This is a genomic window from Micromonospora sp. NPDC005172 (genome assembly GCF_040608555.1).
GTDB lineage: Bacteria > Actinomycetota > Actinomycetes > Mycobacteriales > Micromonosporaceae > Micromonospora.
In genome coordinates this window covers 1-56277 of the sequence record NZ_JBEXIL010000009.1, presented here as the reverse complement: position 1 = coordinate 56277, position 56277 = coordinate 1, and the positions used below count along the sequence as shown (strand labels likewise).

The following is a 56277-nucleotide window of genomic DNA, read 5'->3' as shown; positions in this document are numbered from 1 at the left end:
GGTGGCCGCCTCGACCGGGGTGAGGTCCTTCGGGGTCTTGGAGAAGAAGATCTCGCTGGCGGCGTAGATGCCGTACGCCCGGTGACCGAAGTACGCCGAGTTCAGGTAGCGCTCCATGATGTCTTCCTTGCTCATCTCCTTCTCCAGGTCCAGCGCCATGCGCATCTCCTTGACCTTGCGCAGGCTGGTCTGCTGGGTGGCCTCCTGGACCTCCTTGGGGGTGGTGGCGCTGTCCCGCAGGGCCATCCGGACGTACTGCATGGTCAACGTCGAGGCACCCTGGGAGCCGCCAGAGCGGGCGTTGGACACGAAGGCGCGGGCCACGCCCTTCGGGTCGACGCCGTGGTGCTGGTAGAAGCGGTTGTCCTCGGCGGCGACGATCGCCTGCTGGATGTTCGGCGACATGTCCGACAGCTTCGTGTACTGCCGGTACTCCTCGTAGAACATGGTCAGCACGGTCTTGCCGTCCGGGGCGTACAGGTAGGAGGTCTCGGCGGGCAGGGCTTTGGTCAGCAGCCTGGTCTTCTGCTCCGTGGCGTGGGCGGTCGCCTTCGCGCCGAGCCCGGTGAAGGCGACCAGCGGGTACGCGGCGGCGGCGATCACGATGCCGGCGATGAGCCCGGCGCGGAGAAGAGGGACGAGTCGACCAGCGGCAGCAAGGGGTCGGTTGCTCACGTCGCCAAGTTATGACATTTCCGATTCGTACATGAGAAGAACTCATAAACCCGCGAGGTGGTGACATGGCTTACGCCGACATCGACTGTCCCGCCGGCCACCTTCCCGGCAGGATCGCGGACATGCGTGATCAGCCGTGCGGGGTGCCGTCGTACGCCGGGGCGGAGCCGGACCTGGCACACCACGGCGACGCCGAGGTCGGCACGGGGTTGGTCGACCTCGCCGTCAACGTCCGCCGGGCACCACTGCCGGCCTGGCTGGCCGATCCGATCGCCGCCACGCTCACCGATCTGGCCCGCTATCCGGACCCGACGCGGGCCCGCGCCGCCGTCGCCGCCCGGCACCGGCGTCACCCGGACGAGGTACTGCTCACCGCCGGCGCCGCCGAGGGATTCGTGCTCATCGCCCAGGCGCTGCGCGGCATCCACCGGCCCGTGGTGGTGCACCCGCAGTTCACCGAGCCGGAGGCGGCGTTGCGGGCCGCCGGGCACACGGTCGAGCGGGTGCTGCTCGACCCGGCCGACGGCTTCCGCCTCGACGGGTCCCTGGTGCCCGCCGACGCGGACCTCGTGATGATCGGCAACCCGACGAACCCCACGTCGGTGCTGCACCCCGCCCGGACCATCGCCGCGCTCGCCCGTCCCGGCCGGGTGCTGGTGGTCGACGAGGCGTTCGCCGACACCACCGGCGGCGCGTACACCGGCGAACCCGAGTCGCTCGCCGAACGGCGGGATCTGCCCGGCCTGCTCGTCCTGCGCAGCCTCACCAAGACCTGGGGCCTTGCCGGGCTGCGGATCGGCTACCTTCTCGGTGCTGAGGCCCTGCTGTCCCGCCTGGCCGCCGTCCAACCGCTCTGGGCGGTCTCCACGCCCGCGCTGGCCGCCGCCGCGGCCTGCGCCACCGGAGTCGCGGTCGAGGCCGAACGCGCGATCGCCGCCGAACTCGCCGCCGACCGCGACCACCTGGTCGCCCGCCTCGCCGAACTGCCCGGTGTACGCGTCGCGGGCCGTCCCGCCAGCGCGTTCGTCCTGCTGTGTCTGCCCGACGCGACGCGGGTGCGGCAGGCCCTGCGTGACCGGGGCTGGGCCGTCCGCCGGTGCGACACCTTCCCCGGGCTCGGCCCGGACTGGCTGCGGGTGGCGGTACGCGACCGAAACACCACCGATGCGTTCATCGCGGTGCTACGCGAGATCATGGAGGCATGATGCTGGAGACCACGACGTCCGCGATCCGGCCACCGGACGAGGCGGCGATGGCCGCTGCCCGCGAGCTGCACGGCCGACTGACCAAGCCGGCCGGCTCGCTGGGCCTGCTGGAGGACCTGTCGGTACGCCTCGCCGGGCTGGCCGGGGTCTGCCCGCCGCCGGTGCCCGAGCCCGCCGCCGTGGCGATCTTCGCGGGCGACCACGGTGTGCACGCCCAGCGGGTCACCCCGTGGCCGCAGGAGGTCACCGCGCAGATGATCGGCAACTTCCTGGCCGGCGGCGCGGTCGTCAACGCGTTCGCCCGGCAGGCCGGCGCGTCGGTCACCGTCGTCGACGTCGGGGTGGCCCACCCGCTGCCCGTCCCCGAGCCCGCCGCCCCGAGCGACCCGTCCGCGCCCCGGCTGGTCAACGCCTCCGTGCGCCGGGGCACCCGGGACCTCGCGGTGACCGCCGCGCTCACCCGGGACGAGGCGCTGGCGGCAGTGCGGACCGGCATCCGGATCGCCGACGAGCTGATCGACGCCGGGGCCGGCATCCTGCTCACCGGGGACATGGGCATCGGCAACACCACTCCGGCGGCGGCGCTGATCGCCGCGTTCACCGGCGTCGACCCGCTCGACAGCACCGGCCGGGGCACCGGGGTGGACGATGCGACGTACGCCCACAAGGTGGCCGTGGTGCGGGCCGCGCTCGCCCGGCACACGCCCGACCCGGCCGACCCGCTGGGTGTCCTCGCCGCCGTCGGTGGCCTGGAGCACGCCGCGCTGGCCGGCCTGATCCTCGGTGCCGCCGCCCGTCGTACGCCGGTCCTGCTGGACGGCGTGATCGCCGTGTCCGCCGCGCTCGCCGCCGCCGCGTTCGCGCCGGACGCGGTCGCTGCCATGATCGCCGGGCACCGCTCGGCCGAGCCCGGCGCGACGGTGGCGCTGCGACACCTCGGCCTCGACCCGCTGATCGACCTGGGGTTGCGCCTCGGCGAGGGCACCGGCGCCCTGCTGGCGCTGCCCGTGGTCACCGGCGCCGTCCGGGTGCTGCACGAGGTGGCCACCTTCGACTCCGCAGGCGTGGCCGAGAAGTGACCGCGCCTGGCGAACGGTCCGGTGGTGCAGGGTGAGCGCCAGCCCGTACCCCCTCGGTCTGCGGCTCGACGGACGGCGCGTGGTCGTGGTGGGCGGCGGAGCGGTCGCCACCCGGCGGGTGCCGGCGCTGCTGGACGCCGGCGCGGACGTCCTGCTGGTGGCACCGGAGCTGACCCCGGCGTTGCAGGCCCGGGTCGACGCGGGTCGGCTGCGGTGGGTGGCGCGTCGGTTCCTGCCCGAGGACCTGGACGGGGCGTGGCTGGTCCAGGTGGCGATCGACGACCCGATCGCGGCGGCGTCGGTGAGCGCCGTCGCCGCCGAACGGCGGATCTTCTGCGTCCGGGCCGACGACCGGACCGTTGCCACGGCCTGGACGCCGGCGGTGACCCGGCAGGGCCCGGTCACCGTGGCGGTGCTGGGCGGCGGTGACCCCCGCCGGGCGATGACCGTCCGCGACGCCATCCGCGACCTGCTCGCCGTGCGCGACGCCGGGCCGACCGAGGCGCACCCCGACACCGGGGCGACCGGCGGGCGGGTGGCTCTCGTCGGGGCGGGACCGGGCGACCCGGAGCTGATCACCGTGCGAGGTTGGCGACTGCTCACCGAGGCGGACGTGGTGGTCGCCGACCGGCTGGTACCCGGTCTGCTCCTGGACGAGCTGCGCCCCGACGTCGAGCTGGTGGACGCCTCGAAGATCCCCTACGGCCCGTCCCGGGCACAGGAGGAGATCAACCAGATCCTTGTCGACCGAGCGCTGGCCGGAGCTCGCGTCGTGCGGCTCAAGGGCGGCGACCCGTATGTCTTCGGGCGGGGTGGCGAGGAGTTGCTGGCGTGCGCGGCAGCCGGTGTGCCGGTGACCGTCGTGCCCGGGGTGACCAGCTCGATCGCCGCGCCCGCGGCGGCTGGCATCCCGGTGACGCACCGGGGGGTGGCGCACGAGTTCACCGTGGTTTCGGGGCACGTGGCGCCCGACTCGCCGGCCTCGCTGGTGCGCTGGGACGCCCTGGCGGGCCTGCGTGGCACCCTGGTGATCCTGATGGGGCTCAAGAACCTCGCCGCCATCACGGCCACCCTGATCGCGCACGGTCGACCGCCGCAGACGCCGGCCGCAGTCGTTCAGGAGGGCACCACGGGCGCCCAACGGACGCTGCGGTCCACGCTCGACGCGGTGGCCGCGGAGGTGCTCGCCGCCGACCTGCGCCCGCCCGCCGTAGTCGTGCTGGGTGACGTGGTGGGCGCGCTCGACGGGTGACGACAGCCTGGCTGCCGTGGCGCGGCGCTGCATCGCGGTGCGCTTCGGTGCGGTGCGGTGCGGTGCGGGTGCGCGGCGCTGCGGTGCGCGCTGGGCCGGATTGCGACAATTCCCCTCATCGGTCCGGGGCCCGATGACTGCGTGTCCGCCCTTTGCTCTGCTTCAACGGAGGCAACACCCGGTGTCCGGATATCGGACGGCGCGTGTTTCCTGGGTTGAAGCAGAGCAAAGGACCACCACCACACCCCTGTCACCCACCCGGCCGGTGTCACGCTGAGCGACCTGAGGCCGGGCAACCACAACGGAATCGGGGCCGCAGGCGTACGCGCCTCCGGCCCCGATCGTCGTGCGAGTCGACCTACTGCTTGAGCATGTTGTCCAGCAGCAGGGCACAGCGGATCAGACCGAGGTGGCTGTACGCCTGCGGGTGGTTGCCCAGGCCGCGCTCGGCCAGCGGGTCGTACTGCTCCGGGAGCAGCCCGGTCGGGCCGGCGGTCAGCACCATCTGCGCGAACAGCTCCTCGGCGTCGGTGCGGCGACCGGTGCGCAGGTACGCCTCGATCAGCCACGCCGTGCAGATGTGGAAACCGCCCTCGCGGCCCGGCAGGCCGTCGTCCCAGTGGTACCGGTAGACGACCGGGCCGCTGCGCAGGTCCGCCTCGATCTTCAGGACCGTCGACAGGAAGCGCGGGTCGTCACCCGGGAGCAGGCCGGAGAGGCCGATCCAGAGCGACGAGGCGTCCATGTCCTCGTCCCCGTACGCGACGCTGTACGCCTCGACGTCGTCGTGCCAGCCGTGCTCCAGCACGTTGGCGCCGATGCGGTCGCGCAGGTCCTTCCACTCGGGCCGGTCCTCGCCATCGTGCTGACGCACCACGTGCAGCGCCCGGTCGACGGTCATCCAGCACATCACCTTGGAGAAGACGTGGTGCCGGGGAGGCAGCCGCGCCTCCCAGATGCCGTGGTCGGGCTCGTGCCAACGGCGGCGGACCGCCTCGACCATGTTCTCCAGGACCCGCCACTCGTCGTCGCGGACCGAGCCGCGCGCGTCGGCGACCGCCGCGATCAGATCCGCGATGGGGCCGAACACGTCGAGCTGGAGCTGGTGGTTGGCCAGGTTGCCGACCCGGACCGGCCGGGAGCCGGCGTACCCGGGCAGCGTGTCGATGACCGCCTCGGCGCCCAGCTCGTACCCGTCGATGGTGTAGAGCGGGTGCAGCCGCTCCGGGTGGCCACCGGTGCGCTCGATGCAGCCGTCCACCCAGCGTAGGAACGCCTCGGCCTCCTCGATGGACCCGAGGTCGACGAGCGAGCGGGCGGTCAGCGCCGCGTCGCGCAGCCAGCAGTAGCGGTAGTCCCAGTTGCGGACGCCGCCCAGCTCCTCCGGGAGGGAGGTGGTGGCCGCGGCGAGGATCGAGCCGGTGGTCTCGTGGCAGAGCCCGCGCAGGGTGAGGGCGCTGCGCGCGACCAGCTCACGGGATGTGGACGGCAGCCGCAGCGAGGCCACCCAGTCCTTCCACGGCTGCTCGGCCGCGGCCTGCCGCTCGTGGATCGGCACCCGGTGGTGCTCCAGGCTGTGCGTACCGAAGCGCAGCTCCAGCACGACCTGCCCACCCGCGGCGGAGAGGTCGACAACCGCCTTGGCGGTCTCGTACCCGCCGTCGTTGTTGACCTGCCACTCCACCCCGGGGGAGTAGAGAGCGATCGGTTCGTTGGAGCCGAGCACCAGCAGGCCGTCGCCGACCGGCTGCAACTGCACGGCCACCTGGCCGAACTCGGGGCGCGGAGCGAACTCCACCCGGACCCGGCCGTTGCCGCTGAGTACCCGGACCAGGGTCGAGTCGCCGGTCACCACCGCCGGGCCGTCCGGCGTCGTCTCGCGCGCCGGCTTGTCCAGCCAGTCGGTGACGGTGAGCCCGGACCACCGGGTCTCGACGGTCATGGTGCCGGAGCGGTAGCGCTGGCCCAGCGGAATGCCCCCCCGCTCCGGGGTGATGCTGAAGTGCCCGGCCGGGCTGCCGCCGACCAGGTCGGCGAAGATCGCCGCCGAGTCCGGCTTGGGGTGGCAGAGCCAGCTGACCTTCGCGTCGGGAGTGAGAAGCGCGACGGTACGACCGTTGGCCAGCATGGAGTGCCGCTCGATGGGCACCGCCCGCTCGCCGAACAGCCAGTGCCGGCGGGTTTCCAGCAGCAGCCCGAGCGCGCGGGCGGCCTCGATGGGCTCGGCCACCCGGAAGCTGGCCTGGGTCTCGCCGGGGCCGATCTTGATGCCGAGGTCCGGCCCGTGCAGGTTGCCGAAGGCGTTCTCGTCGGTGACGTCGTCGCCGATGAAGAGCACCGCGCTGGCCGAGAGCTGGGTCCGTAGCTGGTCGACGGCCGTGCCCTTGTGGGTGGCCACCACGGACAGCTCGATGACCTCCTTGCCCTGGGTCACCGTCACGCCGTCGAAGCTGGCCGGGCCGTTACGGACGGCCTCGATGGCCGAGGCGGCGACCTGCGGGTCGACGCCCCGGGTGTGTACCGCGACGCTGGCCGGCTTGCGTTCGAGCCGGATGCCCGGGTGCTCGGCGGCGATCTCGCGCAGCGCGTTGCGCACCTGGGTGCGTACGGCGACCAGCTCGGGGGAGAGGCGCTCGACGAAGCCGATGTCGAACTCGGAGCCGTGGCTGCCGACGAGGTGTACCTCGCTGGGCAGCCGCGAGAGCGCGGCCAGGTCCCGCAGAGCGCGACCGGAGACCACGGCCACGCTCGTCTGCGGTAGGGCGGCGAGCGCGCGGATCGCGGCCACCGACTCGGGCAGCGGTACGGCGGTGCTGGGGTCCTCCACGATCGGCGCGAGTGTGCCGTCGTAGTCGCAGGCGATCAGGAGCTGTGGCACCCGGGCGATCCGGCCGATGGCGGATCGCAGCTCCGGGTCCATGACCCCGGTGGCGATCGCCGTTCCGTCGTTGACGGACGTGTTCACGCGGCCTCCGCCTCGGAAACTCCCAGTTCGGAGAGGAAAGACTTGGCCCAGTGCCCCACGTCGTGGGTACGTAGGTGACGTTGCATTGTCCGCATCCGGCGGCGCGCCTCGCTTTTTTCCACGTGCACGGCCCGGAGCAGGGCGTCCTTGACCGCGTCCGGGTCGTGCGGGTTACACAGGAATGCCTGGCGCAGCTCCGTTGCGGCGCCAGCGAACTCGCTCAGCACGAGCGCACCGCCCTGGTCGGCACGGGATGCGACGTACTCCTTGGCCACGAGATTCATGCCGTCTCGCAGCGGGGTCACCATCATCACGTCCGCAGCAACGTACATCGCGGCCAGTTCACTGCGACTGTACGACTGATGGAGGTAATGCACGGCAGGCACGCCGACTCGGCCGAATTCGCCATTAATCCGACCAACCTCGCGCTCGACCTTGACGCGAAGTGCCTGGTAGTGCTCGACGCGCTCGCGGCTCGGCGTGGCCACCTGCACCATAACGGCGTCCGGAACTGTCAACTTTCCGTCAGCGAGCAACTCGCGGAACGCCTTCAGGCGCAATTCGATGCCCTTGGTGTAGTCGAGCCGGTCCACGCCCAGGATGATCGTCTTCGGGTCGCCCAGTTCGGCGCGGATCTGCTTGGCCCGGGCCTGGATCGCCGGGTCGGCGGCCATCCGCTCCATCTCCTGCGTGTCGATGGAGATGGGGAAGGCGCCCGCCTTCACCTGCCGACCGTCGACCTGGATCATCTGACCCTCGTAGCGCAGCCCGAGCAGGTGCCGGGCCAGCCGGACGAAGTTCTGCGCCGCCAGCCGCTGCTGGAAGCCCACCAGGTCCGCCCCGAGCAGGCCGCGCAGCAACTCGGTGCGGAACGGCATCTGCATGAACAGCTCGATCGGCGGGAACGGGATGTGCAGGAAGAACCCGATCCGCAGGTCCGGGCGCAGCTCGCGGAGCATCGCCGGTACCAACTGGAGCTGGTAGTCCTGCACCCAGACCGTCGCGCCCTCGGCCGCCACGTCGGCCGCGGCCTCCGCGAACCGGGCGTTGACCAGGCGGTACGCCTCGCGCCAGCGACGCTTGTACGCAGGTGTCTCCACCGCGTCGTGGTAGAGGGGCCAGATCGTCGCGTTGGACTGGCCCTCGTAGTAGCGCTCCAACTCCTCGGCGCTCAGTGGGACCGGGTGCAGCCGGATGCCCTCCAGGTCGAACGGCTCGGGCGCCGCGCCGGTGCCACCGGCCCAGCCGACCCAGGTGCCCTGGTGCTCGGCGAGTACGGGATGCAGCGCGGTGACGAGCCCGCCGGGGCTGCGTCGCCACTGCCGTCCCTCGGGTGTGCTCACCTCGTCGACCGGCAGACGGTTCGCCACTACGACAAAGGAGCTACGGACGGTCACGATCGGGCACCTCCGGGTACTGACGGGTCCACCGCGATGAGCGTACTGAGCGTAGCTGCGGTGTCTGGGCCCCCGTGCCGGAGTCTCCTACCCGCCCCGCAGTCGGCGAATCCTCAGGGTGATCTTGTCGACAGCCCGACGGTCGGAGGGGTGGGCGGCTCGCCGCGTACTCCTCGGGCGGGGTGATGTGGGCGAAGCGCGCCGTACCTGTCAGGATTGACGATGGCGTGCGCGTGGCCGGCTCCCCGCCGGCGGCGGCGGGCGGAGGTCTCAGCCCGCGCCGCGCCGCCCACTCAGGCGACAGCAAACCGACGGAGGTAGCCCGCACCGTGGCCCAGTACATCTACGTTCTGGAAAAGGCGCGCAAGGCGCACGGCGACAAGGTCGTGCTCGACAACGTCACGTTGAGCTTCCTGCCGGGGGCCAAGATCGGTGTGCTCGGCCCGAACGGCGCCGGTAAGTCCAGCCTTCTCAAGATCATGGCAGGGCTGGACAAGCCGAGCAACGGCGAGGCCCGGCTCATGCCCGGCTACACCGTCGGCATGCTCGCCCAGGAGCCCCCGCTCAACGAGGCCAAGACCGTGCTCGGCAACGTCGAGGAGGCGGTCGCCGAGACCAAGGCCAAGCTGGAGCGGTTCAACAAGATCGCCGAGCAGATGGCCACCGACTACTCCGACGAGCTGATGGAGGAGATGGGCAAGCTCCAGGAGGAGCTCGACCATCTCGACGCCTGGGACGTCGACTCCAAGCTCGAACTGGCCATGGACGCGCTGCGCTGCCCGCCGCCGGACGCCGACGTGACCCAGCTCTCCGGTGGTGAGCGTCGCCGGGTCGCGCTCTGCAAGCTGCTCCTGGAGGCACCCGACCTGCTGCTGCTCGACGAGCCCACCAACCACTTGGACGCGGAGAGCGTCTCCTGGTTGGAGCAGCACCTGGCCAAGTACGCCGGCACCGTCATGGCGATCACCCACGACCGGTACTTCCTCGACAACGTGGCCAACTGGATCCTCGAGCTGGACCGTGGCCGGACGTACCCGTACGAGGGCAACTACTCCACCTACCTGGAGAAGAAGGCCGCCCGGCTGGCCGTCGAGGGCCGCCGCGACGCCAAGATGAAGAAGCGCCTCACCGAGGAACTGGAGTGGGTCCGCTCCAACGCCAAGGCCCGGCAGACCAAGTCGAAGGCACGCCTCGACCGGTACGACGAGATGGCCACCGAGGCGGAGAAGACCCGCAAGCTGGACTTCGAGGAGATCCAGATCCCGCCGGGCCCCCGCCTGGGCAGCACGGTGATCGAGGCCAACCACCTCACCAAGGGCTTCGGCGACCGGGTGCTCATCGACGACCTGTCGTTCTCGCTGCCGCGTAACGGCATCGTCGGCATCATCGGCCCCAACGGCGTCGGCAAGACCACGCTGTTCAAGACCATCGTCGGGCTGGAGGAGCCGACCAGTGGGTCGGTCCGGGTCGGCGAGACGGTCTCGCTGTCGTACGTCGACCAGAACCGCGAGGGCCTCAACGGCGACAAGACCGTCTGGGAGGTCGTCTCCGACGGGCTGGACTACCTGATGGTGGGCAAGGTCGAGATGCCGTCGCGGGCGTACATCGCCGCGTTCGGCTTCAAGGGCCCGGACCAGCAGAAGCCGACCAAGGTGCTCTCCGGCGGCGAGCGCAACCGGCTCAACCTGGCGCTGACCCTGAAGATCGGCGGCAACGTCATCCTGCTCGACGAGCCGACGAACGACCTGGACGTCGAGACCCTGTCCAGCCTGGAGAACGCGCTGCTGGAGTTCCCCGGCTGCGCCGTGGTGATCTCCCACGACCGGATGTTCCTGGACCGGGTCGCCACGCACATCCTGGCCTGGGAGGGCGACGACCAGGACCCGTCCAAGTGGTTCTGGTTCGAGGGCAACTTCGAGGCGTACGAGAAGAACAAGATCGACCGCCTCGGCGCGGAGGCCGCCCGACCGCACCGGGTGACCTACCGCAAGCTGACCCGTGACTGACCGCTTCATCTACCACTGCACGCTGCGCTGGTCCGACCTGGACGCGTACGGCCACGTCAACAACTCGCGCTTCCTCACGCTGTACGAGGAGGCGCGGGTGGCGTTGATGTTCGCCGGCGGCCGGGCCTGGGGAGTGGGCTCGTTCGCCGACGGGGTGGTGATCCGCCGACACGAGGTCGACTACCTGCGCCCGGTCGACTACGCGCTGGGCCGGGCCACCGCGGAGGCCGCTCCCACGGTCCGCATCGAGCTGTGGGTGGAGGAGATCAAGGCGTCCCGGTTCACCGTCGCCTACGAGCTGTACGACGGTGATGTGCTGGCCAGTCGCGCCCGCTCGGTGCTGGTGCCGTTCGACCTGACCCGTCAGGTGCCCCGGCGGATCACCGTCGAGGAGCGGGACTTCCTGCTCACGTACGCGCCGGAGGGTGGTGGGGCGTGACGCGGCCGGGCGCGGACCGGGTGGCGGCGTCGCCGTCCGGCCACGGTCTGACCGGCGTGGCCGACGCGGGCGCCTTCCTGGCCCGGTTGGTGCGGCTGGACGCGGGGGCGCCGGTACGGCTGCGGCCGGCCGGCGCCCCCGGCCGGGTCGTCCTGTGGGCCCGGCTGCCGTGGCAGGTGCTGGTCGCCTCGACGGTGGCCGGCGACGCCGCCGGAGACGTCACCGTGGGCGCGGCCGACCTGCTGGCCGAGCTGGGACGCGGCGGTGCGGCGCTGCCGGAGCGCCGGGACGCGCAGTGGCGTTGGCCGCTGCCGCCGTCGCGCAGCCAGCCCGTCGAGGTGCTGCCCAGCGTCGAGGTGCGCCGGATCGCCGACGCGGCGGCCGGCACCCTGCGCACGGCGAGCGCCCAGGGGGTGGCGGGCCGCGCGGTGGGTCAGCGGGCCCTGCGCGACGCGCTTCTCGACCACGTGGCCGTTGTCGTCACACCGGACGATCCGCCGGGCCCGGCGGTCGAGGTGCCGCAGCGGCTGGTGCAGGGTCTGGTCCGGATGGGCTTCCTCGGCGCCGTCGACGACCCAGCCGGCCCTTCTGGGCATGCGGGAGTGCGGGTACGTGTCGCCGGTCGCTGGGTGGGCCTGGTGGGACCATACGGAGCGGCCTGGTTGCAGAAGGCCACGGACCTCGCCGTGACTCCCCTCACTACTCGTCCGAACGGATGACCCCCACTCATTCTTCTGGGCCGGTGGGCCCGTTGGGGGGGTGCTTCAACCCGGCTGTCCGGGTACCGTCCATCCTCGGATCCAACGCACCGTAGGCGGCTGGATCCGCTGGGGAGTGAGGTGCGACGAGCGATGCCGTGGTGGTCATGGCGCCCCGGTCCCGCCGACGGCGGTGATCCGGAAACCCGAAGCGGGATCACAGTGGAGAGCGCGGTCCGGGTCGGGCCGCCGAGTCCTCGCCAGCCGGGAGACGACTGCCCGGGCAGCGACAGACCTACATTGACCGAGATGGCGGCCACCATCGAGCCGGTGAGCCTGCGCCGGGTCTGTGACGCACTCGACCTGCTCGACGTGCGTTACCTGGCCGACGGCGACGGCAACCTGCTGGCCATGTGGGAGCGGCACGCCGTGCTGGTGACCCTCGAGGGTCCGGAGGACGAGATCCTGGTGATGCGGGCCCGCCCGCACGCCACCGTCCCGCCGGACTGGGCCGACCGGGCCTACCGGGTGGTCAACGAGTGGAACCACACCCGCCGCTTCTGCAAGGCGTACATCGGCGACCCGACCGAACGCGGGCAGCTGCCGATCTACGCCGAGTTGCAGGTGCCCCTGGGTGCCGGCACCCACGACGCTCTGTTGGTCGAGATGCTCGACTGCGGCGCGGCGGTGGCCACCAGCTTCGTGGACTGGCTGCACGACGAGGGCGCGCTGCTCTGAGGCCACGGCCGAAGCGTCGGGCGCGCGCGGTCAGGCGCGCTCGGCCGGGTCCTCCATGGCGTTGACCATGAAGTACGCGGCCCGCTCCAGGTAGTCCCAGAGGGCGACGGCGAGCTGCGGTTCCAGGTCGAGCCGGTCCACCGCCTGGCGCATGTGCCGCAGCCAGGCGTCGCGCTCGGCCCCGCCGATCCGGAACGGGGCGTGCCTCATCCGCAGCCGCGGGTGCCCGCGCTGCGCGGAGTACGTGTTGGGCCCACCCCAGTACTGCATGAGGAACAGGGTCAACCGGTCGGCCGCCGGTCCCAGGTCTTCCTCCGGATACATCGGTCGCAACAGGGGATCGCTGGCGACGCCGACGTAGAACTCGTCCACCAGCCTGCGGAAGGTGGGTTCGCCGCCGACCGCTTCGAAGAGGGTCATCGACGCATCGGCACGGCCGGATTCACCTGCGGGGTTCACCGTTCCATCCTGCCAGGCGCGTCGGCCGTCGACCCGACCCGGAGGCCGTGCGCCGGCTCACGCCGCGGATCAGGTCACCGCGTGCCGGCGGCGGCCCTCGGCGGGTCGCGGCTCGGCGCCCTTGTCGCTGACGGCGATGCCACCCGCCGCACGGGTCGGCGCGAGGTTGGCCGCCGAGGCGGCCGCTACCGCCGCGTCCACCGTCTGATTGTCCGGCCAACGCAGGGCGGCGACGGTCATCAGCAGCACTCCGGCCGCGCTCCAGAGGCCGACCACCAGCGGAAGGGGAAACCGTTCGGCGAGCAGTCCGGTGATCAGCACCGCGAGCCCCTGGATGACCTGCACCCCGGTGGCCATCACGCCGAACCCACGAGCCCGGAACCCGTTCGGCAATGCCTGGACGAACAGCCCGTTGGCCATCGGGAGCATGCCGGCGACCGCGAACCCGCACAGGGCGGCCAGGAGCGCCACCACCGCTGGGGGCGGATCGAGCACCGCCGGCACCAGCACCAGCGGGGCGCACACCGCGAGCGGTCGCATCAGGGACAGCCGGCGGGCCGGGCCGCACAGCCGGCTCACCAGCAGTCCGCCGAGGATGAAGCCCACCGGACTGGCCATCATGATCACCGCCTGTGCCGTACCGGCGGCCATGTGGCTCTGGGCACCCTCGTTGGCCCAGGCGGCGGCCAGCCCTTCCGGGACGATCGAGAAGAGCATCGCGCTGAACACCAGCACCGCGATGGCCCGCAGCACCGGCGTACGGAAGACGACGCCGAAGCCCTGGGCGGTCTCCCGCAGCAGGTGGCTGCGGTGGGCGGTGGTCATCGCGACCGCGTGATCCCGGACGCCGAAGCGCAGCAGCAGCGCCGAGAAGCCGAAGGTCGCGGCGTTGAACAGCAGCGCGACGGTCGGGTCGATCGAGGCGACGGCGGCGCCGAACAGGTAGCCGAGGACCTGCGCGGCCTGCGCGATACTGCTGTTCAACGACAGGCCGACCACCAGCCGGTCTCCGGCGAGGATCTGCGGCATCAGCGCGGACTTCGCCGCCTGGCTCGGCGGGTTGGCAAGCGTGGTGGTGAAGAGGAGCACCAGCACCACCGGGATCGGCAGCCCCGGGAGGGCGATGAGCACCATCAGCGCCATCCGGATGACGTCACACGCCACCATCACCCGCCGGAACGGGTACCGCTCGGCAAGCGTGGCGAGCAGCGGACCACCGAGCAGCCACGGCAGGTAGCTCACCGCGAACGCGGCGGCGGAGAGCGCGACGGACCTGGTCTGCTGGTAGACGAGGAGCGTCACGGCGGCCTTGGCGACGTAGTCACCGACCCAGGACAAGGACCCGGCCGTGAAGACAGCCCGAAATTCACGTTGGGCAAGTACTTCGCGAAAAGTGGCCGGACCTTCCGTGGAAGGTCGCTCGTCGGGCACCGTCGCCTCCATCGGCCCCCGGGTGCGGCTGCTTGTGGCCGCCGGGCCGGGAACGCTCGTCAGATCTGCGGATCAGCGAGGATGTGACCGCGCTCCAGCGGGAACGCGTGCTTCGGGATTCTGCCCGATCGTCGGACAACTGGCTAGGGCGAACGGATCGTTCGTCGCATCCCCGACCGAACGAACGGACGATACTCCAGGGGCCGCGCGGGCCGTGACCCGTGTCCTGCCGGCCAGGGTGCCAGGTCAGGTGGCTCCACCCTGACCGGTCTCGCCGTCGGGCAGGGGCCGGCTCGGGACACCGGGATAGATGCGGGCAGCGGCGATCTGCGCGGTGATGCCCGAGTTCTCCAGCGCCTCCGCCAGCCTGCGACGCAGTTCCCGGCCCACCGCGAACTGGCCGTCGGCGGTCGTCTTGACCACCGTGCGGATCACGGCGCCGTCCACCGTCATCTGCTCGACTCCCAGCACCTCCGGCGCCTCCACGATCTCCGGCGACAGTTCCGGGTCCACCGCCACCGACGCGGCGGCCGTCCGCAGCACCGCGTTGGCCTCCTCCGTACCGCTGAAGCCGATCGGCAGGTCCACCACCACCAGGGCCCAACCCTGGCTCTTGTTGCCCACCCGGATGATCTCGCCGTTGCGGATGTACCAGAGCACGCCGCGTCCGTCCCGGACCGTGGTGACCCGGAGTCCGACCGACTCCACGACGCCCGTCGCCTCGCCCAGGTCGACGTTGTCGCCCACGCCGTACTGGTCCTCGATGAGCATGAAGAGCCCGGCGATCAGGTCCTTGACCAGACTCTGCGCGCCGAAGCCCAACGCGACACCGGCGATGCCGGCGCTGGCCAGCAGCGGTGCCAGGTCGAAGCTGAACTCGCGCAGGATCATCAACAGCGCGATGCCGAAGACGAACGCCGTGGTCAGGCTGCGCAGCACCGAACCGATCGCCTCGGCCCGCTGTCGTCGCCGCTCCGGCACGAACTCGGCCGGGTTGACCGCGGAGGTGGGCACCCGCTCGCGCAGCGGTCGCAGCATCGTCGGCACCGCGCCGTCGGTGGTCGTCCGGACCAGCCGGTCGATCGTCCGGTGCAGCGCCCAGCGGGCCACCATCGCCAGCGCCAGGATCAGCAGCACCCGCAGTGGCTTGAGCAGGATCCAGTAGCTGCCCTCGGCGAACCATTCGGACCTGGTCATGCGGTAGAGGAACTCGCAGGAGGTACTGCCCTGACAGTTCACCGATACGGCGTCGGACAGGGCAAGGGGCGTCACGCTGGCGGCACTCACCCTGCCTTCGTACCGCAAGACCTCGGACCGGCCGCCGCCGACCCACCAGCCGGGTGAGATGCGTCCGAGCGCCGGGTCGGACCGGGGCGAACCGGCCATCGTGACAGGTGCGGGAAAGAGCTTCATATCCGACCCCGGATTAGTACGTGCAATCCGGGGTCCGATCAGGGACTATTGGCGCAACGGACGTCGGTGATCGAACGGGCGTCGACGGTGCGGGCCCTCGTGCCCAACTCCGGTCGGCGGCAGGTTCGCAGCAGCCGCTGAACCGGGAGGGTGACGCGATGCCTGACATACGACCCACGGTGGGCTCCGGCGCGCTGGTTCTCAACGCCACCTACGAGCCCCTGTGCGTCGTGTCCGTGCGTCGCGCCGCGATCCTCGTCCTCTCCGCCAAGGCTGTCTGTGTCGCCGACGGCGACGGCATCCTGCACAGCGCCAGGGACGCCCTGCCGGTGCCGTCGGTCGTGCGGCTGACCCGCTTCGTCCGGGTGCCCTACCGCACCCACGTCGGGCTGTCCCGCCGCGCGATCTTCGCCCGGGACGGCTGGCGGTGCGCCTACTGCCGGGGGCCGGCCGAGACCATCGACCACGTCTTCCCGCGCAGCCGGGGTGGCCGGCACGCCTGGGAGAACGTGGTCGCCGCGTGCGCACGGTGCAACCACACCAAGGGTGACAAGACCCCTGCCGAGCTGGGCTGGCGGCTGCACGCCCTGCCGACCGCGCCGAAGGGCACCGCGTGGCGGGTCCTCGGGCACCGCGCTCCGGACCCGCGCTGGGCCGACTGGCTCGACCTGCGCGAGCCCGAAGCTGTCGCCTGACCCGGGCCCGCGCCGGACCGGTCCCCACGACCTGCGCGAGCCCGGCCCGCCGCAGGGCCGCCCGGGTTCAGCTCCGCTCGTCGGACGCCCGACGCGTCGCGCGCTCGTGGCGGTCGACCGCCCGTCCGTGCGCGACCCCGAGCAGCCGATCGACCTCGGGCAGCAGCTGTGGACCCGGCATCACGATGCTGGCGAAGCCGTACAGCGCGTAGCCCGGGTGCGGTGTGAGCGTGTCCAGCCGCGCGAAGTCGAAGGCGTCCCGGTGCTTCTCGAACGCCTTCGGCGCGAAGCCGAACACCTTCTCGAACTCGGCCCGGCCCAGGTCCAGGTTGAGGCGGAAGACGCCGGGGCGGTCGAGCTGCCCGGCCTCGTCGAAGCCCGGCACGTCGTGCTCGACGATGGTGGCGAACGGTTGGCGGCGGTCCGCGCCGACGTAGAAGAAGCGGTCACCCCACGCGCCCTCGGGTGATCCGTCCTCCGCGCTCGCCACCACCTGCTCGACGTCGGGCAGCGCGGCGATCCGGTCGGCGAGCACTGTCGCGTCGACGCCGCTGGGGATGTGCAGCACCGCGTCGGCGTTGTCGATGGTGGCCTGGTCCAGCGGGAAGTAGCGGTAGTCATGCGTCCGGCGCTCGGCCGGTGCGACGTCGGCCGCCGGGACGTACCCGGGGAGGTCGCCCTTGCGCTGGAGCCGGCCCTCGTACGTCGACGGGGCGGGCACGCCGATGCCGAGCGCCGGGCTCACGCCGAGGCTGCCGGCGACCACCGCGTACCGCTCGCCCAGCAGCGCCCCGACGATCGCGCCGGCGCCCGCCCACGACACCGTCGTCGTGCCCATCGTCATGGTGCTTGGATGCCGCTGGAGGTGCGTGTTGTGCGCGAAGACCAGCGTCGGTCCACGGTGTGCCTCGACCGCCCGGATCGCGAGCAGGTTCTCGGCCATCAGCGCATCCCGGACGCCGGCCAGGCGCCCGAACCGTTCCTGGTCTTCCAGCGGAGCCGCGGCCGCGGCGTGGTAGCGCAGCAGGGCGACCGCCGACGTGGCGTGGACGTGTGCCGCCTGCCAGCCCGCGGGCCGCCGGTGCGCCTGGAGGTACAGCTCGGTCAGCAGGTCGTCGGCGAGGACCCGCAGCCGCTGGGCGTCCGCCGAGCGTCCGACCGAGCGGCCCGGCTCCCAGACGGCGGCGGAGTCGCTCCACCGGGCCTCGTCCCCGACCAGTTCGTCGATCTCGGCCGACCGGTCGAGGTCGAGGAAGTCACACACCCGCGTCAGGTGCCGGCGCGGGCTCGGTGCCCCCTCGATCTCCAGCGGCGCGTCGAAACCGTGGAACCGCAGTCGTTGGTCGGCGGGGCGTCCGGCGTTCCACTCGCGCATGCGCAGCAACAGGTCGCGGTTGGCCGGCGCGCTGCCGAAGTCGTGACTGAACCCCTCGGCGAGCGCGCGGTCGAGCGGCACGGCCGCGCCCTGCACGAACTCGTCGGCGAGCAGTCCGGCGGCCCGGTCGCTCTCCAGGGCGACGGAGCGGTAGCCGTGCTCGGCGAGCGTCAGAAGGGTGTCGTTGCGGACCTGGAGGAAGGCGGACTCACCATGCGTCGGCTCGCCGAGCGCGAGCAGGTCCGGCGAGCCGGCGAGCAGGTCGAGAAGAGTGGTCATTGCATCGACCGTATCGTTGAATCGGCGATTGAGACTTCGGGGCAACGGAGCGCGGTGGCAACCACAAAACCTTCAAACCCAGGGGTACGCCGACCGATCGACCTCGCGCGGCGGCACGGGCTGTCGGCGCAGGCCGTCCGCAACTACGAACGCGACGGCGTGCTGCCACCGGCCGAGCGCGCCGCGACCGGGTACCGCCGGTTCACCGAGGTGCACGCTCGGGCGTTGAGCGCCTACCTCGCGCTCATCGCGGGCCACGGTCACGCGGCCAGCGGCGACATCATGCGCGCCGTCAACCGCGGCGAGGTCGACACGGCGCTGCGGGCGATCGACCACGGTCATGACCTGCTGCGACGCGACCGGGAGACGCTGGACGCCGTCGAGGCGGCGGTCACCACGCTCACCACCGAAAGACCCGCGCCGCAGAGTCGGCGGGCCGTGCCGATCAGCGTGCTCGCGCACCGGCTCGGCGTACGACCCGCGACCCTGCGCAAGTGGGAGTCGGCCGGGATCCTGCGGCCGGAGCGCGACCGGGTCACCCGTCACCGCGTCTACTCACCCGACGACGTCCGGGACGCCCAACTCGCCCACCTGCTGCGCCGGGGCGGATACCGGCTGAGCCACATCGCCGACGTGCTGCGTCGGGTACGGGACGCCGGCGGCGCCGAGCCGCTCGCCGCGTCGCTCGCCCAGTGGCGCGTGCGGCTCACCGAGCGCGGCCGGGCCATGCTCACCGGGGCGGCCCGGCTCGCCGAGTACCTCGACGCCGACGGGGGAGGTCAACCGCCCCGGGCCTTGACCAGCGAGGCGAAGACCACCAGGTTGTCCGAGTAGCCGGTCTCACCACCCACCCACCGGCCGCCGCAGGTGATCAGCCGCAGGCTGGGGCGGCTGAAGTCGCCGTACACCTCGTCCACCGGCAGCCGTTCCTTGTCGAACTTCTGCACCGAGTCCACCTCGAAGACCGCCACCTGGCCGTCGGCGCGGGTGATGTCGACCTGGTCACCGGAGCGCAGTTCCCGTAGTCGGTGGAAGACGGCCGGCCCGGTGGTGGTGTCCACGTGTCCCACGATCACCGCCGGTCCGTACTGCCCCGGGGTGGGGCCCTGGTCGTACCAGCCGGCCTCCTGGGCGCGGCCCACGTCGGGCACGGCGATGGTCCCGTCCGGGGCGATGCCCACGTCGTGCAGCGGAGCCCGCAGGTCGATCGTGTCGATGGCGAGGGCGGTCGGGCGGCTGGCCGGCAGTACCGGGAACTTCTTCGGCGGCGGCCGCAGGCCCGCGCTGATCCGCTCCGGCAGCAGGCTCACCCCGGTCACCTGTTCGACGCCGAGCATCGCCACGATCAGCACCATCAGCGTGGCGATGATCAGGACCGGCAGCCCCGGCCGGTCACCGAGCCGACGCCGGGCCAGGGGTGGCCCGCCGGGACGGCGCGGCGGCAGCGGGCGGGCGTCCGGGTCGGTGGTGGCCACGCTGGCGGACACCGCCTGCCCGGCGACCCGTCCGAGCCGGCCCGAGACACGGGCCACCAGCCGTCCGGAGGCGCGCAGAGCGGCCCCGGCCGGGACGCGGGCAGGACGATCCGGCCGCGCGGAGCGGGCACGACGGTCCAGCCACGCGGAGCGGGCAGGTCGGTCCAGCCACGCGGAGCGGGCAGGGCGGTCCAGCCGCGTACGCGCGGATCTGCGAGTCATGGCAGGTCCGGGTCAGGCGCCGGCTCCGGGCCGACGCCGACCGCCCGCCATGCCGAGCGCGATCACGGCTGCCACCAGGGCCACGCCGCCGAGGACGAGGACCGAGCCGGTACCCCGACCGCCCGCGGTGCCGCCGCCTCCGGTCGCCGGTCCCTTGCTGGGCGAGGCCATGTTGAGCACGGTCAGCATCGTCTGGGCCGTCTGGTTGTTCTGGCAGCGCAGGTCGACCTGGTAGTCACCGGGTTCCTTGTTGCCCGGAACGGTGACCTCCCCCTTGAGGAAGCCGTTGTCCGGCCTGAGCATGACGTGCCCGAACGCGTCGGAGCGCACGTTGGCCTGCCGATTGTTGTTGTTGTCGCAGCTCGCGCGGATCGTGACCCGGCTGCCGGCCGGGACGCTGTTCGGTGTCACCTCGACGAAGGTGTTCTCACCGGCCCGGGCTGGCGCGACCGACAGCAGGACGAACGCCCCGATGAGCCCCACCAGTGTCAGAACGGACGAGAGCGCGCGGTTGATCGTGCGAAGACCCTGCATGATTTCCCCCCAACCGGCGACGACCGCCGGAACCCTCCCCTGGGCACGCGCGCTGCTTTCCCCCCACCCCAACGGCAAACCCCCGCCCCCGCGCCCCACCCCCGCCCAGCCCGGGCTCCCGCGATCTTGCACTTTCTGCGGCGACAAACAAGGGCGTAAGGGGCTTTTCGGCAACAGAAAGTGCAAGATCGGCGCAGGAGGGGGCGGGGCGCGGGGGTGTGGGGGAGGGGTGGGGGCGGGGGCGCAGGGCGGGGGGCTAGGGGTGGGGGGTTATGGGGTGCCAGGCCAGGGGGGAGGACAGGACCATCGTGCTCGAGGGCTGGCCGTACGGGGCGAGACGGTCGATGACCGCCTCGAAGTCTCCGATCGAGCCGGCGGCCACCTTGAGCATGCTGCACGCGTCACCGGTGATCCGGTGGATCTCCAGGATCTCGGGCCAGCCGGACACCTCGGGGTCGTGCAGGATGCAGCGCGCCCCGTAACAGGACATCCGGATCAGGGCGACCACCGTGCGACCGGCCCGGGTCAGGTCGACGTGGGCGTGGTAGCCGGTGATCACTCCGGTCTCCTCGAGCCGGCGGACCCGCTCGGCGACCGCCGGTGGGGACAGGTGTACGCGGCGGGACAACTCGCTGAAGGAGAGCCGGGCGTCGGCCTGCAACTCGCGCAGCAGCGCCCAGTCCATGTCGTCCACGCTCGAACCTTACTTTCGTGAACCGAATTCGCCTAGCTGCCTTTTGTTCGTCAGGTCAGACCAGCAAGTCCCGTTGATCCGGCATTCCGCAGGCCGATCCCACCGCGAGATCATGACGTCGGTAGCTTCGGGCAGAGGGAGACGACTGGTGGAATCGACGGAGCGGCGGGCGTCGAACCGTGTCGCCACGGTACGACCGGTGACCCCGCGACAACGGGCGGCCCGCGCCGCCCGCAACGGTGGTGAGCCGACCCTGGAGTTCGCCGACCTGGTGCCGTACGACGCGTACGTGCGGGCCAGCGCCCTGCACCAGTTGCAGCAACCGCTGAGCGACGATCCGGGCGAGATGTCGTTCCTCATGGTCAGCCAGATCATGGAGCTGTACTTCGGGCTGACCTGCCACGAACTGCGCGAGACCCAGCGCCTCCTGCGCGCCGACCGGATCTGGGACGCGCTGGCCCCGTTGCGCCGCGCGAAGCTGCACCTGGAAGGGCTGAACGCCGCCTGGCAGGGCCTGCGCTGGATGACCCCGGCCGACTTCAACCGGTTCCGCAACCTGCTCGGTGAGGGAAGTGGTTTCCAGTCGGCCATGTACCGGCATCTCGAGTTCCTGCTCGGGCTGCGCGACCCGGCGCTGATCCGCCCGTTCCGCCGGCAGACCGAGGTGCACGCCGCCCTCAGCGCCGCGCTGGCCGTCCCGAGCCTCTGGGACGACGTGGTCGCGCTGCTGGCTCGCCGTGGCTTCGACATTCCCGCCGACCTGCTGAACCGGGATGTGGCGGTCGAGCACGAACCGCAGCCGGAGGTCGAGGCCGCCTGGGTGCGGGTCTACGCCGACGGCGGCCCGGACAACCACCTGCTGCTGCTCGCCGAGGCGCTCAGCGGCGTCGCGGAGGAGTTCGGCGACTGGCGGTGGAACCACGTCAAGGCGGTCCAGCGCACAATGGGCGCCAAGGTCGGCAGTGGCGGCTCCGCCGGGCTGGCGTGGTTGCAGCGCAGCATGGCCCGGGTGGTCTTCCCGGAGCTGTGGTCGGCCCGCACCGCGATGTGACCGGAGAGCGAGACACCCCTGTGGACACCCCTGAAAACGAAGCACGTCGGCGGGACGAGGCCGACCCGGGTCACCGGCACCTCTTCCACGTGCCGCCCGCCGACGGCGGCGACCACGCCGAGTCGGCGTACCTCGCCGGCAACTCGCTCGGCCTGCAACCCCGGGCTACCCGCGACGAGCTCCTCGCCGACCTGGACGCCTGGGGGCGCCTCGGCGTCGAGGGGCACCTGGAGGCCGAGCGCGCCTGGCTGCCGTACCACGAGCTGTTGACCGGGCCGGCCGCCCGACTGGTCGGCGCCCGGCCCGCGGAGGCCGTGGTGATGAACTCCCTCACCGTCAACCTGCACCTGCTGATGGTCAGCTTCTACCGCCCGGCCGGCGCCCGCACCCGCATCGTCATCGAGGACGCGGCCTTCCCCTCGGACAGCTACGCGGTACGCAGCCAGGCCCGGTTCCACGGCCTGGACCCGGACGACACGGTGGTCCGGTTGCGCCCCCGCCCCGGCGAGGACGCGCTGCGCACCGAGGACGTCACCGACTACCTGGCCGCCGAGGGCGACCGGGTGGCGCTGGTGCTGCTCGGCGGCGTCAACTACCTCACCGGCGAGCTGCTGGACATCCCGGCGATCACGGCCGCCGGTCGGGCGGCCGGCGCGGTGGTCGGCTGGGACCTCGCCCACGCGGTCGGCAACGTGCCGCTGTCCCTGCACGACTGGGATGTCGACTTCGCGGCCTGGTGCTCCTACAAGTACCTGAACTCGGGGCCGGGCGCCCTGGCCGGCGTCTTCGTGCACGAGCGGCACCTCGGCGATCCCGACCTGCCGCGCTTCGAGGGCTGGTGGAGCACCGAGGCGGCCACCCGGTTCGAGATGACGCCGGTGTCCCGGCCACCGGCCACCGTGGAGGCGTGGCAGATCTCCAACCCGCCGATCTTCGCGATGGGTCCGGTGCGTACCTCGCTGGAACTGTTCGACGCGGTCGGCATGGAGTCGTTGCGCGCCCGCAGCCTGCGCCTCACCGGCTGGCTGGAGTCGCTGCTCGACGAGGTCACCGCCGACCGGTCACTGCGGGTGGTCACCCCGCGCGAGGAGGCCCGCCGGGGCTGCCAGCTCTCGGTCCGCGTCGGCGCCGGCAACGCCGCCGAGCTGACCAAACGCCTACGGTACGAACACGGCGTCATCGCCGATGCCCGGGAGCCGGATGTCGTCCGCTTCGCCCCGGTGCCGCTGTACTCGACGTACCTCGACTGTTGGCGTGCCGCCGCCGCGCTGGAGGCCACGGTGGGACGGGTCAACCCGTGACGGCCCGGCGCGACGAGGTCGCGATCATCGGCGCCGGGCTGGCCGGTTGCCTCGCCGCCTGCTTCCTGGCCCGGCGGGGCTACCCGGTGGCCCTCTACGAGCGGAGGTCGGACCCGCGTACCGGCACGGCCGAGCGGGGACGTTCGATCAACCTGGCGCTCTCCGAGCGCGGGCTGGACGCGTTGCGGCGGATCGACCTCGCCGAGCAGGTGATGACCGACGCGCTGCCGATGCGCGGCCGGATGATCCACCCGGTGGAGGGCGAGCCGCAGTTCCAGTCGTACAGCGCGGCCGGCGACCGGGCCATCAACTCGATCAGCCGGGGCGCGTTGAACAATGCCCTGCTCGACGCCGCAGCCGCGCTGCCCGGGGTACGTGTCGTCTTCGACCACCGCCTGGTCGGCCTCGACGCGACCGACGGCTCGCTCAGCTTCGACACCCCGCACGGCACGGTCGCCGCCAAGGCGTCGGTCGTGCTGGGCGCCGACGGCGCGGGCTCCGCCGTGCGTGGGCAACTCCTGGCGTACGGGTTGCTGCGTGAGAGCGTGGACTTCCTCGACTACGGCTACAAGGAGCTGACGATCCCGCCGCTGGGCGGGGACTTCGCGCTCGAAGAGGACGCGCTGCACATCTGGCCGCGCGGCACCTCGATGATGATCGCGTTGCCGAACCCGGACCGCTCCTTCACCTGCACGCTCTTCTGGCCCAACGAGGGCGTCGGCAGCTTCGCCGCCCTGGACAACCCAGCCGCCATCAGGACGTACTTCGCCGAGCAGTACCCGGACGTGATCCCGCTGGCTCCGACCCTCGTCGACGACTACCAGCACAACCCGGTGGGGGTGCTCGGCACGGTCCGCAGTACGCCCTGGCAGGTCAACGGCACCGTCGGCCTGCTCGGCGACGCCGCCCACGCCATCGTGCCGTTCTACGGTCAGGGCGCGAACTGCGCCTTCGAGGACGTCGTCGAGTTGGACCGCTGCCTGGACGAGTGCGCCGACGAGTGGTCCGCGGCGCTGCCGCTGTTCCAACGTCGCCGGCAGGAGAACGCCGAGGCCATCGCCCAGATGGCGTTGACGAACTTCGTGGAGATGCGCGACAGGGTCGCCTCGCCGGTCTTCCAGACCCGCAGGCGGGTGGAGCACGCACTGGAACGGGCCCTGCCCGGCCGGTACGTTTCGCAATACGAGCTGGTGTCCTTCTCCACCACCCCGTACGCCGAGGTGCGCCGCCGGGTCCGCCGGCAGCACCGCGTGCTCGGCGCGGTCGTCGGTGGGGCGGCGCTGCTGCTGGCCGGCGTGCTCGCGGCGGCGCTCAGCCGAGGGAGGCGCGCGTGACGACACTCTGGGACCCCACACTGATGACCGGTCACGCGCCGGCCGGGCCGCCACGCCTGCGTAACTTCGTGGGCGGCGAGTTCGTCGACGGCGGCCCGACGTTCACCAAGGTCAGCCCGGTGACCGGCGAGCCGGTCTTCGAGGTGGTCGAGGCGTCGCGGTCCACCGTGGACGACGCGGTGGCCGCCGCCCGCGCGGCGCTGCGCGGGCCGTGGGGCCGGATGGGGGAGCGTGAGCGCGCCGAGGTGCTGCGTCGGGTGGCCGACGAGCTGGAACGCCGCTTCGACGACCTGGTGACCGCCGAGGTCGCCGACACGGGCAAGTCCATCGCCCAGGCCCGCACGCTGGACATCCCGCGCGGCGCGGCGAACTTCCGGGCGTTCGCCGAGATCGCGGCGACCGCGCCCACCGAGTCGTTCACCACGGTCACCCCGACCGGCGGCCGTGCCCTCAACTACGCGGTCCGCAAACCGGTCGGCGTGGTCGCGGTCATCGTGCCGTGGAACCTTCCGCTGCTGCTGCTCACCTGGAAGGTCGCCCCGGCCCTGGCCTGCGGCAACGCCGTGGTGGTCAAGCCCAGCGAGGAGACTCCCGCGTCGGCGACGCTGCTCGCCGAGGTGATGGCGGCGGCCGGCGTACCCGAGGGTGTCTTCAACCTCGTGCACGGCTTCGGTCCGGATTCGGCGGGCGAGTTCCTGACCCGCCACCCGGGCGTGGACGCGATCACCTTCACGGGCGAGTCGGCCACCGGCGGCGCGATCATGCGGGCCGCCGCCGACGGGGTGAAGGCGGTCAGCTTCGAGCTGGGCGGCAAGAACGCCGGACTGGTCTTCGCCGACGCCGACCTGGACACCGCGGTCGCCGGTTCGGTGCGGTCCAGCTTCACCAACGGCGGTCAGGTGTGCCTGTGCACCGAGCGCATCTACGTGCAGCGCCCGGTCTTCGAGGAGTTCACCGCCCGGCTGGCGAAGCGGGCCGGCGAGCTGGCGTACGGCTGGCCCACCGACGAGGCCACCGCCACCATGCCGCTGATCTCGCCGCAGCACCGGTCGAAGGTGCTCGGCGCGTACGAGCTGGCCCGCGCCGAGGGCGCCGAGGTGCTGACCGGCGGCGGTACGCCCACCTTCGGCGACGCCCGCGACGGCGGCTCGTACGTGCAGCCGACGGTGCTCGCCGGCCTCGGCGCGGACGCCCGCACCAACCGGGAGGAGATCTTCGGCCCGGTCGTGCACGTCGCGCCGTTCGACACCGAGGACGAGGCGTACGCCCTGGCCAACGGCACCGAGTACGGCCTCGCGGCGACGGTGTGGACCCGGGACGTGGGTGTCGCGCACCGGGCCGGGATGCGGCTGGACGCGGGCATCGTCTGGGTCAACACCTGGTTCCTGCGTGACCTGCGGACCCCGTTCGGTGGGGTGAAGGCGTCCGGCATCGGCCGCGAGGGCGGCGTGCACTCGCTGGACTTCTACTCCGAACTCACAAACGTCTGCGTGGACCTGTCGTGAGCCGAAGCGAGGGAGCGGGCATGGAAGCCGACATCGAGGCCGCCAACCGGGAGCTGGCCGAGGCCCGCAGCACCGGCAAGCCGTGCCCGCCACTGCGTGGTCGGCTGCTGCCGAAGGGGGACGTCGAGTCCGCGTACCGCGTGCAGCAGTTGCAGACGCGGGCCTGGCAGGGCCGGGGCGAACGCCGCGTCGGCGCGAAGATCGGCCTGACGTCCCGGGCGGTGCAGGAAACCTTCGGGGTCTTCCAACCGGACTTCGGGATGCTGACCGACGAGATGGCCGTCGGCGACGGGGTCGAGGTGCCGATCGACCGGCTGCTCCAGCCTCGGGTCGAGGCGGAGATCGCGTTCGTGCTGGGCGGCGACCTCACCGAGGAGCGGATGACCACCGTCGACCTGATCCGCGCGGTCGACCACGTGCTGCCCGCCATCGAGATCGTCGATTCGCGGGTCGCCGGCTGGGACATCTCCATCGTGGACACGGTCGCCGACAACGCGTCCAGTGGGCTTTTCGTGCTGGGCACCACGCCGCGTCGGCTCGCCGACGTCGACCTGCGGCTGTGCGGGATGGTGCTGGAGCACGCCGGCGAGCCGGTCTCGGTGGGCGCGGGCGCCGCCTGCCTGGGCAACCCACTGCACGCCCTGCACTGGTTGGCCAGTACCCTCGCCCGCGCCGGTGATCCGCTGCGCGCCGGGGACGTGGTGCTCTCCGGGGCACTCGGCCCGATGGTGCCGGTCACCCCCGGGGCTGCGTACGAGGCGCGGATCTCCGGGCTCGGCTCGGTGCGGACCTGTTTCGGCAAGGAGGGTTCGGCATGAGCGTCGGCGTGGCGGTGCTGGGATCGGGAAACATCGGCACCGACCTGATGATCAAGGTTCTCCGGCTGAGTGACAGCCTGCGGATGGTGGCGATGGCCGGTATCGACCCGGCCTCGGACGGCCTGGCGCGGGCTCGCCGCCTGGGCGTCGTCACCACCGCCGACGGCGTGGACGGCCTCGTCGCGCTGCCCGAGTTCGCCGACGTCGAGCTGGTCTTCGACGCCACCTCGGCCGGCGCGCACCGCCGACACCACGAGGTGCTGCGGGCGCACGGCCGCACCGTGGTCGACCTGACCCCGGCCGCGATCGGCCCGTACGTGGTGCCGCCGGTCAACCTCGACGAGCACCTGCACGAACCGAACGTCAACATGGTGACCTGCGGCGGACAGGCCACCGTGCCGATCGTCGCCGCGGTCGGTCGGGTCACCCCGGTGGCGTACGGCGAGATCGTGGCCTCGATCGCGTCGAAGTCGGCCGGTCCGGGCACCCGTGCCAACATCGACGAGTTCACCGAGACCACGGCCCGGGCCATCGAGGTGGTCGGTGGGGCCGAACGGGGCAAGGCGATCATCGTGCTGAACCCGGCGGACCCGCCGCTGCTCATGCGCGACACCGTCTACTGCCTCTGCCCGGACGCCGACGCCGACACCGCCGCCATCGCCGCCTCGATCGGCGACATGGTGGCGAGGGTCCAGGAGTACGTGCCCGGCTACCGGCTCAAGCAGGACGTGCAGTTCGACCGGGTGCAGGCGTACCTGCCATCGCTCGGGCGTCAGCTCACCGCCCTCCAGGTGTCGGTCTTCCTGGAGGTCTCCGGCGCCGGCCACTACCTCCCGGCGTACGCCGGCAACCTGGACATCATGACGTCGGCCGCGCTGCGCACCGCCGAGCGGCTGGTGGCCCTGCGCGCGACGGGAGCGGTGGCATGACCGACCTGTACATCCAGGACGTGACGCTGCGCGACGGCATGCACGCCATCGCCCACCGGTACACCGTCGACCAGGTGCGGACGATCGCCGCCGCGCTGGACGCCGCCGGAGTGGCCGCCATCGAGGTCGCGCACGGCGACGGGCTCGCCGGTTCCAGCGTCAACTACGGCCACGGCGCGGCCAGCGACGCCGAGTGGATCTCCGCCGCCGCCGAGGTGCTGACGAACGCGAAGCTGACCACCCTGCTGTTGCCCGGCATCGGCACCATCGCCGACCTGAAGGCGGCGAAGGCGCTCGGCGTGACGAGCGTCCGCATCGCCACCCACTGCACCGAGGCGGACATCTCCGCCCAGCACATCTCCTGGGCCCGGGAGAACGGCATGGACGTGGCCGGGTTCCTGATGATGTCGCACATGAACGATCCGGCCGGGCTCGCCGCTCAGGCCAAGCTCATGGAGTCGTACGGGGCGCACTGCGTCTACGTCACCGACTCCGGTGGCCGGCTGCTGATGTCCGACGTGGCGCAGCGGGTCGACGCGTACCGGCAGGTCCTCGAACCCCAGACGCAGATCGGCATCCACGCGCACCACAACCTGTCGCTCGGGGTGGCCAACAGTGTGCTCGCCGTCGAGCACGGCCGGGTCCTCGGTGACGGTCCGGTCGGGTCGCCGTCGGGCCGGACCGTCCGCGTCGACGCCTCCCTCGCCGGCATGGGCGCGGGCGCCGGAAACGCGCCGCTGGAGGTCTTCGTGGCGGTCGCCGAACTGCACGGTTGGAAGCACGGCTGCGACGTGTTCGCGCTGATGGACGCCGCCGACGACCTCGTCCGCCCGTTGCAGGACCGGCCGGTCCAGGTCGACCGGGAGACGCTCTCGCTGGGGTACGCCGGGGTCTACTCCAGCTTCCTGCGGCACGCCGAGCGGGCCTCGGCGAAGTACGGGGTGGACGTCCGGTCGATCCTCGTCGAGCTGGGCCGCCGCCGGATGGTCGGCGGTCAGGAGGACATGATCGTGGACGTGGCACTCGACCTCGCCGGGCAGAAGGAGCAGTCATGATCGGACCGGACGTCGCCGGGATCGCCGAGAAGCTGGGCGCGGCGGCCGACACGGCCACCCCGATCCCGCAGCTCGCCGCCGAGACCGGTCTCGACGTGGACGCCGCGTACGCCGTCCAGGCGGCGCTGGTGCAGCGCCGGGTCGACGCCGGTGCGCGGCTGGTCGGGCTGAAGATGGGGCTGACCAGCAAGGCGAAGATGGCCCAGGTCGGTGTGGACGAGGTGATCTGGGGGCGGCTCACCGACGCGATGCGGGTGCCCGACGGTGGCGTGGTCGACAGGTCCGCGTACATCCATCCCCGGGTCGAACCGGAAGTGGCGTTCCTGCTGGAACGGCTGCCCGAGCCGGGCGAACCGGTCGGCGACTTCGCCACGGCGGTCCGTGCGGTCGCACCGGCCATCGAGTTGATCGACTCCCGGTACGCGGACTTCCGCTTCTCACTGCCGGACGTGATCGCCGACAACACCTCGGCCGCCGCGTTCGTGATCGGCCCGTGGTCGCCGGTGCCCGCGGGGCTCGACAACCTGGGCGTGCTGCTGGAGGTCGACGGTCGGGTGGCGCAGGTCGGCTCGACGGCGGCGATCCTCGGTGATCCGCGCCGCGCGCTCGACGAGGGCATCCGGCTGGCCGGCCGGCACGGAGTGCGCCTGGAGTCCGGTTGGGTGTTCCTGGCCGGCGCGGCCACCGCTGCCGTCCCGCTGCGCCCCGGCGCGCATGTCCGCGCGGTCGTCGAGAAGCTCGGCACGGCGTCGCTGCGGGCCTCGTCGTGACCGCCCGGGTGGTCGCCGGCAAGGCCACGCCGCGCGGGGCCTTCCCGCACGTCAAGGTGACGGGCGGGTTCGTCTTCGTCTCCGGTACGTCGTCCCGGCGGCCGGACAACAGCTTCGCCGGTGTCGAGGTCGACGAGTTCGGCACCACCAACCTGGACATCCGGGCGCAGACGCGGGCGGTCATCCAGAACGTGCGGGATCTGCTGCGCTCGGTCGGCGCGGACCTCACCGACCTCGTCCAGGTGACGTCGTACCTGGTCAACATGAACGACTTCGGCGGTTACAACGAGGTGTGGGCGGAGTTCTTCGACGCCTCCGGGCCGACCCGCACGACGGTGGCGGTGCACCAGTTGCCGCACCCGCACCTGCTCATCGAGATTCAGGCCGTGGCCCTTCTTCCCTCGGGAGGTCAGTCGTGAGTGAGATCGCCGAGCCGTTCAGCTTCCCGGGCTGGATCGCCGACAACCAGCACCTGCTGAAGCCACCGGTGGGCAACAAGGAGATGTTCCCGGGCGGGGACGACTTCATCGTCATGGTGGTGGGTGGCCCCAACCAGCGCACCGACTTCCACGTGGACCCGTACGAGGAGTTCTTCTACCAGGTCAAGGGCAACATGCACATCAACCTGATGACCCCGGCCGGGCCGCGTACGGTGCACGTGCGCGAGGGTCAGATGTGGATGCTGCCGCGCAACACCCCGCACTCGCCGCAGCGGCCCGAGGCCGGCTCGATCGGTGTGGTCGTCGAGCGGGTCCGCGAGGAGGGCACGCTGGAGACGTTCCAGTGGTACTGCCCGGAGTGCGGCCACAAGGTGCACGAGGTGGAGTTGCAGGTCCGCGACATCGCGGCCGACCTGCCACCGGTGTTCCAGGCGTTCTACGCCGACGAGTCGGCCCGTACCTGCGCCAACTGCGGCACCCTGCACCCGGGCAAGGGCTGATGCCCGCTGGTGTGGTCGACGTGCACACACACGTCGTACCGAAGGGGTGGCCGGACCTCGGCGCGGCGTGCGGTGGGTCCGGTTGGCCGTGGTTGCGGGTGGACTCCGAGCGCGCCGCCATGATCATGGTGGGGGAGACGGAGTTCCGCCCGGTCGGCGCGGAGTGTTGGGACGCGTCCCGCCGCCTGGCCGACATGGACGCCGACGGCGTGGCCGTGCAGGTGGTGTCGCCGACGCCGGTCTTCTTCAGCTACGACCGCCCGGCCGAGCAGGCGGTCAAGGTCGCCCGGATCTTCAACGACCTGACCCTGGAGGTCACCGCGGCCGGTGGCGACCGGCTGGTGCCGTTCTGTCAGGTGCCCCTGCAGGACCCGGACGCCGCTTGCGCCGAACTGGATCGCAGTCTCGCCGCCGGGCACGTGGGCGTGGAGATCGGCAACCACGTCGGCGACCGGGACCTGGACGACGCCGGCGTGGTGACCTTCCTCCAGCACTGTGCCGAGGTGGGCGCAGCTGTCTTCGTCCACCCGTGGGACATGCCGGGCGGCCCACGCCTGGACCGCTGGATGGCCCGCTGGCTCACCGGCATGCCCGCCGAGACGCACCTGTCGGTGCTGGCGATGATCCTGGGCGGGGTGTTCGACCGCGTGCCCGACACGCTGCGGATCTGCTTCGCGCACGGCGGGGGCAGCTTTCCGTTCTGGCTCGGTCGCGCCGACAACGCCTGGCACCGCCGGGGTGACCTGGTCCGTGGGGCGTCCGTCGCGCCGCCCAGCAGTTACGTCGACCGGTTCAGCGTCGACTCCGTGGTCTTCACGCCGCCGGCGCTGCGGCTCCTTGTCGACACGCTTGGGGAGGACCGGGTGCTGGTCGGCAGCGACTACCCGTACCCGCTGGGGGAGCGGCCCGTCGGCGCGGTGGTCGACGCGGCCGACTTCCTCACCGACGCCCAGCGCGTCAAGCTGCGATCCACCAACGCCCTGCGCTTCCTGCACGGGCGGCGCTGACGCGACTCGGGCCTGTCCCTGCGGGCGGTCGCCGGGGCGGCGTCCCTGCGTTCGGTCGGCGGCGCGGCGTGCACCTGTTCTGCTTCCTTTGCTCTGCTTCACCCCACGCAACACCGCGTGTCCGGTAATCGGACATCTGCTGTTGCCTCTGTTGAAGCAGAGCAAAGGACCGACAGGAAGGGTGCGGCGGTCGGCGGCGCAGCCCGACCCGGCGGGCCCGACCCAGCGGGCGGACCGGGCGGGATGTCGATCGGATTCCGGAGCTGCCGCCGAGGCCCACGCCGTGTCGGCCCGCTGACGGCCGCTCCCAGCGGGCAGGATGAGGACATGGCCGAGCCGCACGACCTGACCGCGTTGGAGCAGGCCGCCGCGATCGCCCGCGGCGAGGTGTCCAGCGTCGAGCTGGTCGAGCATCACCTGCGCCGGGTCGCGGCGCTCGGCGACACCGTGGGCGCGTTCGTCACCGTCACACCCGAGTTGGCCCATGCCGCCGCCCGCGCCGCCGACGCCGCGCCGGCGCAGGGGCGCGGCCCGCTGCACGGCGTACCGACCGCCATCAAGGACCTCACCCTCACCGCCGGGGTACGCACCACTCTCGGCTCGGCCGCCTTCGCCGACTTCGTCCCGCCCGTCGACGCCGACGTGGTCCGGTTCATCAAGGCCGCCGGCCTCGTCAGCCTCGGCAAGACGACCACCTCGGAGCTGGGCTGCTCGCTCTACTCGGAGGGCCGCGTCGCGCCGCCGGCCCGCAATCCGTGGCAGTTGGCGTACACCGCCGGTGGTTCCAGCGGCGGCGCGGCGGCTGCGGTCGCGGCCGGCCTGGTCCCGGTCGCCCAGGGGTCCGACGGCGGCGGCTCGCTGCGCATCCCGGCGTCGCTCTGCGGCCTGATCGGCTACAAGCCCAGTCGCGGCCTGGTCTCCGGCGGGCCGCTCGGCTCCGGTGCGTTCGGCCTGCCCACCAGCGGGCCGCTCGGGCGGACGATGGCTGACGTCGCCGCGCTGCTCGACGTCATGGCCGTCCCGGTGCCCGGCGAGCCCTACCTGCCCCCGCCCGCGCCGCCCGGGGGATACCTGGCCGCCGCGCGCCGGGCCGATCCGGGCCGCGTGCGGATCGGCCGGTTCACCACGCCGATGCTCGCCGACGAGCCGGTGCACCCCGACTGTGTGGCCGCCGTCGACACCGCCGCCGCACTGCTCACCGCCCTCGGCCACGAGGTGGTCGAGGTACCGCCGCCACTCACGCCGGCGGCGTGGCCGCTGTTCGAGATCATCTGGTACGTCCTGGCGCTCGCCCCGGTGCCGGCGCACCGCGAGCCGGAGCTGTTGCCGCTGACCCGACTGCTGCGCGCCCGGGGCGCCGAGGTGTCCGCCGGGGCGCTGTCCGCGACCCTCGGCGAGCTTCAGGCGCAGGTACGTCTCGGCGCGGCCCGCACCGCCGGCTGCGATCTCCTGCTCTGCCCCACCCTGGCCGCGCCACAGGCGCCCGTCGGCTGGTTCACCGCCGACGGCGACCCGGCGGCCGATTTCGACCGGCAGCGCCGCTTCTCGCCCTACAGCGCCATCTTCAACGTCACGGGCGATCCCTCGGTCTCCCTGCCGCTGGCCACCACGACCACCGACGGGCTGCCCGTCGGGGTGCTGCTCAGCGCCCGGTACGGCGACGACGCGCGGCTCATCGCTACCGCTGCGCAACTGGAGCACGCCAGTGACGGATGGGATCGGCACCCCGCAATCTGGCGAGCCGTCGACTCCGCTAACGTGAATGGCGACGGAGTTGGCCGGTCGCCATCATGATCGTCCATCCGACCCGCTTGTTCGAGGTCCTTCTTCCGCCTGGGGGCGTTGGGATTGTCTGTTACCGAGACGGTGCTGGTCTTCGTCGGCATCCCGTTGGCGGCAGTGCTGGTGATCGCCGGCCTGACGTACGCCGGCAGCCGTGGGGGTGCCAACGGCGGTGGTGGTGGCGCCAAGCGCTACCGGCCGGGCCGACCCTTCGAGTTCACTCCGGTCTGGTTCCTGGGCCGCCCGGAGCAGCTGGCCGACTCGGCCGGCACCGCGCTGACGGCGGGCGCTCAGGCGCCCGCGCTGACCAGCCACAAGCTAGAGCAGGCCAGCGTCGAGGCGCCGGCCGGTGGAACCGGAGGCGCAAGTGACCGTTGGTGAGAAGCAGGCCGAGACGGAAAATCCGCCCGAGGTGCTGGACGGGCCGTTCTCGACCCGCCAACTGCTGCGCATCGACGAGGCCCTGCGCCTGGCCGACCAGGGCACCGGCCTGGTCTTCTCGGTGTTCGTCGGCGGCCTCGACGAGCCGATCCGTGAGCACGCCCAGCGGCTGCACCGTCAGCTCGCCGACCCGGACAAGTCGGTGCTGATCGCCGTGTCGCCCAACCAGCGCCAGTTGGAGATCGTCACCGGGCGGCACGCCCGCAAGCGCATCCCCGACACGTACGCCAAGCTGGCCGCGCTCTCCATGGTCGGCGCGTTCAGCGGTGGCGACCTGGCCGGCGGCATCATCAACGGCCTCGACCAGCTCGCCAGCCACGCCGGCAAGGGCTGAGCCCCTCCTCGTACGTCGAAGAAGCCCGACCCGCCGCACGGCAGGTCGGGCTTCGACGTGTCAGGGCCTGTCTGTCTCAGCGCGGCCAGCGTCGGTTCCCACCCACGCCGGCCCGGGCCGCGTACTCCTGGTGTCAGCTCTGCTGGGCGTCCTTGGCGCGGGCCTTGATCGCCCGCGCCACGCCGTCGCGGCCCTCGGCGACCAGGCGACGCAGCGGACTCGGGTTGCCGTCCTCGGCAAGCCACGCGTCGGTGGCCGCCACCGTGTCGTCGTCCACCAGGTACGTCGGGTACGCCAGCTGGGCGAACTCCTGCGCCGGCTCGCTGTCCCGGGTGGCCCACACCTGGCCGACCGCCGCGAAGTACCGCTCCCGGTACGGGGCGACCAGCTCCACCTGCGCCGGGTGGGCCAGGCCCTGCAACAGCGCCCGGTGCCGCCAGTTCGGCAGCGCGTCCGGTCCGGTCAGCAGCGCCCACACGGCGGCCTTGTTCTCCGCCGTCGGCACCAGCGCGTGCGCGTACGCGGCCTCCCGCTCGCCGCTGGCCGTCCGGTCGCCGGCCAGCTCCGCCTCGACCTCTGCCGCGCCGGCCGCGCCGTTGGCCACCAGCGCGCCGAGCACCGTCCAGCGCAGCTCGGTGTCCACGGTCAGCCCCTCCGGAGCGCCGGTGCCGTCCAGCCAGCCGCGCAACGTGGCCAGGTCCTCGTCGGAACGGGCGGCCGAGGTGAACGCCCGGGCCCAGGCGAGCTGGAAGCCGCTGCCCGGCTCGGCGGCGGCGAGCGCGTCCTTCGCCGCACGGGCCAGCCCCGCCCAGCCGGTGGCCGCCCACGCCGGGTCGGCGTAGAGAGTGAGCGCGGTGGTGGCCTGGCGCAGGGTGGCGGTGACCAGGTTGATGTCGGTCTCGGCGGGCAGCCCGGCCAGCACCAGCGCCACGTAGTCGCGCGTCGCCAGCTCGGCGTCGCGGGTCATGTCCCACGCGGCCGTCCAGCACAGCGCGCGGGCCAGCGACGAGTCGAAGCCGCCGATGTGCTGCACCACGGTCGCCATCGAACGGTCGTCGAGGCGCAGCTTGGTGTAGCTCAGGTCGTCGTCGTTGAGCAGCAACACGTCCGCCGCCCGGACGCCACGCAGCTCGGCGAGGTCGGTCCGCTCGCCGGTCACGTCCACCTCGTACCGCTCGCGGCGGACCAACTGGCCGTCGGCCAGGTCGTACAGGCCCACGCCGATCCGGTGCGTGCGCAGCGTCGGGTACGCCGTCGGCGCCTCCTGCCGGACGATCACCTGCTCGTACGTGCCGTCGGCGGCGATCGTCACCTCCGGACGCAGCGTGTTGACCTGCGCGGTCTCCAGCCACTGTGCCGCGAACTTGCGCAGCTCCCGGCCCGAAGCGGCCTCCAGCTCGGTGAGCAGGTCGTCGAAGGTGGCGTTGCCCCACGCGTGCTTGCCGAAGTACGCCCGCAGCCCGGCCACGAACGGCTCCTCACCCACGTACGCGACGAGCTGCTTGAGCACGCTCGCGCCCTTGGCGTAGGTGATGCCGTCGAAGTTGACCTCGACGGCCTCCATGTCCGGCATCTCGGTGTAGACCGGGTGGGTGGAGGAGAGCTGGTCCTGCCGGTAGCCCCAGTTCTTGCGGATCGACAGGAACGTCGTCCACGCCTCGGTGAACCGGGTGGCGTTGGTGTTGCACCAGTGGCTGGCCCACTCGGCGAACGACTCGTTCAGCCACAGGTCGTTCCACCAGCGCATGGTGACCAGGTCACCGAACCACATGTGCGCCAGCTCGTGCAGGATCGTGTTGGCCCGCTGCTCGTACTCGTAGTCGGTGACCTGCGAGCGGTACAGGTAGTGCGACTCGGCGTGCGTCACGCAGCCGAAGTTCTCCATCGCGCCGGCGTTGAAGTCGGGCACCCAGAGCTGGTCGTACTTCGGCAGCGGGTACCGCACCCCGAACTTCTCGTGGAAGAAGTCGAAGCCCTGCTTGGTGATCAGGAACAGGTCGTCGGAGTCCAGGTAGCGCGACATGGACGCCCGGCAGAACACGCCCAGGTCGATGCCGTCGTGGGTGTCGCGCACCTCGTGGTACGGGCCGGCGCACAGCGCGGTGATGTACGTGCTCATCCGGGGCGACTCGGTGAAGTGGATCGTCTTGAGGTCCTCGCCGGCCGGCTCCTCGCGCTCCACCGGCATGTTGGACACGACCCGCCAGTGCGCGGGCACCGTCGCGTGCCAGGTGTAGACGCTCTTGAGGTCGGGCTGGTCGAAGCAGGCGAACACCCGCTGCGCGTCGGCCGTCTCGAACTGGCTGTAGAGGTACGTCTCGCCGTCGACCGGGTCGACAGTGCGGTGCAAACCCTGCCCGCTGTTGGAGAAGGCGAAGTCCGCGTCGACGACCAGGGTGTTCTCGCTGGCCAGCCCGGACAGGGTCAGGCCCTTCTCGGCCGACCAGTCGGACAGGTCCACCGGGTCGCCGTTCAACGTGGCGGACCGCACCGACTCGGCGGCCACCTCGATGAACGTGCTCGCCCCCGCTTCGCCGCAGCGGAACCGGACCTCGGTCGTCGACCGGAAGGTGCGGCCGTCGGCCGCCAGCACGGCGGTCGACAGATCCAGACTGATGTCGTACCCGGTCACCTCGAGCAGGCGTGCCCGCTCCGTCGCCTCGACCTGCGTCAGGTTACGCACTCCCGGCACTGTTCGTCTCCATCCCACGTCTCGCCGTACGCCCGGCGGCGCCCGTCTGCCGACCGCTCGTGACGTCCGGCCCGGTCCGAGTCTTCCACGTAAGGCCAGCCATCGGTGGTCGAGGTCACGCTCTCCTTCGGGTGCCGGTCGGCGAGGCACGGAGAGAGGATTCTCGTGAGACGCCGGATCGCCGGCGCCGCTCCTGTCGCGAAGGGACCGCACCGTGTCCGAACGTGTCACCGCAGACATGTGGTTCGACCCGGCCTGCCCGTGGGCGTGGATCACGTCCCGTTGGCTGCTCGAGGTCGAGCAGATCCGGGACGTGGACATCCGCTTCCACGTGATGAGCCTGGCCGTGCTCAACGACGGCCGGGACCACCTGTCCGAGGACTACAAGAAATTCCTGAGCACCGCCTGGGGCCCGGTGCGGATCTGCATCGCCGCCGAACAGCGGTACGGCAACGAGGTCCTGCGCAAGCTCTACACGGCGCTCGGCACCCGGATCCACCTCGCCAAGCAGGAGCGTGGCCCGGAGCTGTACGTGGCCGCGTTGACCGAGGCCGGTCTCGACCCGGCGCTGGCCGCCGCCGCCGACAGCACCGAGTACGACGAGGCGCTGCGCGCCAGCCACGAGGCCGGCATGCGGCCGGTCGGCCAGGACGTGGGCACTCCGGTGATCCACGCGCCCGGTCCGGACGGCGCGCCTGTCGCCTTCTTCGGCCCGGTGATCACGCCCGCACCCAAGGGCGAGGCGGCCGGCCGCCTGTGGGACGGGGTGCTGCTGGTCGCCGGCATCCCCGGGTTCTACGAGCTCAAGCGCACCCGTGAGCAGGACCCGATCTTCGACTGAGTCCCGGCACACGCGCCCCCGTCCGGCCACTCGTTCGTGGGACCGGGCGGGGGCGCGGCGCGCCGGTGGCGGGTACGCCTCGCGGTCGTGGCGTCACCGGTGGGCGGGCGGCGTCGTTTCCCTCGGTGTCCGCCGCAGCGACCCGCAGGGCCGCACACCGCAGCTCGTGGAGGCAGTCCCGATGGCCAAGCACCGTGCGTCCGGTGACGATCAGTTGACCCGACAGGGGGTGATCGAGACTCCCGGCGCGGCGTACTGGTCGGTCGACGGCTCCCGCTGGCCGACAATCCGACCCGACCTTCCGGCCGACGTGGCGGATCTGCTCGCGCCGCCCATCGTGGTCGGCGTGGCCCGGGTGCCGGTGACCTCGCGCCTGACACCCGCGCGGGTCACGCCGGTGACACCCGCACCCGCGCCGGTGACGCCCGCTCCTGTCGCGGCGGCTCCGGAGCTGGTCGGGGTGTCGGCCGCCGCGCCGGCCGAGCCCGCCCCGCCCCCGCCGGCGCCGACCGCGCCGCGTCCCGTGCCGACCCCGCCGCTGAACCCGCGGCCCGTCCCGGCGCCGCCGCCGGAGCGTCCCGTGCCGGGGCCGCCCGCCACACCCCGCCGCAACACGATCGCCGGTCCCGTCGGGAACGGCCGGCGCGGCAACGCCGGACCGGTCGTCGCCGGTCGACACCGCCGGCACAACGGCGCGTCCGGCCGCGCCGGCTGACCACACGTCGACGTCCCGGCACTTTCATCTGGTGGACGCCGCGCGGGTCCCCGTCGTCCGTGACGTCGCCGCCGGTAGCGTCACTGGGCATGACGGTCGTACATCCGATCGCCCGGGCCTGGATCACCACTGGCGGCACCGGCGCGCAGAACTACGACGAGTTCGCCGACGACGCGGAGATCACCGCGATCATCGAGGCGAACCCGCACAGTGCCCTCGGCATCGAGATGCCGCATCGTGCACCGGACAGCCTGGGGACGTCGTTCCTCGACGCGCTGCCGGCCTCGGTGGCCCGACTCGCCGAGGCCAAGGCCGACGGCAGCTACACCCCCGCCGAGCAGGTGGTCGTGCTGTACCGGATCAGCGCCCCGGGCGAGGAGACGGCGTACGGACTGTTCGCGCTGGTGGACACCGACCAGATCTCCACCAGCGCCGACGAGCCGGGCCTCGTCATCCGCAACGAGGACGTGTTCATCGCCAAGGTGCGTGAGCGCGTCGCACTGGCCGAGGCGCTGGGCCACCTGCTCTCCCCCGTACTCCTGTTGCAGACCGGAAGTGGCGACGAGCTGCACGCCGCGCTCGCGGCGGCGACCGACGCGGCCGGGGCGCCCGCCGCGACCGACACCGACCAGGCGGGCCGCACCCACGCCATCTGGCTGCTCGGTCCGGGCGCCGAGCAGGACGCGCTGACCGCGCTGGCGGGTGGCGGCGAGCTGGTCGTCGCCGACGGCAACCACCGCAGCCTGGCCGCCCAGACCGGCGGGTTGTCGCGCTTCCTGGCCGTGGTGACGACCCCCGCGTCGGTGGCCATCCAGCCGTACAACCGGCTGGTCAGCGAGCTGACCACCACGCCGGCCGAGCTGCTCGACCGGTTGCGCGCGGCGGGGGCCGAGGTCGAGCCGATCGACGGCCCGGTCGAGGTCCCGACGGCCGGCGGCACCGTCCACCTGCGGTTGGCCGACCAGGGGTACGCGGTGCGCCTGCCCGCCACCGCCGACGCCCGCCTGGAGAACCTGGACCACGCCCTGGTCGAGCGGCTGCTGTTGCGCGACGCCCTGGGTCTGGACCCGGGCGACAAGCGGATCACGTACGTGGGTGGGGACTACCCGGCGAGCTGGCTGACCGCCGAGGTCGACGCCGGGCGTGCCGAGCTGGCCATCCTCATCGCGCCGGTGACCGTGGCGGACTTCGTCGCGGTGAACCTGGCACGGGAGAAGATGCCCCGCAAGAGCACCTGGTTCACCCCGAAGGCGCGCGGCGGCCTGGTGGTCGCCGAGCTGCCGCGCTGACCGCGCACCCGCCCGACCGTGTGACGAACCCGCCTCTCCGATGCCGCCCCTGCGGCATCGGAGAGCGCGGCCTGACAGACTGCGCGGTATGCGCGTCTACCTGGGATCCGACCACGCCGGTTTCGAGTTGAAGGTGCACCTGGCCAACCACCTGGCCAAGCAGGGGTACGACGTGGTCGACGTCGGCCCGCACAGCTACGACCCGGACGACGACTACCCGACGTTCTGCCTGCACACCGGTGACCGGGTGGTCGCCGACGAGACCTCGCTCGGGGTGGTCATCGGCGGGTCCGGCAACGGCGAGCAGATCGCCGCGAACAAGGTCGCCGGGGTCCGTGCCGCTCTGGCCTGGAGCGTCGAGACGGCTCAGCTCGCCCGCCAGCACAACGACGCGAACGTCGTGGCGGTGGGCGCCCGTCAGCACACGTTGGACGAAGCCACGGGCATCGTCGAGGCGTTCCTGAACACGCCGTTCTCCGGAAACGAGCGGCATGCCCGCCGGATCATCCAGGTCGCCGAGTACGAGCTGACCCGGGAGCTGCCCGACCTGCCCTGACCGTGCCGGCGGCCCGCTCGCTGCTGGTCCGCTCATCCTTGGTCCGCTCGCCGTCAGCGCGGCGGGCGGGGCAGGTCCTCGCGGGGTACCCAGTTGCGACGGACGACCACCACCCTTGCCTCGGCCTCGGCGAGGTCGTCGTCGCTCGGCCGGGCGGCGTCACGGGCCCGCAGCGCCGCGCTCAGCCCCACCTGGGACGAGCCGGAGCCGACCAGTCCGCGTAGGCCTCGCTCGCCGTCGCGGTCGTCGCCGCCGGCCCCTCGACGTCGCGGCGGCGGCGGCGGCGAATCCCCGCCGTCGTGGACGTCGGCGGTGCTGACCGCCGAGCCGTCGGCACTTCGCGCCGTCGCGTCGGAGTCGGAGTGGTGGCGCAGCCGTCGCCTGCGTCGGTCCGGGTCGCCCATCCGCCGACCGTACCTCCCCACACCATCAAGATCCGCGCAAGATCAGGGATGCTGCTGCCTCCCGAGCGTCGGAGGCAGCAATATCTGGGTAGTTGTGCGGATCTTGACCGCCCGACCGCAGGCGGACCGACGATGTGCCGGCTGGCTACCCTCGGACCCGGGCGGTGGTGGCGCCGCCCGTCAGGGGGAGGACGAGATGGCAGACCAGACGCAGCCGTGGGCGGAGCGCACCGTGGAGGTCCCACCGCAGGCAGGCGTCGATGTGCCGGCGCAGCGGGACGGCTTCCGCCGCGGTGTGGCGCCGGTGGGTCAACCGCGTACTCCGCGGACCGAACCGTTTCCCGTGATCGAGGAGCCGACCGGTACGGGTTGGCCGGGCGAGCCCGCGCCGCGCCGTCCGCTGAGCTGGCGCCTGGCGCAGTTGCGTCGCGGCGGCGAGTGGAGTGCGGCAGCCGGCCTGTTCGCCTTCGTGTGCTGGGGGATCTGGGCGCTCTCCGGGGGTGGCAACCTGTCCGGCCCGTTGCTGGTGCTCGTGTTGAGCCTGCTGGTGGCGGTCGGCCTGTTCGCGCTGGCCCGGGCAGTCGGCCGCCTGGTGCTGGAGCGGCAGCTCGGGCGCGTCCGGCGCGGCGCGCGGGGCGCCCACCTGGCCACCGCGGTCTTCCTCGTCGGTCTCGGCGTGGCCTGGCTCCAGCAGACCGAGTGGGTCGTCTCGGCCTGGAACTGGATCACCTCGAACGTGTCCTGAAGGCGTGCACGGGCGGGTCGGCCTGACGCCGCCCGCCCGTGCACCCGGTCGTCTCCCCACCAGGCAGTGTCGCTGCTTACCCGGCCGGCCACGGTTCATCCGTCGCCGGCCGTTGCGGGTGCGTACCGGAAGGTTCCGGGGTGTCAGTGGCTGCCGCCGTGGCCCCTCGGCGTCGGCCCGGGGAGAGGCGACGCGGGCCGCCGGGTCCTCGACGCCGGGCTCGCCGCCGTCCGGGGCGACCATCCCGTCGTAGTTGTAGAGCGGGCCACCGTCGTCATGCTGCTTGGTGGTCTTGGGTGGGTCAGCCGGTGGCCGCCTCGGCGGCGGCGTGGTCCCGGGCCACCCGTACCAGTTCCACAAGCCCGCCCGCGTACTCCTGGGCCTCGCCGTGCGCCTCGTCGAACGGCGGCTGGAAGCCGACGCCCTCCCACTCGCCGGTGGTCGGGTTCCAGCGGTCGTTGCCGACCTCGAAGTCCCAGGCGAAGATGCCCAGCTCGTAGTAGAGCTGGTCGGCCGAGTTGCCGGCCGCGGAGTAGAGCACGTCGGCGACCGGGCCGGTCTGCGACGGCCAGGTGACCGTGCCGCGCTCCTGGGCGATGGCGCCGACGATCCGCCGGGCGCTGTCGAGGAACATCGTCGACTCGTCGATCGACGGCCGAGGCAGCGTGATCCGCCCGTCGGCCCGGTACGCCCCCGGCGGCCACATGAAGTACCCGCCGTAGGAGTGCACGTTCATCGCGAACCTGATGTTCGGGTGGGCCTTGGCCAGTGCGATGACGTTGCCACTCTCGGACTCGGACAGCTCGGCCGTACCCGCGTAGTTGCCCGAGAGGCAGTTCGCGCTGGCCCCGACATAGCCGTCGAAGTACGACCCGACGGTGTAGTTGCGGTTGACGTCGACGCCCCACGAGGTGCGGTACTTCGGGTCCCGGGCCGGCCCGGCGCAGTGGTTGACCAGGTTCTTGCGCTGGAAGTTGTAGTCGTTGAACGAGTAGTTCGCCCCGTCCGGGTTGACCGTCGGGATGACGAACACGTCGACCTGTTCCAGCAGCTCACGGGTGGCCGGGTCGGTGCGGGCATTCGCCAGCATCCGCTCGGCGAACTCCAGCGTCACCAGCGGCGTTGCCCACTCCCGGGCGTGTTCCTGGGAGTACGCCAGCACGCCGACCCGGGAGCCGTCGCGGTGCACGCCGAGGCGCAGCGCCTGCACCGTCCACGGCTTGGCCGGCACCTCGGTGCCCTGAAGCCCGTCGTCGAGGCGGGACGGTCCGGCGACCGGCATCGGCAGACCCGTCGAGCCGTCCTCGACGGTGGCCCGGAACCGGTTCGCCTGCCGGGCGTTGATGGCCGCCGCGACCTCGTCGGTGGTGCTCACCGTCGTGCCGGCGGCGTCGGTGGCGAGCGTGACCGTGAGGACGCGGTCGCGGTAGCCGACGGTCAGCGGTCGGTTGGCCCGGCCCGGGTCGACCGTGCGCACCTGCACGCCGTTCATGCCCTGGTCGCCGAAGCGGACCGACTCCACCACCACGGCGGAGACCGCCGGGTCACCCAGGTAGGCGACGGCGTTCCGGCGGTACCCCTGGGTCCTGTTCGGCAGGTCGATGACGTCGACCAGGTCCCGGTACTGGCGGGCGAGCCGCTTGATCCGCGCCTGGATGTCGACAGGCGTCAGGTACGCGTCGATGAAGTCCTTCTGGTAGCCGGCCGGCAGCGGCGGCGGGGCGGCGTTGGGCCAGAGCGCCGGCGTGATCGCCCGGCTGACCCCGCCGAGGCTGGAGGTGGCGGTCAGCTGCACCGGCCGGCTCGGCACCGGCTGGGGGAGCGCGTAGTGGTACTGATACTCGCCCGAGTCCTCGAACCGGTAGAGCGGGAACGATCCTGTCGCGCCGTCCGCGGTCCGCCAGCTGACCGTGATCTCCACGTCCGGGTCGTCGGTGGCGGTGGTGGCCACCTGCGCCTGCAGGAACGTCTGGCCCCCGGTGGTCCACCAGTACGCCTGCTGCACCTGGAGGGTGTCGACGGCCGCTGCCGCGCTGGTCCGGTGCCCGGTGGCCGGGGCGGCCAGTCCGGCGGCGGTGCGCGCCCGCGCCGCGCGGACGCTGTCGGCGAAGTGCCGGCTGCCATCGCCGGCCCGCTGCACGATCTGGGTGGCGGTGGCGCCCTGAGCGGTGAGGTCGGCGAGCTGCGCGCCGGTCAGCACCATGTCGGCGAGGAGCCGACCGTCCCGCGCCCGGGGGCGGTTGGCCAGGTCGGCGCCGACGGCGACCAACCTGTCGAGCTGGGCCTGATCGCGCAACTGCACGCGGACCAGAGCGGTCTCGGTGGCGGCCAGGGTGATCGGTGTGGCCACCGCGGCGGGTGCCGCCGTGACGGGGCCGGGATGGGACAGCGCCGCGCTGATCAGGATCGCTGTGGTGGCGGCTGCCGTCCACCGTCGTCGGACGATCATGTGCCCTCCTGTGACGGACGTCGATGCGTGTGGTCCTTACACCAGTGCACGGATCGACGTGTGTCAAGGAAACTGATCGGTAAGGGCGGCGTAAGGTCGTCTGGCGACGTCGACCGACATCATTCCCCCATCGCGTAGCCAACGAGGGGACCGTCGATGAGTCGACTACGGAGAAGTCTTGCCTTCCTGATCGTGCTGACCACCGGTCTGACGACCGCGCCGGGTGTCGCCACGGCAGCCGCGGCGCTGCCCACGTACACCTTCGTCGACCTCGGCACGCTCGGCGTGCCGAGTACGGGTGAGCCGCCCAGCAGCGACGGTTACGCCCTGAACAACGCCCGTACCGTGGTGGGCGTCTCCACGATCGACGGCATCTACAACTTCCACGGGTTCGCCTGGACGAACGGGACGATGAGCGACCTGGGCACCCTCTACGTCGACACGTACAGCGCGAGTTCCGCGGCGGGCATCAACGAGCGAGGGGTCGTCGTCGGGGCCACCCACGTCAACGCCACCGACCCTCCGCACGCCGTCCGGTACGACGGCGGCGTCATGACCGACCTCGGCACCGGGTACGGCGCGGGCAGCGGAAGCGCGGCGAACGACGTCAACTCCGACGGCGTGGTGGTCGGCAGCCGGTTCGAGAAGCAGGGCGCGCCGACCCGGGCGGTCGTCTGGCGGGACGGCAGGGTCGTCGACCTGGGCACGCTCGGCGGACAGGCGGGTCCCTGGGGCACCGACGGCATCGCCTACGGCGTGAACTCGTCCGGGCAGGTTGTCGGCGGCGCCGCCGTGCCGAGTGGCGGCCTGCACGCCTTCGTCCACAGCGGTGGCGCGCTGAGGGATCTCGGCACGCTGGGCGGCGTCACGGAGTCCACGTACGCCCGGGACATCAACGACCGGGGCCACGTCGTCGGTGTCTCGCAGAACACCGCCGGCCAGATGCACGCGACGCTCTGGCGCAACGGCACCATCCGCGACCTCGGGTCCCTCGGCGGCAACTACTCCGAGGCGCGCGCCGTGAACGAGGCCGGCCAGGTGGTCGGCATCGCCCGGACCAGCAGCCCCGACTTCTACAACGAGCGGGCGTTCCTCTGGCAGGGCGGCCGGATGGTCGACCTGAACACGCGGGTCCGGAACCTGCCACCGACGGTGACGCTGCGCTCCGCCGAGGACGTCAACGACGACGGCGTCATCGTGGGCCTCGCCTGCCCGATCGACTGTGCCGAAGGCGGCGACCGGGCCCGTCGGGCCTACCTGCTGGTGCCGACGAGCTGACCCGCGACAGGGGCGACCGGCGCCTGTCGTGCCCGTGCGGGACGGGCGCCGGTCACCGCGTCGCTGTCCCGTTGTCGTACGACTCGCGGGCGTCGAGCAGCTCGTCCCAGTGCTGCGCCACCCAGGCGCAGGCGACCGCGATCGGTTCGAGCATGCTGCGGCCCACCGGCGTCAGCTCGTACTCGACGTGCGCGCTCGCTCCGGCGTGGACGGTGCGGGCGACCAGCCCGTCCCGTTCGAGGGAGCGCAGCGACTGGGTGAGGACCTTGGGTGTGACCCGGCGCAGCGGCACGCGCAGCTCGGAGAACCGGCGAGGCCCGTCTTCCAGGCAGCGGATGACGAGCGCCGCCCACTTGTCACCGAACCGGATCGGATTGAGCGAGGAGGGGCACAGCTCGTCGAACATGTCGGCGGGCAGGGGTTGCCTCATGGCCTGACGATAGCTGGTATCCCAGCGGTAACCGGGCCCGGCGATAGCGTCGGCGAACCGGCCGGGCGCACCGGCTCCGGCCCCTGGTGAGAGGCGTCCGCCATGAACATCGTGATCTTCGGTGCGGGTGGCCGTGCCGGGCGGCAGGCCGCCGCCGAGGCGCGTCGACGCGGCCATCGGGTCACCGCCGTGGTGCGTGACCCGGCGGCCCACGACGACCTGGGCGACGCGCACGTGACAGCGGGCGACGTGACGGACGCCGCGAGCGTCGCGCGCGCCGCCGCCGGGCAGGACGCCGCACTCAGCGCCGCCGTGGACCTGTCCCAGCCACCACGCGACTTCTTCACGACGTCGTCCCGCGCCCTGGCCGCCGGCCTGGCCGAGGCGGGCGTACGTCGCCTGGTGGTGGTGGGCCTCGCGTCGATCATGCCCGGAGCGTCCGGCAGGGCCCTGATGGACGAGCCCGGCTACCCCGACGGGTACCGCTCCTTCTACCTGGGCCACGCAGCGGGCCTCGACGAGCTTCGGACCTGCGATCTCGACTGGGCGTACGTGGCCCCAGCCGGCGACTTCGACCACGACGGCACGCGGACCGGCCACTACCGGCTCGCCGAGCACGCCGACCCGACCAGCCGGATCAGCTACGCGGACTTCGCGATCGCGCTGGTCGACGAAATCCAGGCGCCCCGCCACCACCGGTCCGCCCTGAGCGTTCGGGAGGTGTGATGCCCGAGGTCCACGACAGCCCGAACACCTGGGTCGCCGCGCACATCCGCCGTTTCGAGGAGACCGGAGGCAGACCACGGCCAGGCGTGCACGATCTGCTCCTCACGACCCGGGGCCGAAGAACCGGCGAACTGCGCCGCACCGCGCTCGTGTACGAACGCGATGGCGACCGCTACGTGCTGGCCGCCTCGAACCGCGGCGCGGAGCACCACCCCGCGTGGTATCTCAACCTGCTCGCCGACCCGTACGTCACCGTGCAGGTCGGTACGGAGACCTTCACCGCCCGGGCGCGCACCGCCACGGTGCAGGAACGTCCGCGCCTGTGGCGTCTGATGGTGTCGGCCAGCTCGGAGTACGCCGCCTACCAGCAGCGGATCACCCGGGAGATTCCCGTGGTCGTCCTGGAACGCGTCGACGACTGAACGGCGAGCCCTCTACTCGGTTGCGACTGCGGCGAGGTCGGCTGCTGGCCGCTGGAAGCCCAGGTGATCACTACCGGGGAATCGGTGATGTGGCGGGGCTTCATACAGCCCTGCCGGCCCGAGCGCGACTATGGGGACTTCGGTCCGTTCGTGTTCCAGAGGGACCAGTACGAGCGCGCAGTCCGCGAGGCGGCTGCCGCCAGTCTGCCCCCAGCCCCCTGACAGGTGGCCAGCCGCGCAGGGGCGCGGCAGCCATCGCCTCGTCATCACGCCAGGGAGTGAGGCCGCATCGGCCGAGCCGCACGTCGTGGCCTTCCTCGTCGCCATTGGGATCGGGCTGCGCATCGAAGCCGCGATCAGCCAACGTCTAAGGTCCCCCGCGTGGGTGAGTTCATCGCGGTGTCCGCCTTTCGGACCGAGGACGCAGGCAGTGTGCTGGCCGCCGCCAGGCGGTTCTTCACGGTCAACGCCTGGCTGGCGGAGCCCGGCCGGGACGTGGAACCGGTGACTGACAACGACGTGCTGGGGTTCCCGCCAGTGAACGGCTGGACCGTCGTCAACTGGCCGAGCCACTTCACCGAACTCGCCGCCGCGGAGTTCATGTCTCGCGACCTCACTGTCCTGTGCAGCACTGTCCGCATCCACGACGGGGACTACTGGAGCCATTCGCTGCTGCGCGACGGTGTCACGCTGGACCGTTTCGCGACGATGCCGGACTACTTCACCGATGACCCCACGGACATCGCTCGCCTCACCGCCAAGTACGGCGGCCAGCCGGCCCTGATCGCAGAGGCAGTCGGCTGTCCAGTCGATGACGTCGCGCCTTACCTGGTTCAAGTCGACGTGGAAGACGGCGAGGACGAGGAGGGCCACTACGTCGGGGAGCCTGAGATGGGCCGGGCATTCCCTGACGATGAGTTCGAGCTGGATTCCCCCTGGGTCTTTGTCGACTTCTGGCGGAGGTTCGGCCCTCGCTATCCCGACGACCTGTCCACCCACCTCTGGCGCCTGCGCCTGGCCGAAGGATGGCTCGACAAGCTTCCGGGCGGAGATGCGGAGCTGTAACCAGGGCTGAGCGCCGAAGCGGATCTTTGCGGGCCGGGGTTCGGGGCGCGACCCGTGCAACACCGGCAACATCCTCGCCGCGCCCTCCAGCACCAGCACCCGGGGGAGCACGGGACCATCCGGAGACCCTGATCTACCAGCCCGATCGCCGGGCAGAGTCACGGCCGAGCCGTATGGCACGCGGGATAGTTGGAATGGCCCAGGTGCCGCGATCATGCGGCCGACCTGGGCCTTGGTGGGTGGAGCGGGCGACGGGAATCGAACCCGCACCGTCAGTTTGGAAGACTGAAGCTCTGCCATTGAGCTACGCCCGCGCTCGGCCCCGCCGAAACGGGGCGCGCCGACAGCGTACCCAATGGCGGTGGTGGGCGCGCGACCGCGCCACCGCCCCCGCGGCGTCGTGTCGCCGCGCGGCACCCTCAAGATCCGCACAACAACACCGAAGTTGTGGCATCCGCGCGCCGGGAAGCCGCAATTTCCCCGATGTTGCGCGGATCTTGCGGCCAACGGCCAACGGCCAAGGTCAAAGGCCAGCGGGCGGCGGGCCGCGAAAGGTGGGGGAGATGGGTGCTTTGGGGAAATCTGTCCGGGTGGGGGACGCCCCGGCACTGCCTGAGGCGCGGCGACGGCATAGACTGCACGTCGCCACGGGGTGTGGCGCAGCTTGGTAGCGCACTCGCTTTGGGAGCGAGGGGCCGTGGGTTCAAATCCCGCCACCCCGACTGTCGTTCGCGTCCGGGTCGCCCCGGGCGCTGCGAGCCGGACCCGCCGGCTCGCCTACACTCGATGGGCCAATCGAAGGCCCAGAATCAAAACCCAGATCCGTCAAGGAGTACGCCTGTGAAGAGCACCGTCGAGACTCTGAGCCCGACGCGCGTGCGGCTCGCCATCGAGGTGCCGTTCGTCGAGCTCGAGCCGAGCCTCAAGAAGGCGTACCGGGAGATCGGTTCGCAGGTCCAGGTCCCGGGCTTCCGCCGGGGCAAGGTGCCGACCGCGGTGATCGACCAGCGGGTGGGCCGGGGCACCGTCCTCAACGAGGCGGTCCAGGAGGCCATCCCGGAGAACATCATGGCCGCGGTACGCGAGCACGACCTGAAGACGCTGGGGCGTCCCGAGGTCGAGATCACCGAGTTCAACGACGGTGACTCGCTGAACTTCACCGCCGAGGTCGACGTCCGCCCGGAGATCACGCTGCCCGACGCCAGCACCATCGAGGTGACCGTCGACGAGCTGCAGATCGACGAGAGCGAGATCGACGAGCAGGTCAAGAACCTGCGCGAGCGGTTCGCCACCCTCAAGACCGTCGAGCGCGCCGCCGCCGAGGGCGACTACGTGCAGATCGACCTCAACGCCACCGTCGACGGCGTGGACGTGCCGGGCGGCCAGGCGAGCAACATCTCCCACGAGGTGGGCAGCAAGCAGCTCCTGCCGGGTCTGGACGAGGCCGTCGTCGGTCTCGCCGCCGGCGACAGCACCACCTTCACCACCCAGCTCGTGGGCGGCGACTTCGCCGGCCAGGACGCCGAGGTGGCGGTGACCGTGCGCACGGTCAAGGAGAAGGAGCTGCCGGAGCTGAACGACGAGTTCGCCCAGATGGCCAGCGAGTTCGACACGATCGACGAGCTGCGCGACGACCTGCGCGGCCGGGTCACCCAGGGCAAGCAGGTCGAGCAGATCTACGCCGCCCGGGACAAGGCGCTCGCGCAGCTGGTCGAGACCGCCGAGGTGCCCGCGCCGGAGGGTGTCGTGCGCGAGGAGGTCGCCAGCCGCAAGCAGGCCATGGTCGACCAGCTCGAGCGGATCGGCGCCTCCCTGGAGGAATACCTCGCGGCCGAGGAGAAGACCGAGGAGCAGATCGACGCCGAGCTGACCGAGGCGGCCACCGAGGGCGTCAAGGTCCAGCTCCTGCTCGACACGCTGGCCGACGCGGAGGACGTGCAGGTCTCCGACGACGAGTTCGGGCACGAGATCGTGCACCGGGCGCAGCGCGCCGGGATGGCCCCGCAGCAGTACTACGACCAGCTGGTGCGCTCCGGCGCCGCCGCCGCGGTCTTCGGTGACGTGCGGCGCGGTAAGGCGCTCGCGGCAGTCATGGAGCGCATCTCGATCAAGGACGCGGCCGGTAACCCGGTCACCCTGGACGCGTTGCGCGCCGCCAACGAGGCCGAGCACAACCACGAGCACTGATCGTCGGGTGCGGCCGCCGTCCGCCGCTGCGCGGTGCACGGCGGCCACACCCGTTCCCGGGTACGCCCGGAAGCCCGCGCCGCGGGTGCGCCCGACGCGACTGCGCTGAGAGCGAACAGTGCCCCGACCGGGACTCTGCCGCCCCGCACAGCGGTTAGTGTCGGGAAAGACGGTACGGAGAGCGAAGGGCTGCCATGACCGACATGCACATCCCCAAGAAGTCGCTCCGGGCGATTGACGCGCGCGGTGGCGACTCCATTGGCAACCTCGACGACTCGGTCTACAACCGGTTGCTCAAGGAACGCATCATCTTCCTGGGCAGTGAGGTGACCGACCAGGTCGCCAACCGCATCTGCGCGCAGCTGCTGCTGCTCGCCGCGGAGGACCCGGACCGCGACATCAACCTGTGGATCAACTCGCCGGGTGGCTCGGTCTACTCGGGCATGGCGATCTACGACACCATGCAGTTCATCGACAACGACGTGTCGACCGTGGCGATGGGCATGGCTGCCTCGATGGGTCAGCTGCTGCTCTGCGCGGGCACGAAGGGCAAGCGTTACGCGCTGCCGCACGCCCGGATCATGATGCACCAGCCGTCCGGTGGTCTGGGCGGCACGGCGTCCGACATCGCCATCCAGGCGGAGCAGATGCTCTACACGAAGCGGATGTTCCAGGAGCGGGTCGCGCACCACACCGGCCAGAGCCAGTCGCAGATCGAGGCCGACTCGGACCGGGACCGTTGGTTCACCGCCCAGGAGGCCATGGACTACGGCTTCATCGACAAGGTGATCATCGGGGCCGCTCAGGTTCCGGATGGCGCCGGGACCCTGAGCTGAGGAGCTGACGATGACCGATCTGAGCCTGCCGCCCCAGTTCGCGGCCGTGCACAACCGCTACGTTCTGCCGTCGTTCGTCGAGCGCACGTCGTACGGGGTCAAGGAGTCGAACCCGTACAACAAGCTCTTCGAGGACCGGATCATCTTCCTCGGTGTGCAGGTGGACGACGCGTCGGCCAACGACGTGATGGCCCAGCTGCTCACGCTGGAGGGCACCGACCCGGACCGCGACATCATCATGTACATCAACTCGCCTGGTGGCTCGTTCACGGCCATGACGGCGATCTACGACACGATGCAGTACGTCCGTCCGGACATCTCGACGGTCTGCCTCGGGCAGGCCGCCAGCGCGGCGGCGGTGCTGCTGTCGGCGGGTACTCCGGGTAAGCGGATGGCCCTGCCGAACTCGCGGATCATCATCCACCAGCCGGCCACCGAGGGCGGCTACGGGCAGGGCTCGGACATCGAGATCCAGGCCCGGGAGATCCTGCGGATGCGTACGCAGTTGGAGGACATGCTGTCCCGCCACTGCAACCGCCCGATCGATCAGGTTCGCAAGGACATCGACCGCGACAAGATCATGACGGCCGCGGAGTCCAAGGAGTACGGGCTGGTGGACACCATTCTGACCAGCCGCAAGAAGGGTCTGCTGGCTGCCAACGCGGCCAGCTGAGTCAGTACCGGGTCAGAGGTTGGCCGGGGCCTTGGTTCCCGGCCGACCTCTGACACACCCGTTTTGGGGGTCGGAGAATGCCCCGCCAGCGGGTAACGTCGGGTCCGTACCGCTTCGCCGGTCGGGCCGGTGGGGCGAACCAAACCGGGCGGCGCGCAGCGTCCGCAGGTCAGGGCCGGGTCTCCGGCCGACGAGTGCAGGGAGAACGTAGGTGGCACGGATCGGTGACGGCGGCGACCTACTGAAATGCTCCTTCTGCGGTAAGTCGCAGAAGCAGGTGAAGAAGCTCATCGCGGGCCCTGGGGTCTACATCTGCGACGAGTGCATCGATCTCTGTAACGAGATCATCGAAGAGGAGTTGGCCGAGTCCGGCGAGGTGAAGTGGGAAGAGCTTCCCAAGCCGATGGAGATCTGCCAGTTCCTCGACAACTACGTCGTCGGCCAGGATCAGGCCAAGAAGGCGCTCGCCGTAGCGGTCTACAACCACTACAAGCGGATCCAGGCCGAAGCGGCCAACGCGCCCGGCTCCGGCAGTGATGCCGTCGAGCTGGCGAAGTCCAACATCCTGCTGCTCGGCCCGACAGGGTGCGGCAAGACCCACCTGGCGCAGACGCTCGCCCGGATGTTGAACGTCCCGTTCGCCATCGCCGACGCCACGGCGCTGACCGAGGCGGGCTACGTGGGCGAGGACGTGGAGAACATCCTCCTCAAGCTGATCCAGGCCGCCGACTACGACATCAAGCGCGCCGAGACCGGCATCATCTACATCGACGAGGTCGACAAGATCGCCCGTAAGTCGGAGAACCCGTCGATCACCCGCGACGTCTCCGGCGAGGGTGTGCAGCAGGCTCTGCTCAAGATGCTCGAGGGCACGGTCGCCAACGTGCCGCCCCAGGGCGGTCGCAAGCACCCGCACCAGGAGTTCATCCAGATCGACACCACGAACGTGCTGTTCATCTGCGGTGGCGCGTTCGCCGGCCTCGACCAGATCATCGAGTCCCGCACCGGGCAGGGCGGCACGGGCTTCGGCGCCCGGCTGCGGTCGGTCTCCGAGCGGTCGACCGACGACATCTTCAGTCAGGTCATGCCGGAGGACATGCTCAAGTTCGGGCTCATCCCCGAGTTCGTCGGCCGGCTGCCGGTCATCACCAACGTGCGCAGCCTGGACCGCAGCGCCCTGGTGCGCATCCTCACCGAGCCGCGCAACGCCCTGGTCCGGCAGTACCAGCGTCTGTTCGAGTTGGACGGTGTCGAGCTGGAGTTCGACGAGCCGGCACTGGAGGCCATCGCCGACCAGGCGATGCTGCGGGGCACGGGTGCCCGAGGCCTGCGCGCCATCATCGAGGAGGTCCTGCTCTCCGCGATGTACGAGGTGCCGAGCAACCCCGACGCCGCTCGGGTGCTGATCACCCGCGAGGTCGTCCTGGAGAACGTCAACCCGACAATCGTTCCGCGCGAGTTCACCGGGCGTCGGGCCCGGCGGGACCGCGAGGAGAAGTCGGCCTGATCCTCCCCGCGTCACGCCGGCCGTTCGTCACTGACGCGGCCGGCGTGACCGTGTTCGGCGGTCCCACTCGCCCGACGGGGTGACCGTCATCATCATCAGTCGAGCTGGTTCCTCGGCGTCGTTGCGGTAGCCGTGTTCCCGGTCGGCGTGGAACTCGATCGTGTCACCGGCCCTTACGGTGTGGTCCTGCCCGTCGACCCGGACGATCACGGTCCCGCTGAGGACGTGCAGGACCTCGCGGGTGCCGCGGGGGTGGTCGGAGGAGCGGTGTCCGTCTCCGGGTTCCATCCGCCAGTCCCACAGCTCGACGAGGTCGGGTTCGCCCAGCCCGCTGAGTAGGCGGGCACGGCCGCCGTGCTCGCCCTGCCACAGCACGGGCGCCTCGGCCGTGGGGCTGATCCTGACCGTCTGCTCCTCGTCGGGCTCGACCAGCCGGGCGATGTTGACACCGAACGCGTCGGCGACCCGGCACAGTGTGCCGACGCTGGGGTTGGTGCGTGCGCCCTCGATCTGCACGAGCATGCCCTTGCTCACCCCGGAGCGACCGGCCAACTCCTCGAAGGACCAGCCCCGGGCGGCGCGTAGCTCGCGTACCTGCCGGGCCACTGCGGCCGTCACCGCGCCCACCCGGCCACCTGCGTCGGTCATCAGACTATCCTTCACGGTCACTATTGTGATACGACAGTTGGATGTTCTCCATTCTCCTGGCAGCGCTCTCCGCAGTCGCGTTCGGCACGGCCGACTTCTCCGGCGGCAAGGCGTCCCGGCGCGCCGACCCGATCGCGGTGACCGTGGTCTCCCAACTGTTGAGCGTCCCGCTGCTGGTCGTACTCGTGCTGGTGGTGCCCGGGTCACCGACGGGTACCGACATCGCCTGGGGGTTGCTCGCGGGGGTGGCGGGAGCGGGCGGGATCGTCCTGCTCTACCGGGCGCTCGCCGGCGGGATGATGGCAGTGGTGGCACCGGTCACCGCGATCACCGCAGCGGTGGTTCCGATCGTCGCGGGCCTGTTCACCTCCACGTTCCCCGGCGCTCTGGCGCTCACCGGCGCCGGTCTCGCGGTGGTCGCGATCGCTCTGGTCAGCCTCGGCGAGGGGGGCGGCCGACCCACGGTTCCCGCGCGGACGGTGGGGCTCGCTCTCGCGGCCGGCGCGCTCTTCGGCGTGTTCTTCACACTGCTCGGTCAGGCCAGCGAGGGCGCGGGCATGTGGCCCGTGGCGGCGGTACGGACCAGCTCGATCGCCTTCGGCCTGCTCCTCGCCGCCCGCACCGGTGTGCGACTGCGGCTCGGACGGCGGGTGCTGGGCTGGGCGGCCGCCGCCGGGCTGCTCGACAGCACCGCCAACGCCCTCTTCATGGCCGCCGCTGCCCGGGGCCACCTCAGCATCGTCGCGGCGATCGCCGCGCTCTACCCCGCCAGCACGGTACTGCTCGCCCTGGCCGTCGACCGGGAACGACTGCGCCCGGTCCAGGTCGCCGGCCTCGGGTTCGCGGCGGGTGCTCTCGTACTGGCCAGCATCTGACGCTGTCCACACCGGCCCGTCCGGTCGTACTCTGGGCTCATGCGCGTCGCCGTCTGCCAGCTGAACGCCCGAGACGACCGCAAGGCCAACCTGGCCGCCGCGGAGGTGCTGCTGGAACGCGCCGCCGACGGCGGCGCGGACCTTGCCATCCTTCCCGAGTACGTCGACTATCTCGGCCCTGCGGACGGTCTGCCCGACCCGGAGCCGGTCGACGGCGAGGTGGGCAGCTTCTTCGCGGGCGTCGCACAGCGGCTGGGCATGTGGGTGCTGGCGGGGTCGTTCCACGAGGCCGGCCCGGACCCGGCGCACACCTGGAACACGTCGCTGGTCTTCGACCGCTCCGGCAACCTGGCCGCGAGCTATCGCAAGATCCACCTGTACGACGTGGAGATCCCCGGCCGCGTGTCCTACCGGGAGTCCGAGACGGTCGCGCCCGGTGTCCAACCCGTCGTGGTGAGCGTGGAGGGTCTCCGGGTCGGGTTGTCGATCTGCTACGACCTGCGCTTTCCCGAGTTGTACCGTCGCCTCGCCACCGAGGGCGGCGCCCAACTCCTGGTGGTGCCGGCGGCGTTCATGATGCACACCGGGCGGGACCACTGGGAGGTTCTCCTGCGGGCCCGGGCCATCGAGAACCAGTGCTTCGTGGCGGCGGCCGGTCAGACCGGTGACCACGAGCCGGGCCGCACCTGCTTCGGGCGCAGCATGGTGGTCGACCCGTGGGGCACGGTCCTGACCCAACTGCCCGACGGACCGGGGGTGGCTGTGGCCGACCTGGACCTCGACCGGCTCGCCGTCGTCCGGGCCGAGCTGCCGAGCCTCGCCAACCGTCGCCTCTGAGCTCAGCCCTCCAGGAGCACGCCGATCGTGGCAAGGCCGGCGATGACTGCGGCGGTGACCAGCAGGGCGGTGGTCATCCGGGACCTGCCGCGGCGGGCCAGCCGTCCCACCGAGAAGACCAGGACCACCAGTACGACCGCGCCGATCACCAGCTGCCAGAACGGCAGGAGAACGCCGAGCAGTGCTTCCTCGGCGAACACCGCGGTATCCAGCCCGGACTCATCCATGACTGACACTCTGGCACGCCGACGCGCGCCGCGTCGCCGACCACGATGGAGACCGCGCCGATCGGCTCGGTCAAACCAGTGATGAACCCTGATTTGCCTTCTCCCGGCCGTCCGCGTAACTTTCTCTCTGCACGGGGGAGGCCGGACAAACCGGCTGAGAACGGGCTCCGGGCTCGTGGCGGCAACGCCGAGCGAGGCCGGGATCGGGCGGTGCGAAACACCTCGGAGACGGGGTTGCGGACGCGAAGCCGACCGGGTAGAGTTCTGAGGCCGGCAGGAGCCGGGCGGAGAGCCGCGAAGCGGCGATCGGCCGGTCTGCGGCTTCCCACGACAGTAACGACCGCCGGATACGGCGTGCGTCGTCGTGGGTCCGGACGAACCAAGTTGATCGCCTCAAATACGAGGTTGACAACGAAAGTTCAACCAAGTAGGTTTGAGCGGTTGCCCCGAAACGGGGTTCCACGGATGTGGAGCTTCTGATCGGTGTGTGGTTGTTCTTTGAGAACTCAACAGGGTGCTTGTAAAGCCAGTGCCAATTATGATTTATACCCCGGACTGGCAGCCTGCTTTTGGTGGG

54 protein-coding genes and 2 tRNA genes (1 of these 56 only partly in view) are annotated in these 56277 nt (G+C 71.6%); 39 read left to right on the top strand and 17 right to left on the bottom strand.

All coding sequences use genetic code 11. The features are described from left to right. Nucleotides 1–675, bottom strand: the start of a protein-coding gene (locus ABZV06_RS08585) for a transglycosylase domain-containing protein (protein WP_355619795.1). It extends 1455 nt beyond the left edge of the window; the window shows 675 of its 2130 coding nt (coding positions 1–675); it begins with the start codon at nt 673–675; its stop codon lies off the left edge, out of view. A gap of 122 nt (nt 676–797) precedes the next feature. Here ABZV06_RS08585 and cobC point away from each other — a divergent pair, with 122 nt between their 5' ends. From cobC to cobA, 3 genes are read left to right on the top strand one after another with little or no spacing between them, the layout of a single operon-like run. Continuing rightward, complete coding sequence (cobC, locus tag ABZV06_RS08580; RefSeq protein WP_355619792.1) at nt 798–1880, top strand: Rv2231c family pyridoxal phosphate-dependent protein CobC; 1083 nt, start codon at nt 798–800, stop codon at nt 1878–1880. Then, nucleotides 1880–2959, top strand: coding sequence for a nicotinate-nucleotide--dimethylbenzimidazole phosphoribosyltransferase (cobT, locus tag ABZV06_RS08575; protein WP_355241949.1), 1080 nt, complete (start codon nt 1880–1882; stop codon nt 2957–2959). The genes cobC and cobT overlap by 1 nt, the downstream gene beginning before the upstream one ends. Nucleotides 2960–2990: 31 nt before the next feature. Next, nucleotides 2991–4211 (top strand): uroporphyrinogen-III C-methyltransferase, encoded by a 1221-nt coding sequence (gene cobA, locus ABZV06_RS08570; protein WP_355619789.1) that lies wholly within the window; start codon nt 2991–2993, stop codon nt 4209–4211. Nucleotides 4212–4569: 358 nt separating this feature from the next. Here cobA and otsB read toward each other — a convergent pair whose 3' ends face one another. Next, the gene (gene otsB / locus ABZV06_RS08565; RefSeq protein WP_355619938.1) at nt 4570–7131 is read right to left on the bottom strand and encodes a trehalose-phosphatase; all 2562 of its coding nucleotides are present in this window, start codon (nt 7129–7131) and stop codon (nt 4570–4572) included. A gap of 41 nt (nt 7132–7172) precedes the next feature. Continuing rightward, complete coding sequence (locus tag ABZV06_RS08560; protein WP_355241672.1) at nt 7173–8573, bottom strand: trehalose-6-phosphate synthase; 1401 nt, start codon at nt 8571–8573, stop codon at nt 7173–7175. Nucleotides 8574–8902: 329 nt separating this feature from the next. On the opposite strand from ABZV06_RS08560, the gene ettA reads away from it, so the two are divergent. The 4 genes from ettA (at nt 8903) to ABZV06_RS08540 (ending at nt 12454) form a co-directional block, all read left to right on the top strand. Beyond that, nucleotides 8903–10579, top strand: coding sequence for an energy-dependent translational throttle protein EttA (gene ettA / locus ABZV06_RS08555; RefSeq protein WP_355241669.1), 1677 nt, complete (start codon nt 8903–8905; stop codon nt 10577–10579). Next, on the top strand, nt 10572–11018 hold the full coding sequence (locus ABZV06_RS08550; protein ID WP_355619787.1) for a thioesterase family protein: 447 nt from the start codon (nt 10572–10574) through the stop codon (nt 11016–11018). Before ettA ends, ABZV06_RS08550 begins: the two co-directional genes overlap by 8 nt. Continuing rightward, nucleotides 11015–11737 carry a hypothetical protein gene (locus ABZV06_RS08545; protein ID WP_355619784.1) on the top strand — a complete coding sequence of 241 codons (723 nt, stop codon included), beginning with the start codon at nt 11015–11017 and terminating at the stop codon, nt 11735–11737. Before ABZV06_RS08550 ends, ABZV06_RS08545 begins: the two co-directional genes overlap by 4 nt. 132 nt (nt 11738–11869) lie before the next feature. Continuing rightward, nucleotides 11870–12454 (top strand): YbjN domain-containing protein, encoded by a 585-nt coding sequence (locus tag ABZV06_RS08540; RefSeq protein ID WP_355241660.1) that lies wholly within the window; start codon nt 11870–11872, stop codon nt 12452–12454. 30 nt (nt 12455–12484) lie between these two features. Here ABZV06_RS08540 and ABZV06_RS08535 read toward each other — a convergent pair whose 3' ends face one another. The 3 genes from ABZV06_RS08535 to ABZV06_RS08525 all read right to left on the bottom strand — a co-directional run bounded on the left by ABZV06_RS08535 (nt 12485) and on the right by ABZV06_RS08525 (nt 15649). Then, the gene (locus tag ABZV06_RS08535) at nt 12485–12913 is read right to left on the bottom strand and encodes a globin (RefSeq protein ID WP_355241657.1); all 429 of its coding nucleotides are present in this window, start codon (nt 12911–12913) and stop codon (nt 12485–12487) included. Nucleotides 12914–12982: 69 nt separating this feature from the next. Beyond that, nucleotides 12983–14356 (bottom strand): MFS transporter, encoded by a 1374-nt coding sequence (locus ABZV06_RS08530; protein WP_355619781.1) that lies wholly within the window; start codon nt 14354–14356, stop codon nt 12983–12985. 234 nt (nt 14357–14590) lie between these two features. After that, a complete protein-coding gene (locus tag ABZV06_RS08525) occupies nt 14591–15649 on the bottom strand; it encodes a mechanosensitive ion channel family protein (protein WP_355241943.1) in 1059 nt (352 codons plus the stop codon). A 266-nt stretch (nt 15650–15915) separates the two neighbouring features. Between ABZV06_RS08525 and ABZV06_RS08520 the strand changes: the two genes are divergently transcribed. Then, nucleotides 15916–16452 carry an HNH endonuclease gene (locus ABZV06_RS08520; RefSeq protein ID WP_355241651.1) on the top strand — a complete coding sequence of 179 codons (537 nt, stop codon included), beginning with the start codon at nt 15916–15918 and terminating at the stop codon, nt 16450–16452. Between the two features lie 67 nt (nt 16453–16519). On the opposite strand, the gene ABZV06_RS08515 is transcribed toward ABZV06_RS08520, so the two are convergent. Then, complete coding sequence (locus tag ABZV06_RS08515) at nt 16520–18106, bottom strand: DUF6194 family protein (RefSeq protein ID WP_355619778.1); 1587 nt, start codon at nt 18104–18106, stop codon at nt 16520–16522. A gap of 54 nt (nt 18107–18160) precedes the next feature. Here ABZV06_RS08515 and ABZV06_RS08510 point away from each other — a divergent pair, with 54 nt between their 5' ends. Continuing rightward, complete coding sequence (locus ABZV06_RS08510; RefSeq protein ID WP_355241647.1) at nt 18161–18940, top strand: TioE family transcriptional regulator; 780 nt, start codon at nt 18161–18163, stop codon at nt 18938–18940. On the opposite strand, the gene ABZV06_RS08505 is transcribed toward ABZV06_RS08510, so the two are convergent. From ABZV06_RS08505 to ABZV06_RS08495, 3 genes are all read right to left on the bottom strand, one after another. Continuing rightward, nucleotides 18886–19659 (bottom strand): class F sortase, encoded by a 774-nt coding sequence (locus tag ABZV06_RS08505; RefSeq protein ID WP_355241940.1) that lies wholly within the window; start codon nt 19657–19659, stop codon nt 18886–18888. The two genes, ABZV06_RS08510 and ABZV06_RS08505, sit on opposite strands and share 55 nt — an antisense overlap. Before the next feature lie 156 nt (nt 19660–19815). Continuing rightward, nucleotides 19816–20337 carry a hypothetical protein gene (locus ABZV06_RS08500; RefSeq protein WP_355241645.1) on the bottom strand — a complete coding sequence of 174 codons (522 nt, stop codon included), beginning with the start codon at nt 20335–20337 and terminating at the stop codon, nt 19816–19818. A gap of 256 nt (nt 20338–20593) precedes the next feature. Further along, on the bottom strand, nt 20594–21031 hold the full coding sequence (locus ABZV06_RS08495) for an Lrp/AsnC family transcriptional regulator (RefSeq protein WP_355619776.1): 438 nt from the start codon (nt 21029–21031) through the stop codon (nt 20594–20596). Between the two features lie 148 nt (nt 21032–21179). Between ABZV06_RS08495 and ABZV06_RS08490 the strand changes: the two genes are divergently transcribed. The 14 genes from ABZV06_RS08490 to ABZV06_RS08425 all read left to right on the top strand — a co-directional run bounded on the left by ABZV06_RS08490 (nt 21180) and on the right by ABZV06_RS08425 (nt 34298). Next, nucleotides 21180–22082, top strand: a complete 903-nt coding sequence (locus tag ABZV06_RS08490) for a tryptophan 2,3-dioxygenase family protein (RefSeq protein WP_355241640.1) — start codon at nt 21180–21182, stop codon at nt 22080–22082. A 20-nt stretch (nt 22083–22102) separates the two neighbouring features. Then, the gene (gene kynU / locus ABZV06_RS08485) at nt 22103–23383 is read left to right on the top strand and encodes a kynureninase (RefSeq protein ID WP_355619773.1); all 1281 of its coding nucleotides are present in this window, start codon (nt 22103–22105) and stop codon (nt 23381–23383) included. Next, complete coding sequence (locus ABZV06_RS08480) at nt 23380–24717, top strand: NAD(P)/FAD-dependent oxidoreductase (protein ID WP_355619770.1); 1338 nt, start codon at nt 23380–23382, stop codon at nt 24715–24717. Before kynU ends, ABZV06_RS08480 begins: the two co-directional genes overlap by 4 nt. A gap of 23 nt (nt 24718–24740) precedes the next feature. Continuing rightward, nucleotides 24741–26222 (top strand): 2-hydroxymuconic semialdehyde dehydrogenase, encoded by a 1482-nt coding sequence (locus ABZV06_RS08475; RefSeq protein ID WP_355619935.1) that lies wholly within the window; start codon nt 24741–24743, stop codon nt 26220–26222. 20 nt (nt 26223–26242) lie between these two features. Further along, the gene (locus ABZV06_RS08470; protein ID WP_355619767.1) at nt 26243–27040 is read left to right on the top strand and encodes a fumarylacetoacetate hydrolase family protein; all 798 of its coding nucleotides are present in this window, start codon (nt 26243–26245) and stop codon (nt 27038–27040) included. Further along, the gene (locus ABZV06_RS08465; RefSeq protein ID WP_355619764.1) at nt 27037–27969 is read left to right on the top strand and encodes an acetaldehyde dehydrogenase (acetylating); all 933 of its coding nucleotides are present in this window, start codon (nt 27037–27039) and stop codon (nt 27967–27969) included. Before ABZV06_RS08470 ends, ABZV06_RS08465 begins: the two co-directional genes overlap by 4 nt. Then, nucleotides 27966–29024 carry a 4-hydroxy-2-oxovalerate aldolase gene (gene dmpG, locus ABZV06_RS08460; protein WP_355619762.1) on the top strand — a complete coding sequence of 353 codons (1059 nt, stop codon included), beginning with the start codon at nt 27966–27968 and terminating at the stop codon, nt 29022–29024. The genes ABZV06_RS08465 and dmpG overlap by 4 nt, the downstream gene beginning before the upstream one ends. Continuing rightward, nucleotides 29021–29794, top strand: coding sequence for a fumarylacetoacetate hydrolase family protein (locus tag ABZV06_RS08455; protein ID WP_355619759.1), 774 nt, complete (start codon nt 29021–29023; stop codon nt 29792–29794). The genes dmpG and ABZV06_RS08455 overlap by 4 nt, the downstream gene beginning before the upstream one ends. After that, nucleotides 29791–30213: a RidA family protein gene (locus ABZV06_RS08450; protein ID WP_355619758.1), complete on the top strand. Its 423-nt coding sequence runs from the start codon at nt 29791–29793 to the stop codon at nt 30211–30213. Before ABZV06_RS08455 ends, ABZV06_RS08450 begins: the two co-directional genes overlap by 4 nt. Then, nucleotides 30210–30734 carry a 3-hydroxyanthranilate 3,4-dioxygenase gene (locus ABZV06_RS08445; RefSeq protein WP_355619755.1) on the top strand — a complete coding sequence of 175 codons (525 nt, stop codon included), beginning with the start codon at nt 30210–30212 and terminating at the stop codon, nt 30732–30734. The genes ABZV06_RS08450 and ABZV06_RS08445 overlap by 4 nt, the downstream gene beginning before the upstream one ends. Beyond that, a complete protein-coding gene (locus tag ABZV06_RS08440) occupies nt 30734–31741 on the top strand; it encodes an amidohydrolase family protein (RefSeq protein ID WP_355619752.1) in 1008 nt (335 codons plus the stop codon). Before ABZV06_RS08445 ends, ABZV06_RS08440 begins: the two co-directional genes overlap by 1 nt. 327 nt (nt 31742–32068) lie before the next feature. Next, nucleotides 32069–33535: an amidase gene (locus ABZV06_RS08435; RefSeq protein WP_355619749.1), complete on the top strand. Its 1467-nt coding sequence runs from the start codon at nt 32069–32071 to the stop codon at nt 33533–33535. Between the two features lie 72 nt (nt 33536–33607). Continuing rightward, complete coding sequence (locus ABZV06_RS08430; RefSeq protein WP_355619932.1) at nt 33608–33904, top strand: hypothetical protein; 297 nt, start codon at nt 33608–33610, stop codon at nt 33902–33904. Then, nucleotides 33891–34298, top strand: coding sequence for a DUF5130 family protein (locus tag ABZV06_RS08425; RefSeq protein ID WP_355619746.1), 408 nt, complete (start codon nt 33891–33893; stop codon nt 34296–34298). Before ABZV06_RS08430 ends, ABZV06_RS08425 begins: the two co-directional genes overlap by 14 nt. Before the next feature lie 133 nt (nt 34299–34431). Here the strand turns inward: ABZV06_RS08425 and pepN are convergent, their stop codons facing one another. Further along, nucleotides 34432–36981, bottom strand: a complete 2550-nt coding sequence (pepN, locus tag ABZV06_RS08420; protein WP_355619743.1) for an aminopeptidase N — start codon at nt 36979–36981, stop codon at nt 34432–34434. A 223-nt stretch (nt 36982–37204) separates the two neighbouring features. Between pepN and ABZV06_RS08415 the strand changes: the two genes are divergently transcribed. The 4 genes from ABZV06_RS08415 to ABZV06_RS08400 all read left to right on the top strand — a co-directional run bounded on the left by ABZV06_RS08415 (nt 37205) and on the right by ABZV06_RS08400 (nt 40391). Further along, nucleotides 37205–37831, top strand: a complete 627-nt coding sequence (locus ABZV06_RS08415; protein WP_355241603.1) for a disulfide bond formation protein DsbA — start codon at nt 37205–37207, stop codon at nt 37829–37831. 181 nt (nt 37832–38012) lie between these two features. Then, nucleotides 38013–38546, top strand: a complete 534-nt coding sequence (locus tag ABZV06_RS08410; RefSeq protein ID WP_355241600.1) for a hypothetical protein — start codon at nt 38013–38015, stop codon at nt 38544–38546. An 89-nt stretch (nt 38547–38635) separates the two neighbouring features. After that, nucleotides 38636–39835, top strand: a complete 1200-nt coding sequence (locus tag ABZV06_RS08405; RefSeq protein ID WP_355241597.1) for a DUF1015 family protein — start codon at nt 38636–38638, stop codon at nt 39833–39835. Nucleotides 39836–39923: 88 nt separating this feature from the next. Then, nucleotides 39924–40391 carry a ribose-5-phosphate isomerase gene (locus ABZV06_RS08400; RefSeq protein ID WP_355241595.1) on the top strand — a complete coding sequence of 156 codons (468 nt, stop codon included), beginning with the start codon at nt 39924–39926 and terminating at the stop codon, nt 40389–40391. Nucleotides 40392–40444: 53 nt separating this feature from the next. On the opposite strand, the gene ABZV06_RS08395 is transcribed toward ABZV06_RS08400, so the two are convergent. Then, entirely contained in the window at nt 40445–40795 is a 351-nt protein-coding gene (locus ABZV06_RS08395; protein WP_355619740.1) for a hypothetical protein, read from the bottom strand. A gap of 196 nt (nt 40796–40991) precedes the next feature. Between ABZV06_RS08395 and ABZV06_RS08390 the strand changes: the two genes are divergently transcribed. Further along, complete coding sequence (locus ABZV06_RS08390; protein WP_355241590.1) at nt 40992–41540, top strand: hypothetical protein; 549 nt, start codon at nt 40992–40994, stop codon at nt 41538–41540. A 301-nt stretch (nt 41541–41841) separates the two neighbouring features. Here ABZV06_RS08390 and ABZV06_RS08385 read toward each other — a convergent pair whose 3' ends face one another. Further along, entirely contained in the window at nt 41842–43989 is a 2148-nt protein-coding gene (locus tag ABZV06_RS08385; RefSeq protein WP_355619737.1) for a M14 family zinc carboxypeptidase, read from the bottom strand. A gap of 156 nt (nt 43990–44145) precedes the next feature. On the opposite strand from ABZV06_RS08385, the gene ABZV06_RS08380 reads away from it, so the two are divergent. Further along, complete coding sequence (locus ABZV06_RS08380; protein WP_355619735.1) at nt 44146–45267, top strand: hypothetical protein; 1122 nt, start codon at nt 44146–44148, stop codon at nt 45265–45267. 52 nt (nt 45268–45319) lie between these two features. On the opposite strand, the gene ABZV06_RS08375 is transcribed toward ABZV06_RS08380, so the two are convergent. Next, entirely contained in the window at nt 45320–45697 is a 378-nt protein-coding gene (locus ABZV06_RS08375) for a helix-turn-helix domain-containing protein (protein WP_355241581.1), read from the bottom strand. Nucleotides 45698–45799: 102 nt separating this feature from the next. Here ABZV06_RS08375 and ABZV06_RS08370 point away from each other — a divergent pair, with 102 nt between their 5' ends. The 3 genes from ABZV06_RS08370 to ABZV06_RS08360 all read left to right on the top strand — a co-directional run bounded on the left by ABZV06_RS08370 (nt 45800) and on the right by ABZV06_RS08360 (nt 47910). Then, on the top strand, nt 45800–46423 hold the full coding sequence (locus ABZV06_RS08370) for an NAD(P)H-binding protein (RefSeq protein ID WP_355619732.1): 624 nt from the start codon (nt 45800–45802) through the stop codon (nt 46421–46423). Next, nucleotides 46420–46845, top strand: coding sequence for a nitroreductase family deazaflavin-dependent oxidoreductase (locus tag ABZV06_RS08365; RefSeq protein WP_355619729.1), 426 nt, complete (start codon nt 46420–46422; stop codon nt 46843–46845). The genes ABZV06_RS08370 and ABZV06_RS08365 overlap by 4 nt, the downstream gene beginning before the upstream one ends. 381 nt (nt 46846–47226) lie before the next feature. Then, complete coding sequence (locus tag ABZV06_RS08360) at nt 47227–47910, top strand: hypothetical protein (protein ID WP_355619726.1); 684 nt, start codon at nt 47227–47229, stop codon at nt 47908–47910. A 240-nt stretch (nt 47911–48150) separates the two neighbouring features. Here ABZV06_RS08360 and ABZV06_RS08355 read toward each other — a convergent pair. Beyond that, nucleotides 48151–48224 (bottom strand) — tRNA-Gly (locus tag ABZV06_RS08355). Nucleotides 48225–48558: 334 nt separating this feature from the next. On the opposite strand from ABZV06_RS08355, the gene ABZV06_RS08350 reads away from it, so the two are divergent. From ABZV06_RS08350 to clpX, 5 genes are all read left to right on the top strand, one after another. Next, nucleotides 48559–48632: transfer RNA gene (locus tag ABZV06_RS08350), tRNA-Pro, on the top strand. Between the two features lie 118 nt (nt 48633–48750). Next, the gene (gene tig, locus ABZV06_RS08345; RefSeq protein ID WP_355241572.1) at nt 48751–50097 is read left to right on the top strand and encodes a trigger factor; all 1347 of its coding nucleotides are present in this window, start codon (nt 48751–48753) and stop codon (nt 50095–50097) included. A 194-nt stretch (nt 50098–50291) separates the two neighbouring features. Continuing rightward, nucleotides 50292–50933, top strand: coding sequence for an ATP-dependent Clp protease proteolytic subunit (locus ABZV06_RS08340; protein WP_007464111.1), 642 nt, complete (start codon nt 50292–50294; stop codon nt 50931–50933). 10 nt (nt 50934–50943) lie between these two features. Beyond that, entirely contained in the window at nt 50944–51606 is a 663-nt protein-coding gene (locus ABZV06_RS08335; RefSeq protein ID WP_355241569.1) for an ATP-dependent Clp protease proteolytic subunit, read from the top strand. Nucleotides 51607–51817: 211 nt separating this feature from the next. After that, nucleotides 51818–53113, top strand: coding sequence for an ATP-dependent Clp protease ATP-binding subunit ClpX (gene clpX, locus ABZV06_RS08330; protein WP_145779357.1), 1296 nt, complete (start codon nt 51818–51820; stop codon nt 53111–53113). 27 nt (nt 53114–53140) lie between these two features. Here clpX and ABZV06_RS08325 read toward each other — a convergent pair whose 3' ends face one another. Continuing rightward, a complete protein-coding gene (locus ABZV06_RS08325; protein ID WP_355241566.1) occupies nt 53141–53761 on the bottom strand; it encodes an XRE family transcriptional regulator in 621 nt (206 codons plus the stop codon). Nucleotides 53762–53802: 41 nt separating this feature from the next. Between ABZV06_RS08325 and ABZV06_RS08320 the strand changes: the two genes are divergently transcribed. Continuing rightward, nucleotides 53803–54636: a DMT family transporter gene (locus ABZV06_RS08320; protein WP_355619723.1), complete on the top strand. Its 834-nt coding sequence runs from the start codon at nt 53803–53805 to the stop codon at nt 54634–54636. A gap of 39 nt (nt 54637–54675) precedes the next feature. Then, complete coding sequence (locus ABZV06_RS08315) at nt 54676–55473, top strand: carbon-nitrogen hydrolase family protein (protein WP_355619720.1); 798 nt, start codon at nt 54676–54678, stop codon at nt 55471–55473. Between the two features lie 2 nt (nt 55474–55475). On the opposite strand, the gene ABZV06_RS08310 is transcribed toward ABZV06_RS08315, so the two are convergent. Further along, complete coding sequence (locus ABZV06_RS08310; protein ID WP_355241557.1) at nt 55476–55700, bottom strand: hypothetical protein; 225 nt, start codon at nt 55698–55700, stop codon at nt 55476–55478. Nucleotides 55701–56277: the final 577 nt, after the last annotated feature.

What these genes read in the sequence shown, in the direction of transcription:
- ABZV06_RS08375 (WP_355241581.1), bottom strand. Translation starts at nt 45,697, where the DNA reads ATGAGGCAACCCCTGCCCGCCGACATGTTCGACGAGCTGTGCCCCTCC.
- ABZV06_RS08335 (WP_355241569.1), top strand. Translation starts at nt 50,944, where the DNA reads ATGACCGATCTGAGCCTGCCGCCCCAGTTCGCGGCCGTGCACAACCGC.
- ABZV06_RS08370 (WP_355619732.1), top strand. Translation starts at nt 45,800, where the DNA reads ATGAACATCGTGATCTTCGGTGCGGGTGGCCGTGCCGGGCGGCAGGCC.
- ABZV06_RS08410 (WP_355241600.1), top strand. Translation starts at nt 38,013, where the DNA reads ATGGCCAAGCACCGTGCGTCCGGTGACGATCAGTTGACCCGACAGGGG.
- ABZV06_RS08400 (WP_355241595.1), top strand. Translation starts at nt 39,924, where the DNA reads ATGCGCGTCTACCTGGGATCCGACCACGCCGGTTTCGAGTTGAAGGTG.
- ABZV06_RS08435 (WP_355619749.1), top strand. Translation starts at nt 32,069, where the DNA reads ATGGCCGAGCCGCACGACCTGACCGCGTTGGAGCAGGCCGCCGCGATC.
- ABZV06_RS08475 (WP_355619935.1), top strand. Translation starts at nt 24,741, where the DNA reads ATGACCGGTCACGCGCCGGCCGGGCCGCCACGCCTGCGTAACTTCGTG.
- ABZV06_RS08405 (WP_355241597.1), top strand. Translation starts at nt 38,636, where the DNA reads ATGACGGTCGTACATCCGATCGCCCGGGCCTGGATCACCACTGGCGGC.
- ABZV06_RS08455 (WP_355619759.1), top strand. Translation starts at nt 29,021, where the DNA reads ATGATCGGACCGGACGTCGCCGGGATCGCCGAGAAGCTGGGCGCGGCG.
- ABZV06_RS08530 (WP_355619781.1), bottom strand. Translation starts at nt 14,356, where the DNA reads ATGGAGGCGACGGTGCCCGACGAGCGACCTTCCACGGAAGGTCCGGCC.
- cobC (WP_355619792.1), top strand. Translation starts at nt 798, where the DNA reads ATGCGTGATCAGCCGTGCGGGGTGCCGTCGTACGCCGGGGCGGAGCCG.
- ABZV06_RS08315 (WP_355619720.1), top strand. Translation starts at nt 54,676, where the DNA reads ATGCGCGTCGCCGTCTGCCAGCTGAACGCCCGAGACGACCGCAAGGCC.
- ABZV06_RS08340 (WP_007464111.1), top strand. Translation starts at nt 50,292, where the DNA reads ATGACCGACATGCACATCCCCAAGAAGTCGCTCCGGGCGATTGACGCG.
- ABZV06_RS08320 (WP_355619723.1), top strand. Translation starts at nt 53,803, where the DNA reads ATGTTCTCCATTCTCCTGGCAGCGCTCTCCGCAGTCGCGTTCGGCACG.
- ABZV06_RS08440 (WP_355619752.1), top strand. Translation starts at nt 30,734, where the DNA reads ATGCCCGCTGGTGTGGTCGACGTGCACACACACGTCGTACCGAAGGGG.
- dmpG (WP_355619762.1), top strand. Translation starts at nt 27,966, where the DNA reads ATGACCGACCTGTACATCCAGGACGTGACGCTGCGCGACGGCATGCAC.
- otsB (WP_355619938.1), bottom strand. Translation starts at nt 7,131, where the DNA reads ATGGACCCGGAGCTGCGATCCGCCATCGGCCGGATCGCCCGGGTGCCA.
- ABZV06_RS08325 (WP_355241566.1), bottom strand. Translation starts at nt 53,761, where the DNA reads ATGACCGACGCAGGTGGCCGGGTGGGCGCGGTGACGGCCGCAGTGGCC.
- ABZV06_RS08500 (WP_355241645.1), bottom strand. Translation starts at nt 20,337, where the DNA reads ATGCAGGGTCTTCGCACGATCAACCGCGCGCTCTCGTCCGTTCTGACA.
- ABZV06_RS08540 (WP_355241660.1), top strand. Translation starts at nt 11,870, where the DNA reads ATGCCGTGGTGGTCATGGCGCCCCGGTCCCGCCGACGGCGGTGATCCG.
- ABZV06_RS08310 (WP_355241557.1), bottom strand. Translation starts at nt 55,700, where the DNA reads ATGGATGAGTCCGGGCTGGATACCGCGGTGTTCGCCGAGGAAGCACTG.
- cobT (WP_355241949.1), top strand. Translation starts at nt 1,880, where the DNA reads ATGCTGGAGACCACGACGTCCGCGATCCGGCCACCGGACGAGGCGGCG.
- ABZV06_RS08390 (WP_355241590.1), top strand. Translation starts at nt 40,992, where the DNA reads ATGGCAGACCAGACGCAGCCGTGGGCGGAGCGCACCGTGGAGGTCCCA.
- ABZV06_RS08380 (WP_355619735.1), top strand. Translation starts at nt 44,146, where the DNA reads ATGAGTCGACTACGGAGAAGTCTTGCCTTCCTGATCGTGCTGACCACC.
- ABZV06_RS08395 (WP_355619740.1), bottom strand. Translation starts at nt 40,795, where the DNA reads ATGGGCGACCCGGACCGACGCAGGCGACGGCTGCGCCACCACTCCGAC.
- ABZV06_RS08515 (WP_355619778.1), bottom strand. Translation starts at nt 18,106, where the DNA reads ATGACCACTCTTCTCGACCTGCTCGCCGGCTCGCCGGACCTGCTCGCG.
- ABZV06_RS08385 (WP_355619737.1), bottom strand. Translation starts at nt 43,989, where the DNA reads ATGATCGTCCGACGACGGTGGACGGCAGCCGCCACCACAGCGATCCTG.
- ABZV06_RS08470 (WP_355619767.1), top strand. Translation starts at nt 26,243, where the DNA reads ATGGAAGCCGACATCGAGGCCGCCAACCGGGAGCTGGCCGAGGCCCGC.
- ABZV06_RS08465 (WP_355619764.1), top strand. Translation starts at nt 27,037, where the DNA reads ATGAGCGTCGGCGTGGCGGTGCTGGGATCGGGAAACATCGGCACCGAC.
- ABZV06_RS08520 (WP_355241651.1), top strand. Translation starts at nt 15,916, where the DNA reads ATGCCTGACATACGACCCACGGTGGGCTCCGGCGCGCTGGTTCTCAAC.